At 66.4% G+C, this 57671-nt stretch carries 49 protein-coding genes, 1 tRNA gene, 2 pseudogenes and 1 CRISPR repeat array (1 of these 53 running past the window's edge); of the genes and pseudogenes, 25 read left to right on the forward strand and 27 right to left on the reverse strand.

The window, feature by feature from the left end; translation table 11 throughout:
* Positions 1-660: 660 nt before the first annotated feature.
* A complete protein-coding gene (locus ACWF82_RS01920; protein WP_452497005.1) occupies positions 661-3231 on the forward strand; it encodes an SEL1-like repeat protein in 2571 nt (856 codons plus the stop codon).
* A gap of 182 nt (positions 3232-3413) precedes the next feature.
* Positions 3414-3599 carry a hypothetical protein gene (locus ACWF82_RS01925; protein WP_452497007.1) on the forward strand — a complete coding sequence of 62 codons (186 nt, stop codon included), beginning with the start codon at positions 3414-3416 and terminating at the stop codon, positions 3597-3599.
* A gap of 112 nt (positions 3600-3711) precedes the next feature.
* Here the strand turns inward: ACWF82_RS01925 and ACWF82_RS01930 are convergent, their stop codons facing one another.
* The 6 genes and pseudogenes from ACWF82_RS01930 to ACWF82_RS01955 all read right to left on the reverse strand — a co-directional run.
* Complete coding sequence (locus ACWF82_RS01930; protein WP_452497009.1) at positions 3712-3870, reverse strand: DUF2510 domain-containing protein; 159 nt, start codon at positions 3868-3870, stop codon at positions 3712-3714.
* A gap of 137 nt (positions 3871-4007) precedes the next feature.
* Positions 4008-4133, reverse strand: coding sequence for a hypothetical protein (locus ACWF82_RS01935; RefSeq protein WP_452497011.1), 126 nt, complete (start codon positions 4131-4133; stop codon positions 4008-4010).
* A complete protein-coding gene (locus ACWF82_RS01940; RefSeq protein WP_452497013.1) occupies positions 4130-6091 on the reverse strand; it encodes a caspase, EACC1-associated type in 1962 nt (653 codons plus the stop codon). The genes ACWF82_RS01935 and ACWF82_RS01940 overlap by 4 nt, the downstream gene beginning before the upstream one ends.
* Position 6092: 1 nt before the next feature.
* Positions 6093-6479 (reverse strand): effector-associated constant component EACC1, encoded by a 387-nt coding sequence (locus tag ACWF82_RS01945; RefSeq protein ID WP_452497015.1) that lies wholly within the window; start codon positions 6477-6479, stop codon positions 6093-6095.
* A 469-nt stretch (positions 6480-6948) separates the two neighbouring features.
* Positions 6949-8097 (reverse strand): annotated as a pseudogene (locus ACWF82_RS01950) (IS30 family transposase).
* A 51-nt stretch (positions 8098-8148) separates the two neighbouring features.
* Positions 8149-8427, reverse strand: a pseudogene (locus ACWF82_RS01955) (transposase); the annotation flags it as partial.
* Positions 8428-8819: 392 nt separating this feature from the next.
* On the opposite strand from ACWF82_RS01955, the gene ACWF82_RS01960 reads away from it, so the two are divergent.
* The 3 genes from ACWF82_RS01960 to ACWF82_RS01970 are packed head-to-tail and all read left to right on the forward strand — an operon-like array spanning position 8820 to position 14613.
* Positions 8820-10037 carry a patatin-like phospholipase family protein gene (locus ACWF82_RS01960; protein WP_452497017.1) on the forward strand — a complete coding sequence of 406 codons (1218 nt, stop codon included), beginning with the start codon at positions 8820-8822 and terminating at the stop codon, positions 10035-10037.
* Complete coding sequence (locus tag ACWF82_RS01965) at positions 10037-11131, forward strand: ComEC/Rec2 family competence protein (RefSeq protein ID WP_452497019.1); 1095 nt, start codon at positions 10037-10039, stop codon at positions 11129-11131. Before ACWF82_RS01960 ends, ACWF82_RS01965 begins: the two co-directional genes overlap by 1 nt.
* Entirely contained in the window at positions 11128-14613 is a 3486-nt protein-coding gene (locus tag ACWF82_RS01970) for a CHAT domain-containing protein (RefSeq protein ID WP_452497020.1), read from the forward strand. The genes ACWF82_RS01965 and ACWF82_RS01970 overlap by 4 nt, the downstream gene beginning before the upstream one ends.
* A 621-nt stretch (positions 14614-15234) precedes the next feature.
* On the opposite strand, the gene ACWF82_RS01975 is transcribed toward ACWF82_RS01970, so the two are convergent.
* Genes ACWF82_RS01975 through ACWF82_RS01985 form a run of 3 tightly spaced genes read right to left on the reverse strand, consistent with a single transcriptional unit; the run spans position 15235 to position 17791 of the window.
* A complete protein-coding gene (locus tag ACWF82_RS01975; RefSeq protein ID WP_452497022.1) occupies positions 15235-16203 on the reverse strand; it encodes a hypothetical protein in 969 nt (322 codons plus the stop codon).
* 34 nt (positions 16204-16237) lie between these two features.
* On the reverse strand, positions 16238-16828 hold the full coding sequence (locus tag ACWF82_RS01980) for a hypothetical protein (RefSeq protein ID WP_452497024.1): 591 nt from the start codon (positions 16826-16828) through the stop codon (positions 16238-16240).
* 39 nt (positions 16829-16867) lie between these two features.
* Positions 16868-17791 (reverse strand): hypothetical protein, encoded by a 924-nt coding sequence (locus ACWF82_RS01985; protein ID WP_452497026.1) that lies wholly within the window; start codon positions 17789-17791, stop codon positions 16868-16870.
* A 10-nt stretch (positions 17792-17801) separates the two neighbouring features.
* Between ACWF82_RS01985 and ACWF82_RS01990 the strand changes: the two genes are divergently transcribed.
* The gene (locus tag ACWF82_RS01990; RefSeq protein ID WP_452497028.1) at positions 17802-17945 is read left to right on the forward strand and encodes a hypothetical protein; all 144 of its coding nucleotides are present in this window, start codon (positions 17802-17804) and stop codon (positions 17943-17945) included.
* Between the two features lie 726 nt (positions 17946-18671).
* Here ACWF82_RS01990 and ACWF82_RS01995 read toward each other — a convergent pair.
* Together ACWF82_RS01995 and ACWF82_RS02000 are read right to left on the reverse strand one after the other, a co-directional pair.
* Positions 18672-18812, reverse strand: a complete 141-nt coding sequence (locus ACWF82_RS01995) for an ATP dependent DNA ligase (RefSeq protein WP_452497029.1) — start codon at positions 18810-18812, stop codon at positions 18672-18674.
* On the reverse strand, positions 18788-19627 hold the full coding sequence (locus ACWF82_RS02000) for an ATP-dependent DNA ligase (RefSeq protein WP_452497031.1): 840 nt from the start codon (positions 19625-19627) through the stop codon (positions 18788-18790). The genes ACWF82_RS01995 and ACWF82_RS02000 overlap by 25 nt, the downstream gene beginning before the upstream one ends.
* A 176-nt stretch (positions 19628-19803) precedes the next feature.
* Here ACWF82_RS02000 and ACWF82_RS02005 point away from each other — a divergent pair, with 176 nt between their 5' ends.
* The 4 genes from ACWF82_RS02005 to ACWF82_RS02020 all read left to right on the forward strand — a co-directional run bounded on the left by ACWF82_RS02005 (position 19804) and on the right by ACWF82_RS02020 (position 23207).
* A complete protein-coding gene (locus ACWF82_RS02005; protein ID WP_452497032.1) occupies positions 19804-20061 on the forward strand; it encodes a hypothetical protein in 258 nt (85 codons plus the stop codon).
* 411 nt (positions 20062-20472) lie between these two features.
* Positions 20473-21042: a hypothetical protein gene (locus ACWF82_RS02010; protein ID WP_452497033.1), complete on the forward strand. Its 570-nt coding sequence runs from the start codon at positions 20473-20475 to the stop codon at positions 21040-21042.
* The gene (locus ACWF82_RS02015) at positions 21039-21947 is read left to right on the forward strand and encodes a hypothetical protein (RefSeq protein WP_452497034.1); all 909 of its coding nucleotides are present in this window, start codon (positions 21039-21041) and stop codon (positions 21945-21947) included. Before ACWF82_RS02010 ends, ACWF82_RS02015 begins: the two co-directional genes overlap by 4 nt.
* A gap of 144 nt (positions 21948-22091) precedes the next feature.
* A complete protein-coding gene (locus ACWF82_RS02020; RefSeq protein ID WP_452497035.1) occupies positions 22092-23207 on the forward strand; it encodes a DUF4192 domain-containing protein in 1116 nt (371 codons plus the stop codon).
* 217 nt (positions 23208-23424) lie between these two features.
* Here ACWF82_RS02020 and ACWF82_RS02025 read toward each other — a convergent pair whose 3' ends face one another.
* Complete coding sequence (locus ACWF82_RS02025) at positions 23425-23979, reverse strand: GNAT family N-acetyltransferase (RefSeq protein WP_452497036.1); 555 nt, start codon at positions 23977-23979, stop codon at positions 23425-23427.
* Positions 23980-24174: 195 nt separating this feature from the next.
* Here ACWF82_RS02025 and ACWF82_RS02030 point away from each other — a divergent pair, with 195 nt between their 5' ends.
* Positions 24175-24519, forward strand: coding sequence for an HIT family protein (locus ACWF82_RS02030; protein WP_452497038.1), 345 nt, complete (start codon positions 24175-24177; stop codon positions 24517-24519).
* Position 24520: 1 nt separating this feature from the next.
* Here the strand turns inward: ACWF82_RS02030 and ACWF82_RS02035 are convergent, their stop codons facing one another.
* Positions 24521-24811, reverse strand: a complete 291-nt coding sequence (locus ACWF82_RS02035; protein WP_452497694.1) for a GNAT family N-acetyltransferase — start codon at positions 24809-24811, stop codon at positions 24521-24523.
* A 163-nt stretch (positions 24812-24974) separates the two neighbouring features.
* On the opposite strand from ACWF82_RS02035, the gene ACWF82_RS02040 reads away from it, so the two are divergent.
* Complete coding sequence (locus ACWF82_RS02040) at positions 24975-26195, forward strand: DUF1173 family protein (RefSeq protein WP_452497040.1); 1221 nt, start codon at positions 24975-24977, stop codon at positions 26193-26195.
* 199 nt (positions 26196-26394) lie between these two features.
* Here ACWF82_RS02040 and ACWF82_RS02045 read toward each other — a convergent pair whose 3' ends face one another.
* Positions 26395-26661, reverse strand: coding sequence for a hypothetical protein (locus ACWF82_RS02045; RefSeq protein WP_452497042.1), 267 nt, complete (start codon positions 26659-26661; stop codon positions 26395-26397).
* A 302-nt stretch (positions 26662-26963) separates the two neighbouring features.
* Complete coding sequence (locus tag ACWF82_RS02050; protein ID WP_452497044.1) at positions 26964-27626, reverse strand: cysteine hydrolase family protein; 663 nt, start codon at positions 27624-27626, stop codon at positions 26964-26966.
* Between the two features lie 245 nt (positions 27627-27871).
* On the opposite strand from ACWF82_RS02050, the gene ACWF82_RS02055 reads away from it, so the two are divergent.
* The 8 genes from ACWF82_RS02055 (at position 27872) to ACWF82_RS02090 (ending at position 36038) form a co-directional block, all read left to right on the forward strand.
* Positions 27872-28426: a single-stranded DNA-binding protein gene (locus ACWF82_RS02055; RefSeq protein ID WP_452497045.1), complete on the forward strand. Its 555-nt coding sequence runs from the start codon at positions 27872-27874 to the stop codon at positions 28424-28426.
* 116 nt (positions 28427-28542) lie between these two features.
* Positions 28543-28674 carry a hypothetical protein gene (locus ACWF82_RS02060; protein ID WP_452497047.1) on the forward strand — a complete coding sequence of 44 codons (132 nt, stop codon included), beginning with the start codon at positions 28543-28545 and terminating at the stop codon, positions 28672-28674.
* Positions 28675-28948: 274 nt separating this feature from the next.
* On the forward strand, positions 28949-29131 hold the full coding sequence (locus tag ACWF82_RS02065; RefSeq protein ID WP_452497049.1) for a hypothetical protein: 183 nt from the start codon (positions 28949-28951) through the stop codon (positions 29129-29131).
* Positions 29132-29554: 423 nt separating this feature from the next.
* The gene (locus tag ACWF82_RS02070; protein WP_452497051.1) at positions 29555-31105 is read left to right on the forward strand and encodes a hypothetical protein; all 1551 of its coding nucleotides are present in this window, start codon (positions 29555-29557) and stop codon (positions 31103-31105) included.
* 98 nt (positions 31106-31203) lie between these two features.
* Complete coding sequence (locus ACWF82_RS02075) at positions 31204-32316, forward strand: hypothetical protein (RefSeq protein ID WP_452497052.1); 1113 nt, start codon at positions 31204-31206, stop codon at positions 32314-32316.
* A gap of 64 nt (positions 32317-32380) precedes the next feature.
* A complete protein-coding gene (locus tag ACWF82_RS02080) occupies positions 32381-32794 on the forward strand; it encodes a hypothetical protein (RefSeq protein ID WP_452497053.1) in 414 nt (137 codons plus the stop codon).
* 351 nt (positions 32795-33145) lie between these two features.
* Positions 33146-33964 carry an MmyB family transcriptional regulator gene (locus ACWF82_RS02085; RefSeq protein WP_452497055.1) on the forward strand — a complete coding sequence of 273 codons (819 nt, stop codon included), beginning with the start codon at positions 33146-33148 and terminating at the stop codon, positions 33962-33964.
* 781 nt (positions 33965-34745) lie between these two features.
* Complete coding sequence (locus ACWF82_RS02090) at positions 34746-36038, forward strand: tyrosine-type recombinase/integrase (RefSeq protein ID WP_452497057.1); 1293 nt, start codon at positions 34746-34748, stop codon at positions 36036-36038.
* Between the two features lie 46 nt (positions 36039-36084).
* On the opposite strand, the gene ACWF82_RS02095 is transcribed toward ACWF82_RS02090, so the two are convergent.
* The 10 genes from ACWF82_RS02095 to ACWF82_RS02140 form a co-directional block, all read right to left on the reverse strand.
* Positions 36085-36672, reverse strand: coding sequence for an AAA family ATPase (locus tag ACWF82_RS02095; protein WP_452497059.1), 588 nt, complete (start codon positions 36670-36672; stop codon positions 36085-36087).
* Positions 36673-36777: 105 nt separating this feature from the next.
* Positions 36778-37290: a CRISPR direct-repeat array (repeat unit 25 nt; unit sequence GGCTCACCCCCACGCGTGTGGGGAC).
* 89 nt (positions 37291-37379) lie between these two features.
* Positions 37380-38015 carry a type I-E CRISPR-associated protein Cas6/Cse3/CasE gene (gene cas6e, locus ACWF82_RS02100; RefSeq protein ID WP_452497061.1) on the reverse strand — a complete coding sequence of 212 codons (636 nt, stop codon included), beginning with the start codon at positions 38013-38015 and terminating at the stop codon, positions 37380-37382.
* Positions 38012-38749 carry a type I-E CRISPR-associated protein Cas5/CasD gene (gene cas5e / locus ACWF82_RS02105; protein WP_452497063.1) on the reverse strand — a complete coding sequence of 246 codons (738 nt, stop codon included), beginning with the start codon at positions 38747-38749 and terminating at the stop codon, positions 38012-38014. The genes cas6e and cas5e overlap by 4 nt, the downstream gene beginning before the upstream one ends.
* Positions 38746-39888, reverse strand: coding sequence for a type I-E CRISPR-associated protein Cas7/Cse4/CasC (gene cas7e / locus ACWF82_RS02110; protein WP_452497065.1), 1143 nt, complete (start codon positions 39886-39888; stop codon positions 38746-38748). The genes cas5e and cas7e overlap by 4 nt, the downstream gene beginning before the upstream one ends.
* Complete coding sequence (gene casB / locus ACWF82_RS02115) at positions 39885-40664, reverse strand: type I-E CRISPR-associated protein Cse2/CasB (protein WP_452497067.1); 780 nt, start codon at positions 40662-40664, stop codon at positions 39885-39887. Before casB ends, cas7e begins: the two co-directional genes overlap by 4 nt.
* A gap of 29 nt (positions 40665-40693) precedes the next feature.
* Positions 40694-42262 (reverse strand): type I-E CRISPR-associated protein Cse1/CasA, encoded by a 1569-nt coding sequence (gene casA, locus ACWF82_RS02120; protein WP_452497069.1) that lies wholly within the window; start codon positions 42260-42262, stop codon positions 40694-40696.
* 78 nt (positions 42263-42340) lie between these two features.
* Positions 42341-45049, reverse strand: coding sequence for a CRISPR-associated helicase Cas3' (cas3, locus tag ACWF82_RS02125; protein WP_452497071.1), 2709 nt, complete (start codon positions 45047-45049; stop codon positions 42341-42343).
* 1685 nt (positions 45050-46734) lie between these two features.
* A tRNA-Pro gene (locus ACWF82_RS02130) sits at positions 46735-46808 on the reverse strand.
* A 123-nt stretch (positions 46809-46931) separates the two neighbouring features.
* A complete protein-coding gene (locus ACWF82_RS02135) occupies positions 46932-47438 on the reverse strand; it encodes a hypothetical protein (protein WP_452497073.1) in 507 nt (168 codons plus the stop codon).
* Entirely contained in the window at positions 47435-48040 is a 606-nt protein-coding gene (locus tag ACWF82_RS02140; RefSeq protein WP_452497075.1) for a TetR/AcrR family transcriptional regulator, read from the reverse strand. The genes ACWF82_RS02135 and ACWF82_RS02140 overlap by 4 nt, the downstream gene beginning before the upstream one ends.
* 218 nt (positions 48041-48258) lie before the next feature.
* On the opposite strand from ACWF82_RS02140, the gene ACWF82_RS02145 reads away from it, so the two are divergent.
* The 5 genes from ACWF82_RS02145 (at position 48259) to ACWF82_RS02165 (ending at position 55230) form a co-directional block, all read left to right on the forward strand.
* Complete coding sequence (locus tag ACWF82_RS02145; protein ID WP_452497077.1) at positions 48259-49428, forward strand: amidohydrolase family protein; 1170 nt, start codon at positions 48259-48261, stop codon at positions 49426-49428.
* A gap of 1 nt (position 49429) precedes the next feature.
* The gene (locus tag ACWF82_RS02150) at positions 49430-50668 is read left to right on the forward strand and encodes a M24 family metallopeptidase (RefSeq protein WP_452497079.1); all 1239 of its coding nucleotides are present in this window, start codon (positions 49430-49432) and stop codon (positions 50666-50668) included.
* Positions 50658-51782, forward strand: a complete 1125-nt coding sequence (locus ACWF82_RS02155; RefSeq protein ID WP_452497081.1) for a M24 family metallopeptidase — start codon at positions 50658-50660, stop codon at positions 51780-51782. Before ACWF82_RS02150 ends, ACWF82_RS02155 begins: the two co-directional genes overlap by 11 nt.
* 68 nt (positions 51783-51850) lie before the next feature.
* Positions 51851-52810: an enoyl-CoA hydratase/isomerase family protein gene (locus ACWF82_RS02160; RefSeq protein WP_452497083.1), complete on the forward strand. Its 960-nt coding sequence runs from the start codon at positions 51851-51853 to the stop codon at positions 52808-52810.
* A complete protein-coding gene (locus tag ACWF82_RS02165) occupies positions 52807-55230 on the forward strand; it encodes a CaiB/BaiF CoA transferase family protein (protein WP_452497085.1) in 2424 nt (807 codons plus the stop codon). Before ACWF82_RS02160 ends, ACWF82_RS02165 begins: the two co-directional genes overlap by 4 nt.
* 96 nt (positions 55231-55326) lie before the next feature.
* Here the strand turns inward: ACWF82_RS02165 and ACWF82_RS02170 are convergent, their stop codons facing one another.
* Together ACWF82_RS02170 and ACWF82_RS02175 are read right to left on the reverse strand one after the other, a co-directional pair.
* A complete protein-coding gene (locus ACWF82_RS02170) occupies positions 55327-56529 on the reverse strand; it encodes a cytochrome P450 (protein WP_452497087.1) in 1203 nt (400 codons plus the stop codon).
* 34 nt (positions 56530-56563) lie between these two features.
* Positions 56564-57671, reverse strand: the 3' portion of a protein-coding gene (locus tag ACWF82_RS02175; protein WP_452497696.1) for a cytochrome P450. 74 nt of this gene lie beyond the right edge of the window; only the last 1108 of its 1182 coding nucleotides appear in the window; its start codon lies off the right edge, out of view — the gene reads right to left on this strand; its stop codon occupies positions 56564-56566.

Here is a 57671-nt window from a genome sequence, read left to right on the forward strand (position 1 = left end):
CTCAGCGCTTTCTCGCGAACCTCGGGTGGGTAACGCTTGGACATGATGACCATCTTCCTCAAGGAAGGAAGCGGTCTTCAACCCGTGACGGTTCAGTCATCGACGTCGGGAACTCCGATGTGGTCCTGAAGTTGGGGCCAAGTAGCGAGACGCAAGTATCGCGGCGTGTGGGCGCCGCCTGCTGCCCGGCCGTCAACCGTCAGTCGCGACCAGTACGTATCGCTCACGAGCAGTTGCGGGGTCAAGCCAATCGCGGCGCTACAAGGTGACTTCGTCTTAGAAGGTCCCGGGTACTGCTCGGCGAGAAACCTCCCGCAGACGGGATCTGGGCACTGCTCGAACCATTGAAGTGCAGCGAGGTCACCTCCGCCGCCGCCGAACCAGTTCGATCACAGTCCCGGTTCCAGCGAAGTCGCCGTCCCGACTGCGAGCGATGGTGGCAGTATTGGTGGAATGACTGGCGGGGGCGGGCCGACCACACAGCACACTCGGAGTAGCCAGCAGCGGGCTGGACAGGCCGCGACGGCGCACAGCGCGACATCCCCATCACGGTCGCGGTTCTTCGCCGACCTGGACGCACTCTATGACGCCGCCCGACGGCCTCATCCGGCAATTCTGGCGAGCCGGACCGGCATCAACGCCACGACTTTGAAAGGATGGATGGGCGCGACGAAATCAGGTAAGCGGGTAGTGCCGCGGGACAGTGAACCGTTCAAGCGCTTCGTCACGTACCTTGTGACGGCTGGAACCGGCCACCAGCCGGACTCACGAGGACTGCGGAAGTGGGAAGCTGCCCGACGCGCGGCCTCAGGCTCGCCAGTCACTCCGCCAGAGCAATCGCCGGACGAAGCCGCCTCCGAGCCTGAGAAAATCACTGATGGGGGGCGACGGGGATGGATCGGGGTTATAGAGAAGTTCGACGAATGCGGCGATCCGCCGCGGACAACTGACCTGGCGCCGTCGGAAGTCGGTGCCACCCAATTGCATACCGGTTTCGATAGTGAGCGCCCGCCTGACATCTATGTTGCACGAACCGCAAACCAAGTCGACCAGCGGGTGGACGTAGCGCTGGAGCAGCATTGTGTCGTTGTCGTTGCTGGACCTTCCAAGGCGGGCAAGACGCGGACTCTGTTCGAATCCGCACGACGAACGCTGCCCCAGGCCCGGGTAGTCATTCCGCGACGCGACGCATTGAGCGAAGTCGCCACACTACCGGAATTTGTCTCGTGTCAGGATGAAATCATCGTTTGGCTTGATGATCTGCACGAGTTCCTGGTCGGTGAGTTCGCTCTGACTCCGACGCTACTGGCCCGTCTGACTGCGCGTACGGCGCGAACGATGGTAGCTGCGACCATTCGGCACGAGGCGTTGAACCGGCTACTCGCCGACACCGGAGAACTTACCCGCGACCAACGCCAGATACTGGCCGGTGCCGAGATGATCAATATACGGCCCACCAGTGAGGACGATGCTGAGCAAACAGCTGCGGCCAAGCTCTACCCGTCGCTGGACCTCTCTCGATTCGGGGTGGCCGAAGTACTCGCAGGCGCACCAGAACTGCTGTTGCGCTACGAGATCGCTAGCTCTGCCGACCCCATCGCGCGTGCGGTGGTCCAGACTGTCATCGACTGGGCTCGGGTCGGCCGACCCGAGCCCATACCGGAAGCCGAACTGCTGGATCTTGTTCGATCCATGGTCGAACAACAATGGCCACACATCGACTACACGACCGGCTCCGGAGTCGACGCGGTACGGAAGGTCTCTACGCCTCGCGAGGGCACGGGCCGGATAGCCGCCGTATCGACGCATCGGCTCGCCGACGGTGAACGCGGGTATCGGCCGTTCGACTATCTGGTAGCCGCCGACGACGGCCAGGGCCGTCCAATACGGCAAATCCCGCATGACCTCTGGGACGCGATGACAAGGACAGCGGCGCCCGAGATCGTTGCCAGTGTCGGCCTTCAGGCCCATCTGCGCGGACAGCCGAACATCGCAGAGAGACTTTGGCACCGTGGCGTAGCGCAGGGAAGCATCCTTGCGCTCTACAACCTCGCGGTTACCCGGCACGCGGAAGACGACACACTCGAAGCCGAGAAGTTGTTCCGCAGATCGGCCGAGCGTGGCTTCACTCCCGCGATGGCTAATATCGGCGTGATCTGCGCTGATCGCGGGGATTGGGCGGAGGCCGAGATCTGGTATCGGCTCGGCGCCCAGGGCGGCGACCACGCAGCGATTCACAACCTGGCGCTCATTCTCCGCCAGACCATCCGCAAGGAGGAAGCCCTTCTGTGGTTTGCACGCGCGGCTGAGTCCGGCGAGCCAGGATCGATGTTCAACTATGGTTGTGCTTTACTAGATTCGGACGGAAGCCACACTGCCGCGATCCCGTGGCTGGTGCGGGCTGCCAACGCAGGCCATGACGGCGCCGCGTTCAATCTCGCTCGTACTGCGCACGAGCTCAATGACCTCACGGTCGCAGCGAAGTGGTACAGGTATGCGTTCGCGCGGACAGCAGAAAGTGATGCGGACATCGCGCGGCGTGCCGCACGAGGACTCGGAGCGATCTGTGCCGACCGCGGAGAGCTCGATGACGCAGAACGGTGGTATCGGCACGCCGCAGAACGCGGGGACACAGAGGGAATGTCTGGACTGGGGAAGGTCCTCACTGACCGCGGGGCGGTGGCCGAGGGTGTGGAGTGGCTAGAACGTGGTGCCAAAGGAGGTGGGTTCGCAGCGATCAGATATGGCGACTATCTCGAAGCGAGCGGTGACAACGCTGCGGCCGACGCGCTTCTTGCCCCATCGGCGGATGCTGGGCATCCGGATTTCATGCGTGCCTACGGTGGGCTTCTCGTGGACCGCGGTGATCTCGACGGTGGACTTGTCTACCTTCGCCGGGGAGCCGATCTCATGCATCAGCCATCCATATCGGCGCTGGTGAAGGCATTGACAATTGCGGGTGACCTCGACGGCGCAGAGCATTGGCTACAGCAGGCAGACACCACCGAGGATCCCGAAAGCTTGTTCCGACTGGCCAACCTGGCTGTTCGCACCGACCAGCTCGACAAGGCGGAGAAGTGGTACCGAGGTGCTGCCAATCTCGATCACCAAGGTGCGATTCACAACCTCGCAGTGTTGTTGCACAACGCCGGCAGGCATTCGGATTCGCAGCAATGGCAACAACGGCTCCGCCGCCCCTGGCCCGGCTCCACCAGCACTGGGCAGTTGTAACTGCCTGCTCCGACGAACACCGAACCGGCACGACTCGGCACGAGTCGTGAGATGAAATCGCTCGTTCAAACAGGCAATGACCTGGCAGTATCCGCATAGAACGCGATTTCTGCCGTTGGCGCAGATGTGGCGAATCTGGTCATGTAGCAATCAATCTCAGCTACTCACCAGATCGGACACCCATGACAATCAAGCTGTTGGTCATCGCTGTTGCTGTCCTGTTGGGCATTGTGGTCGGCATAGTCGCGGCGCTGCTGGCCAAGGTTCAAGGAGCGCATATCGCCCGCGCGATCCGGGACGGCGGGGTCGGCTTCGTCGGGACCGTCACCTTGACGATGATCCTGCTGGATCATCTCCGCATGTCGTAGCACTGAAGATTGGGCTCTATGTCACGCCGGTCCAACCAGACAGTCTCCAGCAACGGGTGCTACCGATGCCCGCTGGAGGCTGCCCGACCACTCGACGTCGATAGGCTGGACCTCATTCTTGTGGGGGAGGTGGCGTGTGCTCAGGAGCAGGTGCTGATGGTGTACCCGGATGGACCGGCTCGGTCCACTTTCGGCCGTCGAACCACCGCATTGCAGCTTGCGGATCGAGATACCAGCCTGGCGGAGCCTGCGCGACACATGTGTTCACCACGAACCGAGGTGGTCATTTGTCGCCGAGACGCACCAGTACTCGGATCACCAACACGATGAGCGCGCCGATTCCGAGGACGATCACCAGGCCGCACGCCTCGACGCGGGTGTAGTTGTTCGCCACCATATAGGTGACCCCTATGCGCCTGCTACGACCACCGCGATCCACTGCGGGATCAACGGTCCGGGGCGCGACGGCACCGATTCCCGCTGCACCATTGCCGTGGTGATGTCGGGCCGAGGTTGTTGGGCTTGTCGGGTCATGGCCTAGAGACTGCCTTCCAGATCGGCACCCTGCCCGCACTACCTGCAGCTGCAAGGTGGGTGCCGTCCGGGCTGAAACTGACCGACCACACCGGCATCTCGGCACCACGAAGCTCGGCCACCAATCGGCGTGTGCTGACGTTCCACAGGCGAACGATTCGGTCGTAGCTGCCGGTCGCGAGCAGCAAGCCGTCAGGGCGGAAGGCCACCGACGACACGTTGTCCGGATGTATGAGTGGTGCACCGACAACCGCACGGGTCGTGAGGTCCCAGAACTGCACGTGGGTGTCGCCTTCCACGGCAGCGAGAAGTGAACTATCAGGGCTGAATGCCATGTGTCTCCACCAGTTGATGTGCGCGCTGAGGACACCGCCCGGCGCGCCGGTGTGGGCGTTCAACAGATGCACCTGCCGCTCGCCACCCACCGCCATCAGCTTGCCGTCCGGGCTGAACGCCATCCCGAACTGTGGTCCGTCGTTCAAGATGGTGGTCTGCTCGGCTCGGCGCGTGGCGACGTTCCAGAGTCTCACGTCGGTGTTGTCGCAGGTTGCCAGGAAGGAGCCGTCACGACTGAAGGCCACGGAATTCACCGACCCGTTGTGTCCGGTCAGTGGTTCACCGACAGGTTCTCGGGTACTCACGCTTCTCAGCTGGACGCTGCCGCTGCTGTCGTTGCCGATCGCGAATAGTGCGCCGTCAGGGGTGAACGCGATCGACAGCGCCTCCTGGTAGTCGAGAGGCACCGGATCACCGATCCTTTCATGCGTCCGGGCGTCCCAGAAACTCGCCTGGTCGTAAACTTCCCGCGCAGCCACGGTCAGCAGAACGTGCCCGTCAGGGCTGTAGGCAAGGTTGTTGGCGAACGTCTCGAGGGTCATGTCCAGCTCGTAGCCGAACGGCACCGCATCCAGTGGTGAATCGGCAGGCGCATCGGCGGTGTCCGGCCAGCCCGCTACGGCGCCACCGACCGCGACGACTGCGACAGCCACGGCTCCACCGAGCGCCTGCCGACGCGTCAGCGGCACCGACGGATGTAACGGATGTATCGGCCGGGGCTTCGATGGCGGCTGTCCAGCCTCAGCAGCCTCATCCCTGGCGCGCTTACGCGCCCTCTGGGCACGGGTGAGCCGTTTGGGGGGGTTGGACTTGGAAGTACGCGATCGCGTCGGCACCGGTTCCGAAGTACCGACCCGCGCAGGTGCGCCAGCCGGCGAAGGCGCCGAGAGCACGCGACGTGGGGCGAGGGCAAGGTCGCCGACTGAGTTGGTGTTCCGGTTCTGAGGCATCGGAAGCTTCTTTTCCAGAAGGGCTTTCACCAACTCCTGATGCATCTTTGAGATGGTCAACAGGTCGGATCCATCGACAGGTCCGCGGCGCAAAAGTTCCAGCAGCTCGCCGGTGTAGGCGGTGTACCGGGCACCCTCCGGGGCTTTGGAAGTCTCGTTGGCCGGCGATGAGGTCAGGGTGCACGTGCCGGCGACATCGATCTGTCCGGCGACTGCTGCGGATACCGAGCTCATCAAGCCGATCGCCTGCCCTGAGAAGCAGCAGTCCAGGATCAGGATCCTGTTTTTCGCAGGGGCCATCGCGAGCACTTCTCGAAGCTCTGCGAAGGGCAGTCCAGTCATCGACACCAGGTCGTTGCGGGTGTTCGGCAGCGACAGATATAAGGCCCCATCCAAACCGATCAGACCATGACCGGAGTAGTAGACCAGCAGCATGTCGTCGGCTTGCGCTGCTGCGACCGCCAACGCGTCGCCGATGACTCCGCGATCGACCTCATCCGGCAGCACCCGGACATGCTCGCGCGCCAGTCGAGTCACGTCCGGGCTGGTCAGCTGCTCGGCAAGATCGGTGAGGTTGTTGCGGACCGCCGGGAGGTCGGTGAGTTCCGGGTCACGAAAGGTACTGGACCCCAGCAGAACTACTCGTGATGCCGCTGGATCGGGAAGCCGCACTTCAGCTGTCCAGCGCCTTGCGGAGCAGCTCGGTCACCTCTTTCGCCGGTAGATCGCCGGTGATCTTGATCGACTTTCCTTTCCCCCGATTGATCTCGATACCGATACGTGGTCTGCGATGAGTGATCCACAATCCGATCGATCTGGCCAGCACTGTGCCAGCTCCGCCGGTTCCGACAGCGACGATCAGGACGTCGGACCACGTACCCATCTCGCCCGGCCGTATCGGCTGCTGCTCGACAGATACCCGCCCGCGGAACTCGTCCTCGCGTCCCAACCACGACATCAAGTTGCGCAGTTCACTTCCGGACTGATCTCCGACCAACCGAATCCGAGCAGTCATTACCTGTTCCCGTTCATTCCTGCTGAATCCCCCTGCGTAGGACACCAACCTACCGGCAGTATCATCACACGTCCTCGCCAACCGCATTTGAAAACGACCACAGTATGTTATCGACGCGTTCGAGCGACGGCTCGCTGACCGACGTCCGGCCCCACACTCTCCCGGCAGAGTGTACGGACGAGCCCGACAGCGCAACCGCATCCGCCGACGACACCGACAACGTATTGCGTGGTGGTCGTGCAGCACGTCCTACAGCTCGGTCACTGGTGCCTGGCGCCGCAAAGCCATCACGCCGATCGAGCACATCCTGTCCTTCGGCCCAGCCAACGTAGGCGTCTGGTCACCCGCGCCAGATGCTGAGGGCAATGGAGGTGACCGAAGCAATCGGCCCTCGGAGCGTAAGAATCTGAGCGCACCGATCGCAGGGTTCCCGCTTGAGCTCCCCGGTGCTGCAACAGCATCAACACACACCACACATGTCGGAGGCGAGGGATACCGTTGAGGCGGCTTAGATTCAACCTGTCAACGCAACACACTCCGCCGGCGTGTGGTAGCCGAGGCATTTTCGGGGCCGGTTGTTGAGCCGGTCGGCGATCTCGTCCAGATCCGCCTGGGAGAACGTGGCCAGGTTCGTGCCCTTGGGCAGGTACTGGCGTAGCAGTTTGTTCGTGTTCTCGTTCGTACCGCGCTGCCACGGACTCCGCGGCGCGGCAAAGAACACATCTACTCCTGTTGCGGTAGTGAATGTTCGATGGGCAGCCAGTTCCATTCCTCGGTCCCAGGTCAGGGTGCGTCGCAGAGACTTGGGCATGACGGCGTAGCGGTCGATGAGACCTGCGACGACGGTCTCGGTGCGCCGGTCGGCCAGTTGCACCAGGGTGAGGTAGCGGCTCCGTCGGTCGACGAGTGTGGCCACCTGGCTGGTCGTGCCACCCACGACCAGGTCGCCCTCCATATGCCCATGAACGCTGCGGTCCTCGGCGTCGGCTGGGCGGTCGGTGATAGGACGCGCATCGATGATCTGCGACCGCTATTGCCCTTTCACACTGTGCCGCTTGTTCTTTCGGATCGGCCATCCCGTCCGGAGCTTCTTGTTCATCTCCTTCGGGATGAGCTTCCAGCGGGTGGTATAGATGGTCCGGTAGATCGTCTCGTGACTGACAGACTTGTGCGGATCGTCTCCATACTCGAGACCAAGACGCTCGGCGATCTGCTGGGGTGACCGCTCCTGCTCCAGCCAGTCCACCACCCGGTCACGAAGTGCCGGGTTGCGTCCCAGCAGAGGCTGTTTCGGGCGGTGGCGCTGCTCGTCGGCGTATTCCTGAGCCCCGAAGGCCCGATAACCGTCCCGGCCGCCGTTGCGCTGGACTTCCCTGCTGACTGCCGATGGCGAGCGCCTCAGACCAGCGGCGAGGGCCCGGAAAGACAGGCCGGCGCTGACTCCACGTGAGATCGTCTCGCGTTCTTCGACCTTCAGGTGATCTGCTCGGGCTCTCGGAGCCACGGGCGCGATCCCGCCGTGATGCTTGAGCACTGTGAATACCGATCCCGCCTGCTTAGCCAGGGCCCGCGAGATCACACTGATCGACTCACCGCCCCGCCAACGGCGCCACAAGTTGGCCTTCACCGCATCCGACATCCCCGGCCGTCCAACCCTTGCCACGAACCCTCACTCCACCAGCACCGTTGCGTTGACCCCTTGAATCTAAGGACCAGCTTTCAGGATCGCGTTGGCGCGCTTGAGTTCTGCGTTCTCGCGCCGCAACCCCTTCAACTCCGCCGACTCGTCGCTGGTCGTCCCGGGGCGCGCCGGCATCGACCTGGTTCTGGCGGACCCACTTGCGGACGGTTTCGGCGGTTCCGACACCGAGCAGGTCGGCGACCGCGCCGATCGCGGCCCATCCGACTCGTGCTGGTCGCGGACCTCGGCAACCATGCGGACGGCCCGCTCACGCAGTTCCGGCGGGTACTTCTTCGAACTCACGAACTTCATCCTTCCTCAGAAGATGAAGTCTCCCGACCCGCCGGGGCGATTCAGCCGCCGCAAGAACACGCTTTGTAGCGAGATCACCCCACTGTGCGTGTACTAGGCATGAACGAACCTTGACTGCATCCAGATCAAGCTTGGTCGTGACAAGCTCAGTCCACGGTCGATTCCACGCTAGCCACCGGTAGTGCCGGTCTGACGAATCGACTTTCAGTCCCACCTCGCTGTTCATGCCACGCATAGCAGCCGATGGCGGTCCGGACTTGGAGCCTGAAGGTTGCGGGTTGGCTGCGACCTCGACAAGCGCCGGACGACGATCTCGCGGGTGTGCGACAATTCGAACAGCTCGGGAACACTATCGGTTGACTCACCGGAACGCGACAGCCGGATGGGGTTGTATGGGCGACGACTTGTGGTATGTGGACTCCCCCGGGATCGGCACGGGACGCAGGCAAGAGCCGTGCCGAGACTCGTTGCGACCCGAGGAGCCAACCGCATCATCCGATGCCGTTGCATTGACGCTGTCGGGTGGCGGTTTCCGCGCCACCCTGCCTGCTGTGGGGGTCGTTCGGCTGCTCGCCGACACCGGGATGCTCGCGAACGTGCGGTACGCCTCTTCGGTATCGGGCGGCTCGGTTGCCAACGCCCTGGTGGCCTCGGCTTGGCCCGCACTACGTGATCGTGGGTTCACCGCCCAGGCCGTGGACGAGCTGGTGATCGCGCCCTTGGTCGGACGTGTCTCACGCCGGTCACTGAAGTTCTCCCTCGTCCGGGGCGCGTGGCGCACTGTTGGACCGCTCACCCGGACCGAGTTGCTCGCCCGCCGACTGGACGAGTGGTTCTTCAGCGGCCGACTGCTCAGCGAACTCGACCCGGAAGTCCGGTGGATCGTCAATGCGGCCAACCAGGTGTCGGGCGTCCGATTCACGTTCGAACGCGACGTGGTCGGCGACTACACGATCGGGCTGATTCCGACCGGGCCGACCGGCATGCCGTTGAGTCTGGCCGTCGCCGCCTCCGCGGCCGTGCCGGGCGCGTTCGCGCCGGTCGTTCTAGACAGACTGACATTTCCCTGTGCGAACCACGCGCCTGCGCTCTTGGACGGCGGCACCTACGACAACACCGGCATCGAGGCGCTGAGCGGTGAGCACTACCGCCACGCGTTCCTCGTGTGCCTCAACGCTGGCGGGCTGCTGACCGCGGGCAGCTACGGGAAGATTCCACTTGTGCGGGACCTGGCCCGCGCGAACTCGCTGTTGTACCGGCAGAGCATCACATTGCGGACCCGGTGGATCGTCGAGCGGTTCGAGCGCGGACGCGCCACCGCATCCGGACCGGTGCCCGAAGGCGCGCGCCACGGCGTGCTGTTCGCGCTGGCCACCAACTTTCCCGAGCCGCCAACCGAAACCCTCACCCGATGGCGTGACGCATTTCCCGAGCACCGGACCTACCGCGGCAGGGACCTGTCGGAGTTTCCCACCGTGTTCGACAAGCTCGACGCTGCACTGTGCCGGGCGCTGGTCTATCGCGGGTGGTGGCTGGCTGGCGCGGCATTGGCGACCCATTACCCCGAGCGGCTGCCGGACCTGGCGGCGCTCAACCCGCCGGAGCTGTGATGGCCACGGCGATCGCGATCGAGGTCCTGCCCGCGAGGTTAGGCGACTGCCTGCTCGTCGAGTGCTACCCCAAGACTGGGGCCAGAGGGCGGGTCTGGCGCATGCTCGTCGACGGCGGGCCGCCCGACACATGGCCGACGCTGCGTGCTCGGCTCGCCGCGCTGTCACCCGAGGACCGGTACCTCGACCTGCTCGTAATCACACATATCGACGCCGACCACATCGGTGGCGTGATAGGACTACTCGCCGATGGGGGCGAAGATCTGACGGTCGGCGAGGTGTGGTTCAACGGTCCGCCTCATCTTCCCGACCCGGTGACTCACCGCACCCGTAGCGTCGCTCAAGGCGAGCAGGTCGCCGACATTCTCGCGCCGTCATCGGCCACCATCCCGTGGAATGCGGCGTTCGACGGGGCAGCGGTGGCGACGTCCGGCGCCGAGGACATCGTCGAGCGCCGCATGCCGGGCGGGCCGCGGATCACTGTCCTATCACCGACGACGCACCGACTGGCCCACCTGGCACATGTCTGGACCAAGTCGCTGGACAAGGCTCGGCGCGGTGAGCCGGAATTGCCCGACGACGTTTCAGAACCGCTCGCTGCCATCGGCAACCTTCACGATCTTGCAGCCAGCAAGACCACGCCCGATCGGAGCGCGCCCAACGGCAGCAGCATCGCGCTACTGATCGAGCACGGCGGAGCCAGCTGCCTGCTCACTGCCGACGCGTTCGCGAACGTCCTGGGTGCGGGCCTGTACGGGCTTGCCCACGCGCGCAACGTGGCGCACATCGCGGTCGACCTGGTCAAGCTGCCGCACCACACCAGCCGCGCAAACATCACACGCGAGCTGGTCGCCATCGCGCCAGCGGCGCACTACGTCACCTCGACCAACGGCGACCGGTTCGGCCACCCGGACGACATCGCGCTGGCACGCGCCGCAGTCGGCGCGCCAGCAGGGGCGACGTTCTGGTTCAACTACGACAACGAACGCACCAAGCGGTGGGCAGAGCCGCTGCGCAGGCACGGCCACACGACGCGATATCCCCGTTCGCCTGCCGGTGGCCTGCGGATAGACCTACCTGAGAAGACGACATGACCGGACCCGACCTGCAATACCTCACGACACTCTGCTCCGACTTGCTGCTCGGCAATCCTCGTCTCGCCCGCCAGGCCGCGGACAACCCACTCGACGCGTGCCTGGCCGACCTCATCGCGGGCGAGCCCAAGCGCGCGCTCAGGTATGTCGACACCCTGCCGCCATCACGGCTCACCCGTGCGTTGCAGACCTGGGCATGGCAGCTCGATCGCAACAACTACCCTGGCGGGCTAGCAGGCGAGAACGCTGGCGAACCACCCGGCTTCAGCCTGCTGGACGAGTCGGCCAGCGACGAGACGCTTCTCGTGGAGCTAGTCGCTAACGACGGCCCGCCTAGCCTCAACGCGCAACGGACGATCGTGGCCAGCTGTGTGCGTTCCGGTAACACCTCACTGGCCCAACGTATCTGTGACAGCGTCGCCGACCAGCTCGCCCGCACCACGGGGCAGGCAGCTCGCCTAGGCGACCCAGTCCTGGCGTACTGGGCGTGGTTGGTACGTGCCGACCTCGCGTGCCGCCTGGGACGCCCTTCCGACTGCGACGCCCTCCTGCGGGCTATGCGTGCGGACGAGCCCGGTACAGCTGTGATGGCCGCTACATACCTCGTAGTGGGTGATCGGGCGCTGACACCCTCGGAAAGTCCGGAGAGCCTCGGACTCTCCCTTGTCGGTGACAGCGCGGCCACCGTGGGCGACGCCGCCCGAGCAGCGTCCTGTTACGCCGAAGCCAGCCGATTGGCAGCCTCGCTCGACGCGCCACGACTCGCCGGCGCGCTGTCGCTCCGGAACGCAACGGTAGCGTGGTTCGCCGGAGATGGCGCCGGTCGGCGGGATCTCCTCGACCAAGCGATGGCGAGCTACCGCGACGCCGGGGACATGAACGGTGTGATGCTGGTCAAGGTCCACCTGCTGATCGCCGACCTGCACGACGGGCTCCTGGCCGAGCACGGTCTCGCCCTCGGCTCAGGTCGCCTGCCACCGCAGTACGGACCAGTCGCCGAAGTTCATACGTGGGCAGAGCGGGACGGAAGCACCAGCTGGGCGACAGGGCTTGGACGGCTGCTCGAGCGGATCGGCGAGACGTGGTTGCCGACTCACCCAACCCGCGCGCGGGTGGCGCTGCTTGCGGCAGTGCCGCTGCTCCGCCTCAACCCCGATCTACCGAGCGCGACAGTCGACACGGCGATTGCGAATCTGGACAACCGATGCGGGCTCGCGGCGCGGTCGTTGACGCGTCTGCTCCGGGCGATGACCGAGCTGCCCGCCCCGACTGGGGTGGATCCGATCGGAATGGCACAGCGCGTCGAGATGATCTACGCATTCATCGGCGCACACGGCGCACGGCGGCGGTCAGCTGCGGCTGAGCATTCCGCCCGCGCACTGGAGCGGCTGCGCAGGGACCTGGCCAACCTCGTCACCGGGTCGGCTGTTGCCGGGGACGCGGGCATCCCGGGCCTCGGTCTACAGGCCGGTATCGAGGCTCTGCGCGTGGCGGTCGCGCCGACTAATGCCGACCCGCTCGATGACGATTTCGCAGCTCAGATGCAAGCGATGTTCGAGATCCTGGTCGGCGAGATCCACGACCAGATCGATCTCTTGGACGTGTACGCCCCGCTCGCGCGCGGGGAGCATGCGCAACGCCGCGGCGAGACGGCGATCGCGGCTGCTTGGTACGACTCCGCCCTCGAAGCAGCGCGCCGGCCGCGGGCACTCCCACACCTGGCGCCGATGGTGCTCGCGTCCGCGGGCCGCTACGAGCAGGCAACGGCAGAACTGGCCGGACTCGACGGGCGGATCAAGGACGCCGTGCTCGCACCGCTTGCCCTACGCTGCCACGACATTTCCCGCGCCGCCGCCGCGGTGTCACGGCTGGATCCCGAGCAAATGGATTGGCACCACCTAAACACTGCCGCCCAAACTGCGCTCGCCCGGGGCGACCCGCAATCGGCCTACGAACACGCCACCAAAGGTCTGCGCATGTTCGCGCAGTCACTCACCGACCTCTTCCGCGACCCCGACCGGATCGCTGCGTGCGACGACCCGGATGTGCCCAGCCTGCACTTGACCGCAGCACTTGCGGCGCGGCATCTCGGCCGGGTCGTCGAGTCGTTCGCCCTAGCCGAGCGCGCACGTGCGTTCGCCCTCGGTCTCGTCGTGGCGGCCGAAGACACGACGCAGTGGTGGGCGTGGCAGCAGGCTGCGGCGCAGTGGGTCGACGCGTCCGACCTGGCGCTGATCGCGGCCGACGCCAGCAATCCCGGGCTGGGCAGCTACTTCGCTGCCGAGGATGCCGCCGAGGCAGCGCTGCTGCAGGCCGAGCACGATCTCGAGCAGGTCCAGCCGGGCGCGTTGTCACGGCAGCTCACGCCGATGCCGCCAACGGTCGGAGATCTCCAGCGACAACTCGCCAAGGGCGCCGTCGTGCTCGAATACCTGACCAGCGGGGACGACCTGCTGGTCTGGGCGGTCGGTCCTACGACGGTGCGCGCCGAACATCGCCCGACCACGGCGCGGGGCCTAGCCGCGACGGTGCGGGCCTACCACCGGCAATGCGCCGACGCCGTAGGCGACGGCGAGTCATTGGCACGGCTGCTGCTTGAACCGGTGGCGGCCGACCTCCGTGCAGCGAGTCGAGTCGTAGTCGTGCCATTCGGGCCGCTCAACCAGGTGCCGTTCCACGCGCTGCCGTTCGATGGACGCCCTTTCGGGCTCGACCGAGTGGTGTCCTACGCGCCTAGCGCTGCACACCTGCTGTCCCGGGGTATGGACCGGCCGGTTGAGATACGTGAAACGCTCGTCGTCGGCGATCCCGCGCACCACAGGCCCGGATTGGCCCGGCTCGACGGCGCGCGTGTCGAGGCTTGCACGGTCGCGAGCCTGCTCAGCGACCCCGATCCACTCGTCGCGGAGACCGCCACCGAGGCGAAGGTGCGGGAACGGCTGCGTGGACGCGATGTGGTGCACCTCGCGACGCACGCGCTGCTCAACGAGCTGGCACCTTACTCCTCGGCGCTCGTCCTGGCCGGTGGCGACGAGGTGACGGTTGCCGAGCTGGTCGGACAGCACATCGGCAGTGCGCTCGTCGTACTCTCCGGGTGTGACACCGGACGGGGTGCTGCGACGCTGGGCGGCGACGTCGTCGGGCTCACCCGCTCGCTGCTGCGCGCCGGCGTCGAACAGGCGGTCGTCTCGCTGTGGCCCGTCGACGACGAGGTCGCACCGGTCACGATGCACGCTTTCTATACCGCGCTTACCCACGGAAGCCCAGCCGCCCACGCGCTCGCCGCCGCGCAGCGCTACGTTTACGGGTTATCGGCCGCCGAACTTCACGAGGCCTACGTCAGGTTGAGCGGAACCGACCCTGTACCGGGCAAGCGCGGCGGACTCGATATACCCCCCGAGTTCGTCGACGACGAGCGCCTACCCGAGCCGCTCGCGGGCAGCGCAGACCGGTACTGGGCGCCATTCGTCCTTGTCGGTTAATCACGTCATGGCTGATCGAATCCGAACAACGTGGGATGACCGACGGTCACTGACCCACGTCGTCGGAGCAGCCTGCGCGGTGGTGATCATCGCGGTCACGACGGGATGGTCGGCCTCCGGCGCCCGGGTGGCCGCGGCGTGGGTGGCGCGCACCCCGGCCATGACCTTACGCACGTCCAGGTGCATAGTCGGTTGACCCGTGGTTTCGCAGTGGATAGCGGTACGGTCACCCTACGAGACCTGAACGGCTGCACCGAATTCCTTCCGGCGCTCCCTGTCGACTGCCTCCGAGCCATGCTTCGAGCGGTGCACGTTCGGCGCTGCAGAAATCTCGGCTCTGTCGGCGATCACACTCGTGCGCTCGAAAGCTTCGAGGTACTCAGTCCAGGTCCCGACATCGGACGTGAGCGATCGCAGCAACAAGCGCCGTGGACCACGGTACATGTCGAGCATGTCGGACCTGGGCGTTGCGCCGACACGATCGCGCCCGAAAACCATTGGTACCGAACCGATCAGACACATCCTCAGACCTGGTCGCGTCTGGTGAGCGCGCCCTTCTGCCGCCTATCGGGGAATTCGCCTGACGAGGTGGCGGTGGCGCCGGGATCGCGTGCGCGCGCCTCAGCTGGGCTGGGCGACGGGTCGGCCCATCGTTCCCGTGGCGAACATTTCCTTGAAGAGATCGACGAGCTGGGTAGTCCATTGTTCGGAGGCGCGGATCGGAAGGGCGCCGAGTCGTGGAACCGAATGGCGGAAAAACTCAAACCCTTCCCGAAAGTCGGTATCGGCAGGCAAAGGGACCGGTCTCTCGAGTTCTTTTCCTGTATCACGGCATCGGTACCTGATGTGCGCTGTCGTCCCCGACAGGCGAAGCGCCACGAGCTCGAATTGGTGGTGCACCGCACCTTTTATCCGTAGTGCTGCCAACAGTGCCCGCGCGGCAGGCATCACAGTGTCGGGTCCGGTGCCGGTAAGTTCCACCGGCCACAGCAGGCTGGGAGATCGTTCAGTGGGAGCGACCATCTCAGTCGGAGCGGGACCGTCGTTACTCGCGGCGAGTGGACGGACTGTGACTGCGCCAGATCCGAACGAGACGCCGGCGAAATAGAAGTCCTCTGGCGCGGGAACCGGATCGCCATCCTGGTCCACCAGCACGAGGTACCGGTGAAGACGCTCCCACCGACCTGCCGAGTTCCGTAGAAAGTACCCGCGTTCCAACCAGGCCGAACCCAGAATTGCTGCCGCCCACGCCCCGGTCTCGTTCTGCGGCAGTACTACATCGATGTCCCGGCTTACCGCGTACTCGACCGGATGGCCTGAAATCAACACCTGCACACCGAGCACCGGGGCACCACCGGGAAACGAACCGAGATCGGTCATTTCCCAGTAGTTCATCGTCGCGACGATATGAACGCCGGGCACCGAGATGGCCGGGCCTTCGATCGGCTGATCGAACGGCAGTAGGTCCGCCTCGTCGTTGGCGCCGTCGGCTCTGCGCGCGAGCGACCTGCTCGCGGAGCGCACCTGAGAGATCTGCGCGGCGTAGCGTCGTGCGATCTCGGTCTCAGCGTCACCCTCGGACCCGGCCATACTGCTACCTCCTCGATGCTGGAAATTCCTCGACTTACCCGAGGCCGTTTTTCAGTGCTTTGTTGACCCAGTCTTCACATTTGAGTCGCACAGGGTCGCCGTAGTCGCAGTATACGGTGAGCAAGCCGACCGGGTTTCCGGCAGGCATGTCGTAGTATTCTGCGGCGTTCTTCTCCGATGACGCTCCGACAACCTTTTGCTCTTTGGTCACGCGACACTGACGGCCACCTTGCTGGCACACCTTCTCCCGGCCGTAGGCGATGAAATTCCATCCCTCGGAGGTCTTGAACGTACTCGAACTTCGGAGCACGAACTGTTGGGCGTTCAACGACGGGATATTATGCCTGTTGCGAGCCTTGTCATAGCCGAACCCGAAACCTCGATCTGATTCCGCCGCGGGATTGCCCTCTGCATCGTTGGGGACGCAGTAGAATCCGCGTCGAATCGGCACTGTTCCGGCCCGGTCGGTCGCGACGTTCCTCATAATTTCGGAACTGTCCTGGTTGGGAAATGGTGGATTTCGTTTCGAACAGTCGGTGGTCTGCGCCTGTGCTACCGCCGAGTCGACGGCAAGGAAGCTGACGGCAATCATTGCTGCAGACAGAACAATACGAATAGGCTTCATCGGAATTCCTTGCGTTATGGCGAGAAAGCGGACGGCCTCTCATCTGGCGGGTTCATAGGCGCCGACGTAGGCGATGTTGTCGGCGGTGTATCCGATTGCCCCGTGTTGGAACAGTTGAGCGATGACCAGGCCATCGGACAGACCGGTTGTTCTGGGGTTCTCCACCGGATAGCCGAGGACTCCGCCCTCGAACCCTTCACCCTCCCAGAGACTGATCATGTTGGGCGGAACGCGCCACGCGCCGACAATCGGCAAGGAGTAGATGGCGGAGCCGTTTTCGAAATATACATAGTGGCCGACACCGTCAGGAGCCACGAGTTCGTCCGATGTCGGATAACCCAGCTCACCGTCCTCACGGCCGACCTCTGCCCACCGATCTCGAATCGCACCGAACAACACCCGCGACCCGGTGGTGCCGGACCAGGCGATCGTCCCGTTTTCGAAATTGTTGTGTCGACCGCTGTACTTGTTGACCCCCAGCTCGTCGCTGGTCGGATACCCCAGCGGGCCTTGCTCGGCGCTCGCGGCGTTCCACCTGTCCCGAATCGCTCCGCCTATTGCATAGGCCTCGTTCAGCCGCCAATAGATCGCGGCGCGATCGAACTCCTGACGTCGTCCGCCCCCGTCGGGATTGACGATCTCATCGGTGGTCGGATACCCGAGTACGCCGCCTTCCCATCCCTGACGCTGCCACGCTGCGAAGAAGTGGTTCACCACCGGGTGCGCACCCGCCCACGGTGCACAGTAGATCGGCCCGTTCTGGAACGTCGTCCGCTTACCGAGTCCATCGGGATTGGACAGTTCATTGCTGGTGGGCCACAGCAGGAAACTGTTCGGACCGCCGAGCTGGTTGTACTTGTCACGGATGGCACCACACACCTCATAGGGCGCCGGCCAATACACCTGGCACCCCGCGGCTGCCAGGCTGCGCGCACGCGGACCGCTAGCCAGTGCCGCTTCCATCGTCTCGGCCTTGTCCGCATCTTCCTTGGTGAACCCGCTACCCCGTGAAGGCCGGTGTCCTGCCCCGGAAGCGGTGGAGCGGTTCCCCGAGTTCTTCCAGGACCGCGAGGACCCGAGGTTCCTGGCCTTCCTGTTCCTGGTGCTGGAGGCCTGACTTCTACGCTGCTGCGGGTCAGTTCTGGGCAATCGTCGCGCCGCGCACGGCTTCTGCGATCGTCGCTTCGCCGTGCAGCCCGGCTCCATCTGACGGTGTGGCTCGAAACTTGCGTAGGGAATCAGGCCGGTCTGGCCCCAAGCTATCGACTCCTGAAGCGCTGGCCCAGCCCGCCGAACTCCGCACAGTCGGACAAGCTCGCTCATCGGCATGAGCGTGCGTTCGGTCGACACCGAGTTGAGCATCGCCAGCTAGTTCAGAGAAACCTTTATCCGCTGTTGCATGCCCCACGTCGACCGCGAATGCCAGGCTCCACGACAAGCCTGACCTCGTGCAACGCCGCTAACGGGCACACGAGGAAGGGCGGCTCGGTGAGATCGCAGGCCGCGCTCGGCACCGTTACCGCTGCGCTGAGCTCACACACCCAAGTCGCGTTCGCCGCCATGACTACAGGGATATCCAACATAGTCGCGATCGTGGAGGTCACCACCACCGACGAACTCACGACTACCTCGCCGACCGCCTCGGCGCACCCCCTGGTGTGCACTGCGTCCATACGGAGATCGCTCCCGATGGATCAAGCGAGCCGGTCCGCGCCTGTTTCCGCATTTCTGAGACCGCGGTCAGGTGCGAAGCACACTCCGCGCCTTGGTGTTCCCGCAGATCCACTCGATCGTGGTGGATCTGATGGTCGTGCGTGGATGCAGCGCATCGCGGCGATCGAGCTCACCGTCCAGCAGGGGGTTCGACCTGGTCGAGGCCCTTGTCCAGACGCAATCCTCTCCAGCTGGGATGCCGTAGCCGTCCATCACCGGTCCACTCCGCGAACGCGACTTCCCCGACTAGCCACGGCTGCACCCAGAACACCCCCGCCGTGCAGGCCCGATACCGGGGATCGGCGGATCCGGTCGCTGTAACGGGGCCAGGCGCTCGCGCAGATCGGCGAGCATCGCCGCGGTGAACCCTGTGCCGACACTGCCCGCGTACTCAAGGGTGCCACGATCGTCGGGGACCGCCACCAGCAGTGATCCAATCTGTCCGGCGCGGCGCCCGGATCCAGTTTTCCAGCCGATCAGCACGACTTCCTGGTGGGCGACATTCTTGACTTTCGTCCACGCTGGGCTGCGGTGCCCGGGCACATACCAGCTCTCGCGCCGTTTACAGATGATCCCTTCGAGCCCGAGGTCTTTCGAGGTGACTAGTGCGTCGGCGGCGGGGCCGGGTAGCAGGTGCGGGATCTGCCAGTTCGGTCCGGCCAGCCCGATATGTTCGAGCAGGTGGCGGCGCTGATTGTAGGGCAGATCGATCAGGGAACGGTCCCCGATGTGGAGCAGGTCGAAGATCATGTATGTCGCCGGATCCGCGTCGGCGAGGGCGCGGATCGTGGCCGGGTTGCGTTGGTGCATCCGTGGCGCCAGCGACTGGAACGAGGATCGTCCGTCTTGCTGGATGACGATCTCGCCGTCGACGACGAATCCAGGCTCAGCTGGGGCGAGTCCGGCAAGTTCGGGCCAGGCGACGGTGATGTCGTTGCCGTTGCGCGACTCGAGCCGCAGAGTCTCGTCGACGTAGGCGATCGCGCGCAGGCCGTCGTACTTCACTTCGAAGGCCCACCGGTCGTCATCGACCGGTAGTTCACCTACGGCCGCCAGCATCGGCGCATACCGCGGCAACCCGCTCACCCGCACCTCGCCATCACCACGCTCCCTTTCCGTGAACCCCAGCGGCAAACATTCAGCGTACCGCTGTTCGGGAGGGTTCGCCTCAGTCTCAGCTGGCGGTGCGCGTTCATGACCAGCAGCGTTCGCGCACTCCGAGCCACATCGATGATCAGCAACCGACAGGAGAATCCATAACCATGACCGCCGCCACCACCGAGGCCGATGCACCCACAACGCCGGAGCCGGTCGAGTCGATCACGACCAGTGACCTCACCAATCGCGTCCACCTCGGCACCGCCGGACCCGTCGCCGCGCTCGGTGAGGACCCGGTGATCGAGCGCTGGCGCGAGCAGTTCCCGAGCTGGCGCGGCAAGCACTGGACCTACCGCGCCGACGACGCCGACACGCTGCGGTTGCACCCGCTCAATATCACCCGCACCCGCCGCACCCACTGATCTTTGCCCTGCCCGCATTGGCGTCGGCGCACTCACTCGGGCTCGATGCAGTGAGCGCGTCGTCGCCGTTCCGTTGAAGAGGAGTTACTTTGCCCACCACCACGATCGAGCCCGTCGACACCTCTGTGGACCAGCCCGCCATCGACGCACCCGACCATTTCCCTACCACCGAGGCCGAGCCCGTGGACCAGAGCGATCTCGCGGTCGCAGTTTCGCCCCCGCCGAAGGCCGAGGCCAGGATCATGGACCCGGCCGAGTTGGTGATCGCGCACAACGTACGCCCCGAGGACCAGATCAACCTCGACACCCACCCCAAGGAAGTCGCCTCGATCCGCACGCTCGGGGTCCGCGACCCCATCCTGGCCGAACGCGGCCCCGACGGGCAGATCGTCGTCCTCGACGGCCAGGTCCGTGCCCCTGATCGCCCGAACCCTGGGCATACGGCAGGTTCCGGTCTACATCCAGGAGACAGACCGTGCGATCACCGATCCGGAACGGTTGATCGACCGGGCGCTGACCCAGATCAATCTCAACGATCGCCGCATCGAGCTCACCGAGTCCGCCCGCGCGGCCGGAGTCACCTACATGCTCGACCTGGGCGCCACGACTACCCGCATCGCCGAAGGGTTGCAAACCAACGCCGCCAACATCCGCAAGGCCGGCAAGATCGGCCGCTCATCGGTAGCCCGGAAGTTGTTGGACGAGAACCAGTACGGGCTCGACCAGCTCCAGGTCATCGCCGAATACGAGGCCCTCGACGACCACGACGCGATCGAACAACTCACCAGCGGCGGCCACTGGAACTTCGACTACCGCGCCGGACTCGTCGCAGGCGACCGCGCCGAACAACGCCAGCGCCTCACCGCCTCCCTGCCCTACGCTGCCGCCGGGTTCGCGATCGCAACCACCGACCCCGTCTACCTCGACCACGACAACTACGTCGCCGCCGAAGACCTCGTCACCGCCGACCAGTCGCGGTGACTGAATCCGGCATCTGGGCCGACCCCACCCGATGGGTGGTCGCGCTCGAACGGATCGAGAACGCCGAGCTCGTCGACGAGGACACCGGGCAGGTGATCGACCCCGACACCGTCGACTTCGACGCCGACGGCGATACCCCGCCCGCCGTGGGCTTGCGCTCCGCGCACGGCCTGATCCACCGGGATGTGTGGCTGGCGACCTATTTCCTGGCCGTCGACCAGCTCGAACCCGCCGAGCTGCAGCGACGCACCACCGACCCGGACCTCACCGGCGACGGTACCGACCAGGCGGAGACGCTCGCGCGGACCGAGGAGGACCAAGCAGCGATATCTGCCCGGCGCGGGGAGCGGCGCAAGGTAATCGAGCTCAACAAACTCGGCGCCGCGGCCAAGGCCCACCGAATCGAGTTCCTGGCCCGGTTGCTGTCGGGACGGACCTTGCCCGCCGGTGCCGCGCAGTTCGTCGCCGAGTCCCTGGCACGCGAGGCCGGGCTGCTGTCCGGGACGCGGGCGCGCGCGTTCGCGATGCAACGGCTCGGGCTGACTACCAGCGCCGAGCTGATCGAGCGCGCCACGGGCGGGACCACGACCGAGGGGTGGCGGTTCGTGCTCGGGTTGGTACTGGCTGCTCACGAATCCGCCCTCGGCAAGGACTCCTGGCGCCAGCACCGGTGGCTGCGCTCCAGCGCACCCCACTACCTGCACCACCTCGCCCAGGTCGGCGAATCGAAGGGGTTCGAGTTGGTCGATGTCGAACTCGCCACCGCCGGAGACCTCGACCCCGACACCATCGACCTCGAGTCGAACGCTCACACAGACGACCTGGCGAGCGATCCCACCGACGATGCCGACGCTGGGGCGAGCGACACCGACACCGCATCACCGGGACTCGGCGCAGCAGCCTGAGCGTGCAACGCACGAGGGGCGGCCCGGTCAGAGGTGGATCGGCCGGGCCGCTCCGTGCACGACCAGACGGGCCCGCCACCGACGCGGCCGGTTCGACGAGCAGGAAAGCACCTGTCTGCCAATCTGATTCCGAAGGAGTGCTCTGTGGTGGAAGCCGATCACGAACAGTCCGAATCTGCCTCGTTCGCTCAACTGTTCGGTGCCGACGCCTTCGCGGCGGTGAGGGTCAACGACGCCGGGCAGCTGATCGCCGCGGTCCCGGCGATGCTCCGGTTCGTTCCCACCCAGTCGCTGGTCCTGGCGCTGCTCACCCCAACCGCCGGCACCACCGCGCCGCGGCGCGCAATTCAGATGGTGGTCCGGCTCGACCTCGACGCAGTCACCGATCTGGCCAATGCAGGCGAAGTGGTGAACCTCCTGGAAACAATGTGCCAGCGCGAGAACGCCACCGCGACAATCGCGATAGTCGTCGACGACCGACCCCACGCCGCGGCGACCGCGAGGCTGGCCGTGGAACTGCTGCGGTCCTCGACGGTGGGGCTGGTCCATGCCTGGCTGGTCCCGATCATCACCGCCGGCGCGACCTATCGCGGTCTGCTCGACGGTGACACTGCCGGGACTGTGAAAGATCCTGCTGCCTCGCCGGTCGCGTTCGCCCAGATCCTCGACGGCGTCCAGATCCGCAGCAGCCGCATCGAATTGCTCGACCTGATCGCTGTCGATACGGATGCGGCCTCAGCGCTTGCCCCGCTCATCGACCCGGCAGTCGAGCACTACCGGACCGAGCTGGCCGCCGCGGTCGCGCAGGATCGCCGTACCACTTTTCAGCACGATGCCGCGAGAGCGGTGCTGGATCAGATCGCGGTCATCGGTGAATCCGGCTGCACCCCTGAGTGTGTGGCTACTGTCGTGGCGGCGCTGCGCGACGTGGTGATCCGCGACGTCATGCTCGGGTTGACCGGCACCAGCTGGGCCCCGGCCGCGCAGGCCCTGTGGCATTTGGTGGTGCGGGCGAGCACCGGTCGGGATAGGGCAGAAGCCGCGATGCTGTGTGGCTACGACGCCTATCACCGAGGCGACGCCGTCTACGCGAAGATCTGTCTGGAAGCGGCCTTGCGCGCCGACTCCGAACATTTGATGGCGGTCCTGCTCAATACCGCCCTCGACGAAGGCGAACGACCCGCCGGAATCGCGATGATCGCTCACACGGGACGCGCCGTCGCGACCGGCCTGGGCGTCGACCTCACCGGGACGGCCTGACTGGTTTAAACCATGATGCCGGGCCCCTCCACGCGCAGCACCCTTCTACTACAGCGGAATTAGCGTGGTTGATCGCGAACCTGGACACCAGTGATGCACGAATCTCGACACCACCCCACGACCAAGATCTTCGTGTTCGCGAATTCGGACACCATGCGGCGGCGGCCCGCTGCCTCACAGGGAACCGGTCCGCAATCCGACTCCGTAGTCGGTCAGTTCAGCCGATATCCGGGAAGCGCGCGTACATATACATGTCGCGTGGCACGCCGTCGATCTTCTGCCATCGGCGCAGCAAGCCCTCACGTCGATAGCCGGCCGACTCCGCAACGCGCCACGATCCCCGGTTCCACGGTTCGACGTACAACTCCAGGCGCGACACCTCATCGAGTGTCGAGCCCCAGGAACTGATCAGGCGTAATGCCCGGCCTGCGTAGCCATGGCGACGATGGCTGCTCTCGATCCAGTATCCGATCGACACCCGGCCGTGGCCGATCTCTCGCCGCCACAGTCCGATCTGTCCTACGGCTGTGTCGGTGTCAGGATCTGCGATCGCGAACGACCACCCCTCCCCGGTGGAGGCACGGTGGTGCTGCCGTCGAATGAACTCCCGGCCCGCAGCTTCGTCCCCGTGGGCAGAGACCGAGGTTATCGAGGGGATCAGCGGATCCTTGCCCGCGTCGACGATCAAGTTCGCATCGGAGGTCACGAACGGCCGCAATCTGACCGTATCGGTGTCGAGCACCGGCACCACCAACCTTGTCATGATTTCCATTCCATACCCGACAGCTCTCGCGGGCAATCGAATTCGCGTGGTGTCGGATGTCCTGTGCCAGTGAAGTTGACCTGTTGGCGAAGCGCTGATCAGCAAAAAGCCGTTCTGAACGGCACAACGAGTTCGGTCTTTTGCCACTGAAGTTGACCCAAGTCTCCTGCGGAGTGCCGATGCGGCGGTCCGTAGGGTTGCAGTATGCATGAGCCGGATTGGTATTGCGCTGAGGTGATTCCGCGTGCGATCGACGTCGAGGTCGTGGCCGAAACAGACCATGTGCTGGCCTTCCGTCCGCCGATTCCTGGATTCGGAACCGATCATGTGATCGTGGTGCCGAAGCGACATGTCCGTTCCCTCCTGGAACTGGAACCGGCGTTGGGGGCTCATCTGTTGGCGGTCGTCCAAGACGTTGCGCAGCGGGTCGTCGACCAGCATGGCGGCTGCCAGGTGCTGACCACGCTCGGCGATGAACAGCACAACCGGCACCTTCATCTGCATGTCGCCACAGGGGATGGTGTAGCAAGATTTGTTTCCCGTGGCTGATTCAGTGCAGTCGTATCAGGCCCGCGTCGGTGGCGTTGAAACCGCATGCTGTGCGGTAGAAGTTGCCCAGGTGCGGTTCGTAATCGACGTGGAGCCAGTCGATTCCGAGTTCCCGGAGATCGTTGGTGAGGGCAGCGACGATTCTGGTTCCGATGCCATGGTGCTGGTGGTCGGTGGCGACCATGGTATCGAGGAGGAAGGCGTGGGGGCCGCCGTCCCAGACCGCGTGGACGAAGCCGATGAGCCGGTCGTCGGTGAATGCACCGACCCATGATCTGCTGTGCCGTTCCAGCCGCGCTTGCCAAGCCGATCCTCAGCGCGCGGCATCGCGTCACCACACGCACTGGCCAGTGTCACTTCCGCACGGGTGAGGCCCGTGCGAGCACACGAAGTTGTCGGCCCTCACAGCTACCGTTGATTAGGCCAGCTGCATCACCGGTCTCGGGGAGGATCGCATGTACACAGATTGGGTGCGCCTGTCCGGGCGAAAGTTCCCCCTCGAGGATGTGCGCGCGGACCCCGACAACTACGCCCGCGCGCTGGCGGCCGCGCGCACCGAGAAGTCCGCCGAATGCCTGTGCCGGCCCGAACCCCTGCCGCTGGTCACCCGCGCGACCCAATCCGGCCGTCATCACCTCGCGTGCTGGCCGGGCACCGGGTCGAAGCATTTGCCGCAGTGTGCTTTTCACCGTCTCGACGCCGATACCTCCGGCGCCAGCGCCTACACCGAATCCGCGATCCGGGAAACCACCGACGGCACCAGCATCCGATTCGCCGCACCTCTGGTGAGCAACCCGTCCGAGAACACGACCACGCGCGCGGTCCTCGACCAGAACACCTACCCCGGCATCGGCCGCCGGTCGATGGGACTACTCGGACTGGTCCATCACCTCTGGGAGGCCTCGCGGCTGACCGCCTGGTCCGCGGACTCGCGGCCACGTACCTGGGACGATGTCGCCCGTGCTGTCGATGAGTACGCACCGACGCTCACCATCAGCAGACAACCAGCTACGCGCGTCCTGTTCACCGTCCCGGCCTACCGGCGCGAACTCGCCGCGAAGAACCTCGCCGCCTTCGACGACTTCGTCGCCACCCTGCGCGCCGACCAGAAACAGATCCGGCGCGGATTCGTCCTCGGCGAGATCAAGTCCATCGACAAGGGCCAGTACGGGCTGCGCTACCAGCTGGCCCACCAGAACCCCCAGCGGCAGATATTCCTCAGCGCCGACCTCGACGCGCGGCTGCGCTCGTCCTACCGGCACGCGTTCGCGCAGGCGGGGCAAGACGCGGGCGGGCGCAAGGTCGGGTTGTTCTACGTCGAGCGGTCCCGCGGCGGGTACGCGATCGCCGTCGATGCCGCGGTGATGCTCACGAATTCGGCCTACATCCCGAGTGATTCGAGCTTCGAGGTCTGCATGGCCGACGCGCTGCATGCGGCGGGTCGCTCGTTCATCAAGCCGGTGACCTACGACGCGGCCAGCGACGCCGTCTTCCCCGACTACGTACTCACCGATACGACCACCCCGACCTACGTCGAGGTGTGGGGCCTGCCCGGCCGCGAGGACTACGAGCGGCGCAAGGCCGAGAAGATCGCGCACTACCAGCGGACAGCGGCGACCCTGATCGAATGGAATGTCGGAAACCCACTGCCGAGTTTGCGACGCAACGCGGCCTGATCAAGCCTCCGATCCGGGAGGCGCGATTCACGCCTGCGAACGACGTTTCGAACTCATCGTCCAACGCTGCCCAACACCGGCTCTCTCGCGCCGCAGTGTTGGTCTCCGCTCGAAGGGATCGACGTTCGACTCCAGCCGAATTCGCGATCGCGGCCGCCGGTGCCGACCGAAGCGTCGTTGCACCGGGGTGAGGCGAGCCCTACTTGGTCTTGCTGACTGTGACAGTCTTCGTCTTCGTCGACTTCGGAGATTTGGTCGGCGTAGACGATTTTCCATCCGGTGCGGCGGTCTTGGTGACGGTGATGGTCTTCGTCCTCGGTTGTGCCTGCCCAACCTCGACGGGCACTGATCCACACCCTGCGCCTGTTGCGACGCCGCCACAGCCCACGCCGGTGGACACCACCCCTGCCGCCAGAACGGCGGCACCGATCGCGACGACGATCCCGGCCAACAGCTTGCTTGCCATAGATCCAGCCTCCTCCGTCGGACTTCGGACTTCGGACTTCGGACTCTACGTAGGAGCCGACCTGTCGTAGCCGACAACGAGTCCGCGTGTCGGCACTCGCCCAGCAGCACCCTCGCGCCGCGCTTCACCGGTGCAGCCAGCGACCGACCGCGACACAGACAGCCGCCTTCGGTGGTCCCCGGCTCGAAGGAGATGAGCCGGGGCAGCTAGACGCTACGCCGCGGCAATCGCTGCGTCAGGCCCGCAGTTGCTGGGGCACCGCAGCCCTCGACGGCGCGAACGGTAGCCCGTTGTGGCGCGGTTCAGGAAGCGGGTTCGGACCAGTAGCCGGTGTCGCGACCGTAGTTCGGTGTGGTGAATGCCTTGTCCCACGCCGCATCCGGGGCGAGTAGTTCACGCCAGGAGTCGACCTCGACATACATCACCCGCATCGAGTTCAGTGACGCGTAATGCAGTGCGGGCCCGTCAGTGCTGACCGCATCCGCCGCCACGGCAACCTCGAAGTTCTGCTCGAGCGCGGCCCGCACGGTGGCTTCCACACACACGTTGGTTTGCAGACCGGCCACAAGCACCCGCTCGATACCGAGACCTTTCAGCACCAACGCCAGCTCGGTGTAGGCGAAGAAGTTCGGACGGGTCTTTTTCAACACCACCTCGCCCGGCTGCGGTGCGACAGCGTCGATGATCTCGCTGCGCCACTGCTGCTCGCCGACCGACAGCACCGGCACAGCCGGGCGCGAGCGTCGGTGCCGCGCCGCGCGCGGGTTGATCGCCTGGCTCAGCATCTGCCGCGAATAGATCACCGGCCAACCCGCGTCGCGGGCCGCGGCCAGCAATTCCGTACAGGCCGTGATCGTTTCGTTCAGCCGCCAGATCGGTGGCCACCCGAGGGCGGATCGGACGTCCTCGCGTAGGTAGGCGTTCTGCATATCGATTATCAACACCGCGGCCGGTTGCGCCACCATGCCCCTCCTCAACCATGTTCCCGCCCTGCCCGATCCCTCGATTATGGCCGCCCAATCAGGCGCCGACACCCGGCGAGCCACCTGAAGAGCACGCGATCGGGCTACCGATCACCACACTGGGGCACGCGACGGTTGCGCGAGGGTATCCGCCACCGTCGGTTCTCGAACTCGCGGTTCAACGTCAAGCCTGTTGCCGTCTCGACTCGTCGAGCGGTCCTTCTGTCACTCTCAATCTGGAGGTTCCTATGGCCGGAGACACGGTCATCACTGTCATCGGAAATCTGACAACCGCACCCGAGTTGAGGTTCACGCCCGCTGGCGCGGCAGTGGCCAATTTCACCGTCGCCTCCACTCCACGCGTGTTCGATCGGAACACCAACGAGTGGAAAGACGGAGAGGCGCTTTTCCTGCGCTGCAACCTCTGGCGTGAAGCAGCGGAAAATGCAGCAGAGAGCCTGGACAGGGGCTCACGTGTGATTGTCACCGGGAGACTGAAGCAGCGTACGTATGAGACGCGGGAGGGCGAGAAGCGCCAGGTGGTCGAGCTCGAGGTCGACGAGCTCGGCGCCTCCCTGCGCTACGCGACAGCGAAGGTCACCCGCACCGGCCGGACCGGCAGCAGCAGCGGCGGGTTCACCCAGCCCGACACCCCGACCCGCACCAGCCACGCGAACAACACACACGCCGCGGAGACCCAGAGCGTCACTCCGAGGGGCAGCGAACCCGCCGGCGGGCGGGCCCCGTGGGCAACGCCGGTGCTCGCCGGGACAGCTGCCGGTTTCGGCGAGCCGCCGTTCTGAACGCACCGGTCTGCCGACCACCCAGATCCGTTGGGCGGCTTCCGGTCCGAATCGACCGATGGGCCGACGCTGGTCTGGGCGCCACCACCGAGCAGGATCAGGAGCGTGTGACGAAGATGAGTACCAGAGGGTTTCTCGGATTCGTGGCCGCCGGTCGCGAGACGATCATCTTCAACCGCTGGGACAGCTACCCGCACTGCCTGGGCCGCAACGTCCTCGAGTTCGCTCGGGCCGTACAGGACTGGTAACAGGTGCGCGCCACTGCGGCGGCACTGGTGCGTGCCGGTGACGAGGTGGAACCGACAGACTCGCAGATCGCGGAATCGGCGCCACCCACCGACAGCGGCGTCGCCGGGTGCCGCGGCTGGGGCTGGGGCTGGCCGGACTCCTACCAACCGCAGTGCAAGACCCAAAACCGACCCCGCTGAGATCCTGAAAGCCGGATACACCGGACACAATCCCGACTGGCCGGGTGACTCGATCTGGTGCGAGTGGGGCTACCTGCTCGATCTGGATCGGGAAGTGCTGGAAATCTACAAGGGTGGCTTTCAGGACTCCCCTCACCAGCAGGGCCGGTTCTGCGACCGCCCTGCGCCGCGCGACTGCTATCCCGTGCGACTCGTCGCGACCTACCCTCTGAGCGAGCTGCCCGACGGCGACACCTTCGTCCGCACGCTCACCGGCACGATCACCGGCAAGCACTGACGCCGACAGCATCGGACCTGGCAGTCCGCGATACCGGCGCAGGCGGATCCTCACGCAGCTTTGGTCAGCGATCCCCGCCGGGAGCGGGTCCATCGGTGGTGGGTCCGGGTGACGGTCTGGGGTGGACCCAGCCCTTCGAGGGCTACCAGGCCATCGTGCGCCACGGCTACGGGCCCGCGCCCGGCGGAAACGAATTCCCCACGCCGCCACCAGCCGCACCCACCGGTCTGGCCCTAATGGGCGCGGGGAATTCGCCCCCGCACGCAATGGCGCGTTCCCTCCGCCGTGTCGCCCGCTGTCCTGGTTTGTCGCCCTCGGCTGGGTCCACCCCAGCCCGGCACCCTCCTTTGTCGTGAAAAGCGTTGCGTTCCAGCGCGCCCGGGTGCCGCCGGTATCTCTCGTCCGAAAGTCAGGAGATCTGCTGTGTCCACTACCGCTCACCCCTACCCCCAGTTCCTCGAAGCACCGACCGCCGAACCCACCGTCGCCGAGCCTGCCGTCATCGATCCGGGGCAGGTGGCGGGAACTCGTGCGTTCCTCGACGCGATCTTCCAGATCGAGCTCCAGTTCGACCTCGACCGGCGGGCGGCGTTCAAGGCGTTCCCCGCCGCACTCGTGTTGGCGACCGACGCCGATTGGTGGCTGCTGGACTTCATGGTCGAACAGTTCACCCTGCACCCGCGCGAAGCCGCACTGCGGCGCCTGGACGCACTGTGGAAGCACGCCGACGAGCTTGGGCGTGAACGGATGCTGGCGTTGGTGCCCGACACCGATCCCGGCCTGCACTCCCACAGCGACCACGACCTCAACCACATCCTGGCCACTCGCGCGCGCCGCAACGGCACCACCGTCGACGACGAACGGGCCAAGCTCGAAGTCCAGCTCGCAGCCGCCGAACTGCCCCGCCAGTCCATCCGCACCTGGTACAACCCGCTACCTCGGCTGTCTCTGGCGCCGACCAAACGCATCGACGCGTCCCGGTTCAGCCCCGAGCAGATCCGAGCCCGCGTCGCCGCCCGCGGCCGACGCCGACCCGCCGAGCTCGAGCCGTCGGTTGTCACGACCTATGTGCGGGAGAGCTTGTTCGTCGACACCGAAGTCGCCGACCAAGCCCGACTGCGGCAGCGTTGGGCCGAACTGGCTGCCCGCGGAATCACTCCCACCGCGTCCGCGCCGCGTGGGTGGACCCCGCGGCGTCCCAGTGAACGTCCGCCGTTGCCCGCGGAGCTGTCCGAGGCGATCTGGGATCACCAGTACTGCGCACACGTCGCCGATCAGCGTGACCACGAACGCGCGCTGGCGGGTGAATCGGTGAAGTCACCGGAGCATTCCCACGCGTGGGCGGCCGAACGCACCGGACTGCGCTCGCGCGGCGACCGGCGCGAGGCGTATCTGTTCCAGGGCAACGGTCTCGACGACTTCCGCACCGCGATGACCCCGGTCGCGGGGTGGCGGTGCGTGTCGTGCTTCATCGAACGCCCCACCGCCGACCAGCGTCCCGTCCACGCCCGCGGTCATGTGCTGCACAGCGACGACGGGCTCTGCGATTACTGCCGTAGCGACGGCCGCACCGGTCTGCCCGAGCTCGCGCCCGGGTTCACCGGTGCCGATCTCGCCGCCGCCTACTGCGCGTATTTCACCCAGCACTACCGGGATTCGGCGTGCGCGTTGCTCGGCGAGGTCCGCCGCCGCGCCCCGGAGTGGCTGACCGCGGTGATCGACCGGTTTCTCGCCGAGCACTCCGACCTGCCCGGCGCACCGGCACCGGTCGAGGTCGACGCCGAGCCCGCACCGACAGCGGTCCCGACGAAGCGTCGCCGCGAGCGGGTCCTGCCGCCCGGGCAGCGGCCCGGCAGGTGCGAAGGGTGCACGAAGTATGTGCCCGTGCATGACGACGGGTTCTGCACAATCTGCCGGGTCTATCTCGGCCTGTATGTGCCCGGGCCGCGCGAGCGGCGCCTCGTAGCCGCCTGACCAATTCCCATCCTGTCATCGGCTGGGGCACCGCCAGTGCTGGTGCCCCAGCCGCTACGCCTCACCTCACCCACGACCACCGAATCCGGGAGTCCACGATGAGGACACCCACCTACGACGTCTACCTCGACAACGCCGTCATCACCGGTTCCCTCGACGAAGCACTCGACACGCTCGACGCGGCGTTGGCCGAGTTGTCGGCGACGATCGGGATCGTCCGCGAAATCACCCCGCACGCCACCGGTGCGCTGATCCGGTTCACCGGCTCCACCACCACCCACTACCTCATCGCACCCCACGACACCGACGACCACCCCGCCTGGGGCGCGCTGATCCAGGCACGCCTCCAACGACGCTGGCGCAGCGCCGCCTTCGCCGTGCGGCCTGTCGACACCTGGGCCCGCACCGACCACCTGTGGCTGTCGTGGACCGACGGACCCACCTCCGCCGACGTCACCGTCTTCCTGGGCTACTCGTTCCATCCCTTCACCGGGAGTGAGCGCCACGTCAACCGCGTCTGCTCACTCACCGCTTGGAAGACCCTGGCTGCTCTCGCCGAAACCACCGATACGATCGAGGTCCCTCGCACCGCCGGCGGCGATATCGATTGGGCTACCGCGGCAACGCTCACCCCCGACCCTTCGCCGGTCAACATCGCGGGCTTCGTCTTCGACACCGCCACTGCGCCACCGCTGACCGTCGCCGAGATCCTGCGCGAGCTCGCACGCCACGTCGACCTCACCCGCATCACCACCGATACCGCCGCACAGATCACCGCGCCTATCCTCACAGTCGCCGACCCGGGTTCTGGTCCGATCCGAGTCACCCTCACCGACGGCACCGCGGCCGTCATCGTCGGCTACCTCGCCGTCGAAGACCGCGCACCGCTGGCGCCCGGGGCTCCCGTCGTCCCTGTCGGGCCGCAGCCCGCCGCCGACAGCACCGAACAGGCGATGGCACTGGTCGAGGTCGGCGACTGGGAAGTCCTCGCCATCGCCGCCGACGGCACGTTGACCCGCCACTTTCTCGGCGACGGCGATTTCACCATCACACCGACGCGCTGGATCCTCTACCCCGTCGACCGCGGCCCCGGCGGCTACGCCCTCACCCGGCGACCGGTCACCTCGACCGCCCCCACCCGCGACCCCGCTTCGCAACTGCGGGGTGTGTTCGTCGACGGGCCGACCACGATCAGCGAGATCTTCGGCTAGACCCTCCCGCGTCCGGCCACTGACCTCGCGCCCACCTACCCCGACAACCAGTGGAGGTTCGCCGGTGTTTCATCGTGCTCGCCACGCCCGACCCCGCCGCCGCTTCGTCGCCGCGCAGACACGACGCGCCCACATCTTGTGGGTCAGCGTGTATCTCGGCGACGACTCCTTCTTCGGCGGCTACACCGCCGATACCTCGGTGACTATCGCCGACCGGTCCGCTCTCGACATCTCGATGCGCACCGCCGACTTTCAGATCTTGCAACGGATCTTCGATGCCGCCTTCGACCACCAGGTCGTGCTCGACCGTGTCTTCGCCGCGCTCAACGGCCACCCCGACGACGGCGACGAGGCACTCACCGATCGCTGGTACGGCAAATGTCACCGGTCGCTGTCGGTCGGTGACGTCGTCGCGCTCGGCACCCGCCACTACGCGTGTAGCCCGGTGGGCTGGCAGCAGGTACCCCCACCCCGCTGAACCACCACCCAATACAGATTCTCTCGACCGCTCGCGAACCTCGGCCCGTCCGTGGCCGTCGCTGCTGGTGTCGTCTCCGGCGCGGCGGCCACACTCACCGCACCCGACGTCCAACCCCTCCTGCTCAAGCTCAGCTCCACCCAGCCCACCACAGCTCGCCCTCCACCCGTACACCCACCCTCCGCCATGCCTCGCACCGCAACTACCGCACCCTCTTCCGCCCTTCACACACCTCCCACTCCCTCCTCAACGCCCCTACAGCAAGCACACATCTCTCGTCACGAAGTCGAAATATTCCGTTCAAACCACTCATTCTGTGACTTCACTCACAACTCCTGGGGGGGGAGAACTATGAACGACCGAATTGCACGGCCCCACAAGGGACGCCAACGTCGACGTGCCTCCAACCGACCACAAGTCTCGATCCCGGACCTCGGTACCACCATGGGGTGGATTCGAGACGATCTCGGACTCACCCAGTCCCAAGCAGCCGCAGAGCTCAACTTCAGTGCCGTTCACTTGGGGCGTTTCGAACGCGGGGAGGCCAAACCGCCCCTCGACACGCTCGAGAGGATCATCAGCGGCTACCGCCTCGATCGAGATCTGGCCTCACATCTTCGCGAGCTCGCAGGACCCCCGGTCATGCTGGCCCCACCCGAGGCATTGCGCACGTACGTCCAGGCCGAGAAGTCCCTGATGCTCAACCTCGAACGGTTTCAGGCCCGCGCCATCCCAGCTGCCTTCATCGATCCGTTCTGGAATGTGCTGGCGTACAACGACTTATACGCCGACACCATTCCCGGCATCGACGACCACCGCTCCGTGGCGGTCTGGGTGCTGAGCGAGCAGGCCAAGCGCGTGATCGTCGACTACGAAGCCGAAGCTTCGTGGACGGTCGCGATGCTGAAATCAGCCTTGGGACGCCACCGCAGCTCAGCACAAGCCAACGAACTCGTGTCCGCCCTGGCGCCGATCAGCGACGCAAGGCGGCTATGGGCAGCAAGTGTGAACGTCTCCTACGGACGCGACTCACGATGCCTGCTGCACGCCTATGACGCCGACCGCAAACGAGTCTCCTACCTGCTCTCACTGAGCGTCGGGATAGCGGCTCATCACGTCCAGCTCGTCACGGCCACACCGGAGGCGTGCTCCAGACCCGCCCGCAACTAGCCGTCGACGACATCCGACCGGCGCAGTGGCGACAAACTCACTGCGGCCGGTCGGGGCCTTGTGACAGGACACAGAAAAGACGCTATGCGGCTGTGCGCGGTTCGTCACCAATTTCTCCTCGCCGGGCAGGAAATTGGTGGCGAACTTCCGCGTTTTCAGGTTTCCTGGATGCGGGAAGAGTCATTGATCGGGCCTAGAGGTGCCCGATGCAATTTCATGCAACTACAGTCCCAAGCCATCTGCGCAAGGGTCCTTCAGCGCTGTTGTCACAAGCCATCGCAGTGTGTCGCCGGAGGCGATTCCGGTCATCAAATGCAACTGATCGTGACTCCGACTCGTACGCTGCCCGGCCAGGATTGCGCAATTTTCGGCACCTGGTTCCCCGCCGCACCCAGAAGACGAACGCGAGTTTTCTCGGCGATTGCCACTCGCCTCTGAGGTGTGGCGCCCAGCACCGCGCACCCGTGATCCACGTCGAGTACGGCCGGAGACACGCCGGTGCGTGATGAAACCTCGACCCCGAAGCCGGCGCCGCTGCGCCGGTGGGTCAACACCAGAACCGCCGCCGACCACCTCGGCATCCACCCCGAAGTGCTGCGGCGCTGGGCCCGCCAGCCAGGCAAACACACCTGGCTACCCAAACCTATCCGAGTAGGAAGGGAATTCCGTTGGGACATAAACGAACTCGAATCAGCCCTCGCGAACACGGGCGATCTGCCACCCGAGCACGACGGTGAGACGGGGTAGACCACCGCGCCCCCTCGGAGTGCCCGGCAAGCCGATGCTCACCGAGATCGCCCCCGGACACTGGAAGGCACGCATCTACATCCGAGACACCTCCGGCCGGCGACGTGACGTCACCCGCTTCTCCCCGATCAAGCTCAATGCTCAAGGGCGCGAGCTGCCCGATCGCACCGGCCAGCGCGCGCTCGATGCCGTGCTTGCTGCCGCCGTCGACATCCGCGTCGACCTCGATGACGAGCTGTCGGACTCGATGACCGTCTTACAGCTGTGGGGCCACTACCGCGACCACCTCGTTTCCCTCGGCCGCGCCGCGGGCACCATCAGCCGCTACGACGAGGCCGCCAAGACCTTCGACGTCGCTTTCGGCGGCCGACGCCTCTTCGAAGTCACGACAGCGACCGTGGAAGCCTTCCTCAAGGAGGTCGGGCACGCCCGAGGCCCGTCGAACATGCGCACCGCCCGCAACGTGCTCTCGGGGATGTTCCGGTTCGCGTGCAGCCGGACCCCGCTCGAGGTCAACCCGGTGCGCGAGGCGAAGATGGCCGAAAACGTCGGAGCCAAGGGCCGCACCGGCGGAGCCGGTGACCTGACCGTCGACGAACTGCGCTTCATCCCGTCCTCGGTCCGAACCTCGCAGACGCCGTGTCCCCGCAAGCTGTCCAAAGCCGAACGTTCCAGAGGCACACCGGTCAAGGCCTACACTCCACCCACGGTCGCGGCCTACTGCGACGGCGCCGACCTCGCCGACGTCATCACCCTCTACGCCGCTACCGGGCTACGCCGCTCCCAGATGCTCGGACTCGTGTGGTCCGACATCGACCTCGACGAAGCGACACTGCACCCGGTCGGCAAGGTCGTCCGAGTCGGCGGCAAAGGACTGGTCCGGGTCACCGACGACGATGACCCCAAGAACCACACCGGCATCATGGCGCTACCCGATTTCGCCGTCGCCATGCTCAAACGCCGCAAAGACGCAATGACGGCCCGGCGCCTGACCTCGCCGCCACAACCCGGAATCGAAGACCTGGATCTGGTGTTCCCATCCGCGGTCTGGACATTGCGGGACCCACAGAACGTCGGCCACGCGTGGCAGCGGGTTCGCGAGGCACTGGGCTTCGCCGAGGACATCACCCCGCACAGCTTCCGCCACGCCGTCGCCACGATCCTCGATGACGCGGGCCTGTCGGCGCGTGTCACCGCTGACGTCCTCGGCCACGTCGACGTCTCGATGACCCAGCGGTACTACATGGCGCGCGGACGCCCGCACCGGACCGCGGCGAACGCCCTCGACCGCGCCGTTGGCGACGCACCAGTGGATCTTGACGCGTGACCGGTCCAACGTCGGTCACAGTCACGCGCCACGGTGTTGCCGTCGGCTACGGCGAGGTCTCATCGGTCGTGCCATCACATCGCGCCGGTCGTCGATCGAGATCGATTGCGACCCGGACGTCGCGAACGATCTGATCGACGACCGACTCGAGCTTCCAGCTCGCATCGATGCGGACTTCCTCGACGAACGGCAACGGTTGCCATCCGTGGTACCACTGCGTCATCTGGGCCGGCGAGAACTCCTGCGCTTGGGGCCTGCTCGCATGCCGCCGGACCGTTTCTTCGAACGACAGATCGAAACTGTAGAACAGCACCGACCCCGCTGACACCGAGAGTCGTTCGAGCATCTTGCCGTACCGGCCGACATCGAGGATGCCCTCCACGATCACGATCAGCCCGCGAGCTAGCCCGAAAGTAGCGACATGCTCGATGAGATCGATGTTGACTGCGGCGGGAGCATCGAGCTCGCGAAGCATCCTCCGGCGGACCACATCCTGTGAAACCACCAGGCATCTGGCACGCGGAAACCGCAGCTGCACCGCGTGAGCCACAGTCGACTTGCCTGAGCCAGAGTTACCTCGCAACACGACCAACACGCTCGCAATAGCACTGGTATCGGCTATGCGGAAGATCATCTGTGCCAGCTCCTCTCACCTATTCGACCCAGCGGATCGATGGTCGTCTTGGTCGCGTGCCAGGCCGACGACAGCCGGTCAAAGCCTGTGTCGAGTGCCTGCTGGAACACACCCCCACGCGTGTGGGGACGACCTGTACTGCCTGTCCTCATCGGCCCGATCAGCGGCTCACCCCCACGCGTGTGGGGACAACCCTCGATGCCAACCCGTACACGATCAACCTCTGGGGCTCACCCCCACGCGTGTGGGGACGACAGTGTCACCGGGTACATGGCGATGCCGTCGTCGGGCTCACCACCACGCGTGTGGGGACAACAGCACCGCCGCGATCAAGGCACGGTTGATCCGGGGCTCACCCCCACGCATGTGGGGACGACGAACCGTTCTTGCCCACGGATGAGCAGATGCGGGGCTCACCCCCACGCGTGTGGGGACGACGGCAGGTTCGCGATCATCGTCTCGACCGCGGCCGGATCACCCCCACGGGTGTGGGGACTACGGGGCGTAGCAGTGGCGTCTGGACCGGAAAGAGGGCTCACCCCCACGCGTGTGGGGACGACGACCTGGTGCTCATCGACAACCCGCCCACCCTGGGCTCACCCCCACGCGTGTGGGGACGACACTTCCTGACCAGCAGCTTGTAGCCGATGTCTGCAGAATTTCATTCACTTTCATCCAACTCTGGAACGCCGAGGCCCTTGCAAGGACTAACGCGTCGGGACGAGGCTCAATAGCCCACAACCATAGGATTTCCCGCGCCCGACCCCGCTGGTGATTGCGTCCCGAAGCTGGGAAACGTCGGCGATGGTCGCGGTGCCGTCGAAGCGAGTCGCGGCATGGCGGACCGGGTTGGTCTCGCGTCCCTTTCGCCCGCGAATGTCGGCTAGCGCGATCGCCGACATCGTGTTGACCACGAGACCAGAGTTGCTGGCGCGTTGGATCCACCATTGATCGGCATCAGCTCCGCGCAATGCCACGATCTTGCCAGGACGTTCGTGGCCACGTGGTGTGCGTTTGCTCGGGTTACCGACCAAGCGGTACCGCATTTGCGCCCCGACAGTGAGGTGGTCGAGAAGTTGATCCAGCGACCGGGTCGCGGCTTCGCCGTATCCGGAGGGAAGCGCGGTCAGGTTCGGTGCGTGGCGGCTTTGGATGAGTAGTTCTGTCGCGATGGGTGTTTCGTCGAGCCGATACAGCAGTCCGGTCAGTTGGCGGGCGTTGTCTCCGAGGCCATCGGGCATCATCGACATCATCGTGCGGTGCAGATCGACGGCGTTGGTGAGGTCGCGACGCACGGCGCGGTCGCGCAGGTTGAGCCGAATCCGGGTTAGCCACAATGTCATGACACTCCCATATAGGTGAACAGTGCTTGCTGATAGTCGAGCGGCCACGCATGCCACAGCCCTTCGGGGAGGTTGCTGCGCGCGGTGACCGTGACGGTTCGACTGCGGTAGCGGCGCCGGACTGGATCGAAACTCACCGGGACGTCCGCCATTTCAGTGGTCGTGCCGGTTTCGGTGGGATGCTCGGTGACGACGTCGATGCTGGATCGGCGCCGCGCATGGATCGGGACCACCGTATGCAGATCCTGGACAGGGGTCTCGCTGTAGCGCAGGAGCATGGGTTGTTCGGGCGGGCATGACCGGCGACCCAGGTAGAGCTGCCATCGTGGGTTGGCCAGCGAGACAGCCAGTTCGGCGACCACGTCGTCAGGTCCTTCGACAGCGACGGTGAATGCGGCATCGGAGAGGTAGTAGCGGTTGGTCACGATGGTGCCTTTACCGGCGCTGCGGCGTTTGCCGTCGGCGGTGGGCACGGTGTGGTGAGGTGATCGGCCGCCGCCGACGGTGTGGTAGTCGCGGATCTGGATTCCGGGTCGGTCGATGCGGATGGTGAACCGCAGCGGGTCCAGCACGGACAACCCGTCGACGTCGGTTCGTTCGATTCCGTGGGCGGCGGCGAACAGTCCGATCAGTCCGGAGCGGGTGGGGAATGGTTGGGTGTCGCGGCGAGCGAACGCGCTGTGTTCCCCCCAGCTCTGCAAAGGCGCCGCCAGCCGCAGCAGCAGCCCGCTCATGCGCCCGCGTCCGGGTACGCGGTCGCAGTCGCGGTGGCAAGCAGGTCGGTGACGCTGTCAATGCGGGCGCCGATGCCGGTGTAGGACTCGTCGTCGATGCTGGTGAATCCGTCCCAGGCCACGCTCGCCGCGGTCCACATCCTTTGCAGGCGGGTCGCGTACTCGGCGAGCCGTGTGCGCGACGGCGCCGCCCACCCGCTGGTGCCGGCGGTGACGGGTGCTTCGAACGCGGCGGCCAACGACACGGGCCGGTCGGTGCGGACGGCGACGTGGATGAGTTCGGGCAGAGTTTGTGCGGCGGTGGAGTTCTGTTTGCCGGTGGGGACTGTGGTGGCGAACGCGTGCAGGAACGCGGCCACGAGCTCGCGGGCCATCGCGGTGTCGCCGCCGAGGTTGGTGCGCAGGCCTTGCAGGTCGACGTTGGCGTAGCGGTAGAACACCCCGGAGGAGAATTCGGCACTGTTCATGTGTCCACTGCCGCGGATGGTGGAGGGGATGTCGTCGACGGCGGTGAAGAAGTCGATCTCGGGTTCGGTGCCGTGGGTGGTGAAGGCGTGCGCGACCTGGACCGCGCCGTCGACGTCGCCGCCGGGCAGCTCGGCCAGCATCCGCCCGAGCAGGTGGATGCTGCCGTTGCGGCTGGTCAGGATCGCAGCGACTTCGCTGGTGGGCAGCACTCCCACGAGTTTCTTCGCCGTGGCTTGTGCTTCGATCGCCGCTCGGTGGGTCTCGGCGAGGTCGGCGAGCGCGTCGAGTGCGTCGGTCGGCAGGTACAGCAGGACCGAGCTGCTGCCGTTCGCTTCGACGGCCAGGCCTTCCTTCTTGGCGTCCTTGACCGCGGACTTGAGGACCTGCACGCCGGCGGCGTCTGCCAGCTCTTGTGGCCAGCCGCGATCTTGGAGGCGGCGGCTGACTTCGGGGGCGACGCGGCGGGTGCGCACGGCGTGCGTTGCCGTCGTGTTCTCGACCGCGTGGCGGGTGACGCGTTTCCAGGCTTGGCTCGATACGCGGGTGCGTTCGGTGCCGCCGTAGATCAGCTGTTTCGGGGAGCCTAGGTCGTCGCGGTTGAGGTTGCTGTAGGGCAGGGTCTGCAACAGGTGGATGTCGAGGAAACGCGGAACAGCAGCAGCGGTGGTCACGGACGGTGGGTCCCTTCGGTATCAGATCCGGTGGCGGCAATGGTGTTGGTGGAGCGATCGAGCTGGTGGAGGGTGCGGTAGTAGTCCTGGAGCCAGCGTTTGGTCACGCGATCTCGGGTGGTGTCCCACTCGGCCAGGTCGACCAGCAGCCGCTCCCAGGCGACGTCGACCTTCTTCTCGCGGATCTGCAGGACCAGCCCAGGCAGCTGGCGGTGCACACCGTGCAGTCCTTGGCGGCACAGCAGTTGGAGCCGCGCGGCGGTGGTGTCGGCGTTGAGCAGGTTCGCCGACACTGCGCGAGCCAGCGACACTCCCAGGCTCTGTCCCAGTGCCTGGCGGACATCGATCCAGCCCGGCCTCGGTCCGGGCGGGGTCGCATCGGGTTGGGCGTCCGTGCCGGTCGGCGGCCCAGCCACTTCTGTCTCCTCGTCGCCGGTCAGATCCTGCTCCGTTGAGTCGGCTGTGGAGGGATCGGCGTTGTCGGCGTGGGCGTTGTCGGTCTCGTTCTCTTGGTCGCGGGCGGCGCGGGGTTGGGCGGCGATCATGGCTGCGATCGCGTAGAAGGCCCGCTCGATTGCTGGGTTCGGGTCCGGGGGCAGGTAGCGGGCGACGATGCGGTGGGATCGGCGAGTTCGCGGATCGTCAGGGGTCAGGCGCAGGCTGCGTCGTAGGTCGGCGCGGTCGCCGCTGCTGGCGCTGCTGGCGCGGTTGATGCGGTTGACCCGTTCGACCAGCGCGCGGGCGTGGCCATCGAGCCGGTGCCGGTAGGCAGCCATCACAGTTCCTGTCCTCGGAGGCGGGGTGGTCATTTCTTCTCGGGGGTTTCGAACAGCAGCGTGCGGGCACGTTCGATCGCTCGCCGGGTGCGTGGTCGGTGCCCGGCACCACCGTCGGTGGTCTCGTCGAAGGCCTGCAACCCCAGCGTCCGGAAACGGCGTAGCGGGCGATCGAAGTCGTTGTCGCGGATCTGGCGCCAGAACTCGCGTTCCGCGGTGGGCCAGTACCGGGCGGCCGCGGTGGCCACCCAGGGGCCGGGGTCGATGTCGGACTCGCGGCGGACCGGCCCGGACTTGCGACTGTCTGCCGGGAGGCTGTCGGGCCCGCCGTTGCCCGGGTCGTTGATCGCGATCCACGCGGTGCGCACCGCCCGGTCCATCCGCCGCGCGATCATCTCGGCCGCGATTCGGGCGCGGCTGAGGGCGGCCGCAGTTTCCGGGTCGGCCAGCCGCCGCAGCACAGGTGGGGTGGTGGCGGTGTACCACTGGCGGTCGCTGGTTTGGGCGCGGTCTTGGTCGAACCCGAAGGCACGCACCCGCAACCGTTCGAGCACCTCGGGATCGTCGAGCTGCATCGCGTGAGCGAAGACCTTCGGGCGGTGGCTGTGTTGGATGCCGGCATCGTCGAGCAGGAGCCCGTCCAGATCACGCCACAACGCGCGATCGGCGTTGGCGAAACGCGCATACCGTTGACCGGCCTTGCTGGTCTGATAGATCAGGAACGGATCCTCCACCGCCGGAACCGGATGCCGGAACGCCCACGTCCGATACCCGTCGACGACCTGTTCGCGATCGGGCGAGGCGACCAGCAGCAGCGCATGGCAGAACCTGCCCGCCAGGACACCACCCACACCGCGGGTCGGTTGCGGTGGTGCCAGCGGGTCGGGCAGTCGCGGCAGTTCCCACCACGCGTAGTCCTCGCCGTCTGCGGTGGGGTCATCCTCGAGGAACGGGATCGAGACCAGCAGCGACTCGAAGACGTTGCGCCCGACGGGGTGATAGGACACCAAGCCCCGCAAGGGTGCGGATTTGGCGTTGGCTTCGCTGCGTCCATCCACGGTGCGAGCGGTGCAGCGACCCGGTGCGCCGTGATACAGCTGGGCGATCAACTGCAAGGCGGCCTCACCGGCGTCGATCGGGACGGGGTCGGCGTCGCGGTGATGCGACATCCAGGACTGGTTGTTGCCTGCCGGGCGTCCGAACACCACGGTGTTCAACCCGGTCGCCCGAGCGCACTGATCTGCCAGCCGCGGGTCTTGTAGCCACGGCCACTGCGGGTCGAACAAGTCGAACCGCCCAGCGTGCTCGTCGAAGTAGCTGCTCACCGCGCCGGGGTCGAAGGCGCCCTGATCGAGGATCGTGTCGCGTAGCGCGAACCACTCGTGCGGGAGAAGGTCTCGGTTGTCCAGCCCGGTCACGCGGGCGGCGATGACGGTCAGGATCCGCCACAGGCCAGCAGCGGCCGGGGCGAGGTCCACGCTCAGGTCCTCGACCAGATGCGCGTTCAGCAACAACGACTCCAGGCTTTCGGGCTGGAGAAGGCCCTTCTTTCGCACAGGAATCCACGGCGAACGACGAAGGTTCAATGGACTGTCCACTTTCGTGAGAAGCAGTGACAGCGACCAGCAGGTTCGCGGTCGCGCGGATGAGGCCGCCCGGATGTAGGCCGGACATGGTCAGGATCGGATCAGGTGCCGCGTCTCGACCAGGCCGAGGTCGTGGTCGAGAACGCATTCGCGCTCACCCAACGACATCGCGGCACCGAACGTGGTGGCGGTCAGCAGCGCGACGCGGCATAGCAGCGGGTGCTTCGCCCACCCGGCCGGTGGTTGGTTGTGCACGGCCAGGTTGCGAGTCCAGGTGCAGGGTACCGGGATCGACTTGGACAGCAACGCTTTGACCTGCGTTGGGGAGAGGCGATCACGACCGTTGGTCGGCAGCGGCAACGCGACGGTGTGCTCGGCATCGAGCCAACGTTGTCCGGCCGCGTCGGTGTAGCAGCACACGACGCGCCCCGAGTCGGCGCCGAGGCGAGTGGAGTAGAGCTCCGGGTCCAGATCGGCGAAGGTCAGCGGCGCCAACTCCACCAGCGCACCGGGGGCCGGGATCCCGACCTGCTCGGCCACCGCCCGCGCGAGTCGTTCATCCGATATGCGGTCGAGGTCGGATGCGCTGGGCTGGCCGTCGGCGAACGATTCGTCGTAGACCTGCTCCATCAATCCTTGTACGTCGGAGGGGATCTCGACCTCTCGGTCGGCCGCCAGTAGCGAGGCTGTTCGTTCCAGCAGCGAGGTCGGATAAACCATCGGCCACCCGCCGGGGATCACCAAACCTTCTGCGCCGGTAGGGATCAGCACCTCCAATCGCTTCTCGTGCGCCCACTCCGGACGTTGCTCGCGCTGGTGGCGTTGTCCGCGCCCGGCGCGTTGCAGCAGCAACGCCAGCGGAGCGAGGTCACTGATGATCAGGTCGAAGTCGAGGTCCATCGACTGCTCGATGACCTGGGTCGCGACGACCACGCCCCAGGGCCGCAGCCCGGTCTTGCCGTAGGCATCGACGATTTCGTCGGTGAGCTCGTCTCGCCGATCGACCGGAAACCGCGCGTGAAGCGTCCACAACCCCGGTCCCTCCGAGCCGAACTCGGTGTCGAACCATTCACGCAGCACCTGATAGGTGATCTGAGTATCGGCGACGGTATTGCAGATCACCGCGACACAGCCCGACCGGGACTCGACCAGTCCAGCCAGCAGCCTTCGCAGCGCCTCTTCCCTGACCGGACGGTTCTGCCGGATCGGCACCCGATGCTGGCGCAGAACCAGTGTCGATGTCGGTGTTGAGACCGAAACCCTCGACACCGTCCCGGTTTCGGCGTCGGCATACAGCCAGCCCGGGTACGGGCAGCCTTCCAGATCCGCGGTGCTTCGGTGGCCGGCACCGGCCAGGTAGGCGCGTGCCAACCGCTGCCCGACCGCGGTCGGCAGCGTCGCCGACAGCAACACCACCGGTGCCCCGATACGGCCCAGCCAGGTCAACAGCCCGCACAACAGTCGCTGCATATAGGCGTCGTAGGCGTGGACCTCGTCGACGACGAGGACCTTGCCCGCCAAACCCAGCAGCCGGAACATGTTGTACCGGACCCGCACTCCCGCCATCAGGGCTTGATCGATGGTCCCGGTCGCCCACGGCGCCAACAACCCCCGATACGCGCGGATCAACCACTCGGTCACCGCCAGCGGATCCCCCACCACTCCCTCACCGGTCACCACGCCATCGCCGACCGCCCCGGGGCCGTAGGCGTCGTGCATCCACGCCATCGAGTGCAGCAACGCCAACGACGCCCGGCCGGTCACCCGCCGCTGCCCGTACTCGATCAACCGCTCATAGATCTGGTTCGCCGTCGACATCGTCGGCAGCCCGAACACGAAACCCGACGCTCCCGACGCTTCGGCCATCGCCCGGGCCGCGGACAGCGCCAGTTCCGTCTTCCCGATCCCGGTCGGTGCTGCGACGATCAACAGCCCACCGCAGCGCCCCATCTGCACAGGCAACTGCTCCTGGACCGAAGCCTGCAACGCGTTCGGCGCGAACCCGTGCTCGGCCTCGAAATCACCTGCCGCGAGCGACAACCGGCCCAGACCGGCCTCGTCGAGCAGACCCGGAATGCGGGCTTGGACCCGCGTGAAGTAGGCGTGCAGCTGCTCTCGGCTCCCGTCCGCAGGCAGATCGCCCAACCGTTTCTGCAGGAACGACTCCTGCGACACCAGCCAATCGGCCAGCACAACGAAGCCCGAAATCACCGCCGCCGCAGCCGGATCGATCGACGCCGTCGGCGAAGGCGAACCAGCGCACCGGTGGATCGCGTCCACCATCAGCAGCCGCTGCTGTTCCCACCGTCCACTCCCCAGCTCGGGGACAAACGCCAACGGCTTGGCCCACACCCTGACGTCGACGTCGAAGAAGCAACCGTGATGGCCGCCGAGCAGCTGTGCCACCATCCTCGCCGGACGACGCGCGAACCCGTACCCGGTCAACGCCGATACCAACCACGCGTGCGAGCCGTACTCATGGCTACGGCGCTCGCCAACACCAGGCGGATAGTCGACCACAGGGCCGGAAAACGCTACCGGATCAAGAGATTGGAAGCAGTGCATCGCCTTGCCGATGTCGTGCAGCCCTGCCCACCACACCACCAGCGCACGAGCCCCCGCCTCGTCCACTCCCAACCCGCGAGCGATGAACCGCCGCAGACCGGGTGAGAGCCACTGATCCCACAAAACCCCTGCTGCGGCACCAGCATCCAGCAAATGGCACATCAACGGATACGCGGAGGGCAATCCTTTCGATTTGCCCCACAACCGAAGATCGACCAGCCCATGATCAGCCATCCACGCCCCTCGTCCGACCCGACGAACGGCAACCGTAGACCACCCCACCGACAACAACCGACGGGGCAGCCCGCTGGACAACACGACCGCAAAACAGCAGCCGACACGCCCCCACGCGTGCGAGGAGAGGGCATCGCCAAGGCGAAGTTTGAGCTGCTGCGAGACATCGGCTCACCCCCACGCGTGTGGGGACGATCGCGGCACGACCCGCGAGTGCCCGAAGTGCCGGGGCTCACCCGCACGCGTGTGGGACGGTGGGCCTGTATAGGTCCTATACAGGCCCAGCGCCGGGCTCACCCCACGCGTGTGGGGAGGACTTGGTCATGAGCTGGCCGAGCAAGGTCGGCGGGGGCTCACCCCCACGCGTGTGGGGAAGGACGCCACCCGAGTCACCTGGATGCGCTGAGACGTGGGCTCACCCCCACGCGGGTGGGGAGGACGGCAACTCGCAGACGCAGAACGTCGACATCCAGGGCTCACCCCCACGCGTGTGGGGACGACGCCTCCGAGCACGCCGCCCACTACGGACTGCGGGACTCACCCCCACGCGTATGGGGACGACACCTGCTTCGCCGTCACGCCGCCGACGAGCGGGGACTCACCCCCACGCGTATGGGGACGACCGATCCCGCCCTGCCGACCAGGCCGCCGCGCTGGACTCACCCCCACGCGTGTGGGACGACGGCCGGATCGAAAACCGCACGCCCCCACACCTGGACTCACCCCCACGCGTGTGGGGACGACACTTGTTGACCAGCATTGTTGTCGCGCGACACCTCGTTTTTCATTCACTTTTGATTTGGCACATCCACTTCGGGGTTCGCATGTGTCGGTCCCTTGCCTCGCCTATTTCCTGCGCGTGGCGCCGCATGGTTGTCGAGGTGTGGGTTCGCAGAGTCCTCGGCCGAATTAGTGGTGACTTAGTGGGGAAAAGTTCAGGCCGGGTTTCGAAGGGATCTTCGTAACCCGGCCTGACCTGCGCATACTGTGGAGCTAAGGGGAATCGAACCCCTGACCTTCTCGATCCGGGATTCACCTCGCGGGTTGCTTCCGCGATCGGGCGCACTGTATCGCGCTCGACACCGCAGATCTACAACCGTGTAGGTCGTCGGCCAGGGCCAACCCTGTGCGGGTGGATCAGCAGACCTCGACCGACGTGGCATGGCCAGCGACTTCCTCATACCCCCAGCTTCGAGAGACTTCAGACAGGGTGTCTCGCCTCAGCCAATTGCTCACCGAGGCGAGACCCTTCCCCTACGTTCCTACACCGCCGCCACGGCGCAGGCGCGATCCAGCTTATGCATCGCAAGATCGTGGATGTGGAAGCCTCGCCCAGCCATGCTCGAATGCGCGAGCCCATGTCGTCTGAACAAGTGCCACAGCCGATTGCAGTCACCGCCAGTTGCGAGATAGCCGGCTTCGACTAGGGCACGAACACCGGCATGCATACCCGCGCCGTTCACACCAGCCGGTACCGCCGTCGACGCACGCACCTGCAGTCGTTTGCACACCAACTCGACGACGGCCGACCGCCCTGAGGTCAGCTCCCAGGAGCGCCGCGTCGACATACTGGACGCCTGATCAGAATCGAAACTGTTGAGTTTCTGTGTAGTTTGGCCAAACCACGTCAAATCTCGCGGTACAAGAAAACCCCCTCCGACCCAGGTCAGAGAGGGTTTTCACTGTCGGGCTGACAGGATTTGAACCTGCGACCACCTGACCCCCAGTCAGGTGCGCTACCAAGCTGCGCCACAGCCCGCTCTTGCCCCCGTCTCCGGGTGCTCGAAAAGATTACCGCACCATTCCGCGAAGGTACTAATCGGCTGGTAGATGGCGGTTTCTGGAGGCCTGTTGGGCGCCGAAGACGGGAATCAGCGGCGGTTCAGCCGACCGGGCTCAGATCCGCCCCGACGGGTGGGAACATCGATACCCCACTGCGGAAGACCTCGGTCGTGGCGACCGATTCGGCGGGCAGGCGGGCCGCGGTCAGCGCCTGCGCCTTGAACGCGCGCGCGGCCACGCTGAGGCGGTGCACCACCGGGTCGACGCGATGTTCCGGTGGTGAGGACCAATCGTCGCCCCAGACAACGACTTCCACTCCACCGTCGCGCAGGGCCGAGACAACGCCGCGGTGGGCGCGGGAGTCGCGACAGCAGACGTCGCCCGCGATCGCGAGTGCGTGTGGCTTGCGGCCCTGTCCGTGCGCGGAGAGCACCTGATGCAGGTCGACCAGTTCGGCGCCGAGGATGCGCAGCGGTCGCGCGTCGGAGATCTCGGCGACGAGCACCGAGACATCCCAGCCCGCGACGGCGCGATCGAACAGCCAGCCCCCGGCATGCTCGACGACATCGACCACACTGGTCGCCACGACGTCGAGGCGATACCTCATCGCGGAGGGTCCGGGGCGAAGTCGCGTTTCAGCGACCTCGTGTACTCGGCGAACACCTCGGTCAGGGGAATCGAATGATCGAGCAGCCATGAGATCTCCATTCCATTGATGAAAGCGACGATCTCCACCGCCCGGATCCCGGGATCGAAATCGGCACGGTAGCGGCCGATTTCCTGGTTGTGGCGGATGAGCGCCGTAACGATGCCGACGGCCAGGTTCCATCTGTCCAGCATCCGGTCGTGCAGCGGAGCCTCGGGCTGGAGGTTCTCCACGAGCAGGACCGCGAAGGTGCCGACCAGTTCGGGTGAGCGCTGGATACGCTCGGCGACCTTCTCGATCTCGGCGATCAGGTCCCCGTGCAGGTCCGCCTGCTGCAGGTCGTCGGCATCGCGGGCATCGAGCACCGCATGCAGCAGCTGGTTCTTCGAGGTGAAGTGGTGCAGCAGCCCCGCCGGGCTCACTCCGGCCTCACGCGCGATCATCGCCAGACTCGTGTTGCGCCAGCCGTTGCGGGCGAGCAGCCGCTGCGCGACGGTGACGATGCGCTGGCGGCGATCCTCTCCCTTGGCTAGCAGCGAGGCGTATGGACGGGGAGAAGTCATGCGCGGCACCCTGTTCGACAAAACCTAGTGAACACACAGTAGGTTGGTTTGCTCGGTGTGACAACGGTCTCACCACTCCCGAGCCGGCCCACTGATGAGAATAGCGTTCTTGCGTGGCCGTGTGGACGAAATCGCGCTCATGGCAAAACTGCTGACCGGTGGACTCTCCACCTGTGATAACGTTATTTCCGCACTAGGAGAACTACGTTGGAGGCAGGATGCCGGTTCCCAGTAGTAGCGCCCCGCTGTACCCACCCGGCGGATTCGGCCCGCCGAAGGACCGGCGCGGCAAGGCGGCAGGCACGCTCGGACTGCCCGCGGGCACGGAGGTCTTCTCCGCCGACAACCACATCTCGCTGGCGCACGACATCTTCTACGAGCGGTTCCCGGAGAACCTCAAGGACCGCGCGCCGCGGGTCTGGTACGAGGACGGCGCCTATCAGCTCGGTCGCAAGGGAAAGTCGTTCCTGCCCGGTGATTTCAGCCATGTGCTGATGCAGTACGACCCCCTGGAGGGCTCCGGCAGCGCCAATCCGGCTGCCCGCGGCGCCGATCTGCGCGCCGACGGCATCGCCAGGGAACTGGCGTTCCCCAACGCGCTGCTCGCGCTGCTGTTCTACCCGGACAAGGAGATCCGCGAGCTCTGTTTCCGCGTCTACAACGCCTACATCGCCGAGCTCCAGGAGCAGTCCGCCGGCACCTTCTACGGTGTCGGCCTGATCAACTGGTGGGACGCCGATGGCGCGCGCCGCACCCTCGACGAGCTGAAGTCGCTGGGGCTCACGACCTTCTTGCTACCGCTGTCGGCGGGCAAGGACGACGACGGGGCCGTCATCGACTACGGCAGCACCGCGATGATCCCGGTGTGGGATGCCATCGAGGAGTCCGGCGTCCCGGTGTCCCATCACATCGGTGAGTCGCCGCTGTCGGCACCGTGCGAGGTCAACAGTGTCGCGGTCGGCATGATGCACAATGTCGCGCCGTTCCGGGAACTGTTCTCCAAGTACATCTTCAGCGGCATCATCGACCGGCATCCCGGGCTGAGCATCGGCTGGTTCGAGGGCGGCGTGAACTGGGTGCCCGCCGCGATCCAGGACGCCGAGCACATGCTCGCCTCCTTCCAGCACATGCTGGACCGGCCGGTGGAACACGACATCCGGCACTACTGGGACAACCACATGCGCGCCTCGTTCATGGTCGACCCGCTCGGGCTCTCCCTCATCGATCACATCGGGATCGACCGGGTGATGTGGTCCTCGGACTACCCGCACAACGAGAGCACCTTCGGCTACTCCGAGCAGTCCCTGGCCGCGGTCGTCGCCGCGGTCGGGCCCGAGGCGGCGGCCCGGATCGTCAGCGGCAACATCCGCGATTTCCTCGGCGTCTGAGATGACGGTGTCCGGCACAGCCGCGCGGTCCGCGGCCTTCGAGATCCCCGATGTCCCCGACCGCGCGCGGATGCGGCGCGAGACCGGCGCCCGGTTGCGGGTGGCGATGGCCGCCCGCGGCGTCGACGCGCTGGTCCTGCTCAACAACACCAATGTCGCCTACGCCACGGGCGCGAACTGGCCGCTCGGCGATGCCGGGCTCTCCCATGTCGAGCGTCCCGTCGCCGTGGTGGTGGCCGGTGATCCGTGGCCGCACCTGTTCCTGCCGTTCCGGGAGGGCGCCTCCGACGAGGCCGAACTGCCCGCCGATCACCTGCACGGACCGGTCTACCTCGAATTCGACGAGGGCGTTGACAGTTTCGGCCGTGTACTCGCCGATCTCGTGCCCGCAGGGGCCACCGTCGCGGTCGACGAATGCACCGGTGCGATGCGCCGGGCACAGGACGCGCTGTTCCCCGGCGGAGCTCCCTCCGATGCCGCGCTGGTCGTCGGGGCAGCCAAACTGATCAAGACACCCGACGAGATCGCGTGCCTGCGCATCGCCAACCGGATCACCGAGCAGGCGATCGCCGAGGTGCAGGCCGACCTCGCACCGGGGCGCCGCCAGATCGACCTGTCGGCCCGATTCGTCCGGCGCGCTTTCGAACTCGGCGCCACCGCGAACATGCTCGACGCCATCTGGCAGGTGATGCCGCGGTCCAAGGCCGAGGGCGTGTGGACCACGCACGGCGATCTGGCGCTGCCGCTGCTCACCACCGAGCGTGCCCTCACGGCCGGTGACGTGCTGTGGACCGATGTCAGCATCACCTACGGCGGTTACTGCTCGGACTTCGGCCGCACCTGGATCGTCGGCGGCTCCCCGAACGCGCGCCAGCAGCGCCAGTTCGAACGCTGGCACGAGATCGTCACCGCGGTACTCGCGGTCACCAGGGCGGGCGCGACGGCCGCCGACCTCACCCGGGCCGCGATCGCGGCCAACGGCGGCGTCAAACCCTGGCTGCCGCATTTCTATCTGGGTCACGGCATCGGCGTCAGCGCCGCCGAGATGCCGATGATCGGCACCGATCTCGGCGCGGAGTACGACGAGAACTTCGTGTTCGAACCCGGGATGGTGCTGGTGCTCGAACCGGTCGTCTGGGAAGACGGCACCGGCGGATATCGAAGCGAGGAGATCGTGGTGATCACCGACCAGGGGTTCGCGCCCCTCACCGACTACCCGTATGACCCGTATGGGTACTGAGATCCTGCCCGACGAGCGCGCCCTGCGGCATGGACGGCGCGCTCGCGCACTGGCACAGATGCATGCCGGCGACCTCGACGTGCTCGTCCTGGGCAGGCAGGCCAATGCCCGCTATGTGGCAGGCGCCCCGCAACTGTGGGTGGCGGGAACCCGGCCCTTCGGCCCCGTCGCCACCCTGGTGCGCGACACCGGCGCGGTGCACCTGCTCAGTACCTGGGATGAGGGCATCCCCGAGGACATCCCGCACGACAATCTCTACGGCCTGGCGTGGAATCCGCTGACCACCATCGAGGTGCTGCGCCGCATCGAGGGGGCGAGCACGGCCCGCCGGGTCGGCACCGACGCCCTGTCCCCGACCTTCGCCCAGTTGCTGCCGCAGGCGTTCCCGCGGGCCGAACTCGTCGACGGGGAACCGGCGATGAGCGCGGCACGGCGGATCAAGACACCCGAGGAGATCCTCGCGCTGCGGCGTGCGCTCACCGTCGCGCAGGCCGGGCTGGCGGCGTCGGTGGCCGCGCTCGCGCCGGGCGTGAGCGAGCAGTCGCTGATCGGGATCCTGCTCGAGGCCATGGCCGCGGGCGGGATCAGTACGCCCGCCTCGCAGGACTCCGCGTGGGTGACCTCGCGGGCGCATCCGTGGCAGCGCGCCGGTGCGGATCGACGTGCGCGAGCCGGTGACCTGGTGGCGTTCTCGGCGGGCATTCTCGGCGAGGGCTACATCGGCGAGGTCGGCCGCACCTGGCCCGCCGACGGTGAGGGCGGCGCCGGCGTGCGCGCGCTCTACCGGCGCTGGGACGTGCTGTGGGACAGGCTCGTCGAGGCCTGTCGTCCGGGGGCGCCGACCGCCGGTCTGCTCACCGCCTACGAGCTCGCCGGTGAAGCGCTGCCGCCGATGCCGGTGGCCCGCGGACTCGGTATGGGCTTCGACGCCCCGGTCGTCTCGCCGCTGCTGCGGCGGACCGCCGAGGCCGAACGCCTCGAGCCCGGCATGGTGCTGTCGGTCACCAGCTATGTCTGGGAGCCCGGCGTCGGTGCCGTCTTCGGCCGGGACGCCGTCCTGGTCACCACCGACGGCGCCGAGGTGCTCACCGACGCGCCGCACTGGCCGCACTGACCCGCAACATATTTCGAGGCGGGCCGCCTGCCGGGCGGGCCGCGTCGTCCAGGCGAAGGAGCCCTATCGTGCCCGGACCGGAGCAGCCGTCGGCGGAGGAGATCATCCGCTACGACAAGGATCCCGAAACCCGTATCGCCACCATCACTTTCGACCGTCCTGACCATCTCAACGCCCCGACCGGCGCGGCCCGGCTGCGCTACGGCGATCTGATCCATCGCGCGAGCGTCGACGACGAGGTCAAGGTGCTCGTCGTCCGCGGCGCGGGCGACGATTTCGGCAGTGGTGCCGATCTGCCCGAATTCCTCGCTACGCAGCGGGATCCGGACCAGGGGCCACGGCTGGCCGAGTACAAGATCGGCGCGGAGGACGGGGTGCGCTACCCGCCCGCCGGGTCGTTCCGGCACGGCGCGACGGTCAGCCAGTGGTACGCCAACGCGCAGGCAGGCTGCCGGAGTCTGCAGGAGTTCAAGAAGATCAGCATCGTCGAGGTGAAGGGCTACTGCTACGGCTGGCACTTCTATCAGGCCGCCGACGCCGATCTGGTGATCTCGAGCGACGACGCGCTCTTCGGTCATCCGTCGTTCCGCTACTACGGCTGGGGTCCGCGGATGTGGACCTGGGCGCAGACCATGGGGCTGCGCAAGTTCCAGGAGATGGTATTCACCGGCCGGGCCTTCACGGCCGGGGAGATGGCCGACTGCAATTTCCTCACCAAGGTGGTCACGCGCGACGAACTGGAGGCCGAGACCGCCAAGTACGCGCTGGCCTGCGCCCGGAATCGCCCCACCGACACGATCTTCATGCAGAAGGTCTTCTTCGAGATCATGAAGCAGCAGCAGGGCGAGTACATGGGCAGCCTGCTGAGCGGGTTCTTCGAGTCGATGGGCGGGCACATCCACGCCGACGACGAACTCATGCTCGGGGATGCCTACGACAGTGGGCTCAGTGCCTCGGTGAAGGACAACGACGCCCGCTTCCCGCCGGAGTTCCGGCTGAGCAAATCCGCGCGCGAGGAAGACCGGTGAGTACTCCGGCCGCACCGCTGTCCGGGTGGACGGTCCTCGACCTGTCCACCGGGATCGCGGGGGCCTACTGCGCCAAACTGCTGGCCGACGGCGGCGCCGAGGTCGTCGTCGTCGAACCGCCGCGTGGCGCCGCGCTGCGGCGGTGGTCGGCCTCGCACACCCCGCCCGCGCCCGGCGCCGACGGGCCGCTGTTCACCTTCCTCAGCGGCGGCAAGCGCAGTGTGGTCGTCGATGTGCGGGTGCCAGGAGACCGAGCCGTGCTCGACGGGCTGCTCGCCACCGCCGATGTCGTGGTGTGGGAACCCGGTTCGCCGGTCACCGACGATCCGGCCCGGTCCCCCGCCGCGCTGCGGCGCGCGCACCGGCACCTGGTGGTCACCGCGATCACGCCGTTCGGGCTCGACGGGCCGTGGGCGGGCCGGGCGGCCACGGAGTTCACGCTGCAGGCCTGGTCCGGTGGCATCATCGGGCTCGGGCGCGGGGCACCGGAGCGGGCTCCGGTGGCCGTCGGCGGGCGGATCGGCGAATGGTTCGCCGGCGCGCACGCGTCCGTCGCCACCTTGACCTCGCGGCTGCGCGGCGGTTCGGGTGAGCTGATCGACCTGTCGATGCTGGAAGCCCAGATCCTCGGGCTGACCTACTTTCCCGTCACCTTCCACGACGCGCTCGGCCGGCCGTTCCTCACCCGGCGACAGCGCAGCGTGCCCGGCATCGCGACCGCGGCCGACGGCCTGGTCTCGGTGGGGTGCGGCACCGTGCAGCAGTGGTTCGACCTGTGCGCGATGGTCGGGCACCCCGAGTGGATCGACGATGACACCGACGCCTCGATCACCGAGCGCGCCGCCGCCAGGGCACCGCAGATCTATGCCTGGCTGGCCGAGCACCCGGTCGAGGTGGTGCAGGACTTGGCCTCGGCCTTCCGGATTCCCAACGGGCCGGTCGCCGACGGGGCGAACGCCCCGAAGATGGATCATCATCTGGCACGGGGGTCGTTCGTCACCGATCCAAGGGATGGGTTCGTCCGTCCCGGTCCGCCCTACCGTTTCGATCCCCCGCTGCTGCCGGAGCCGGGCCCCGCGCCCCGGCTCGGCGAGCACACCGAGCAGTACCGCGCACCGGCGACCGGTGGCCGGACCCGCGGTGGCAGCAACGAACAGCTGCCGTTCCGGGAAATGCGGGTGCTCGATCTCACTACCTTCTGGGCGGGTCCGTCGTGCACGCACTACCTGGCGATGCTCGGCGCCGAGGTGATCCACGTGGAGTCGGCCGCACGGCTCGACGGCACCCGGCTCATCGCGGGGGTGCCCGTCAGCGAGGACCGGTGGTGGGAGAAATCGCCGATCTTCTCCGGGCTCAACGCGGGCAAGAAGAGCATCACGCTGGACCTGGCCGACGAACGTGGGCGCGCGGTGCTGGCGCGGCTCGCCGCGAGCTGCGATGTCGTCGTCGAGAACTACACCCCGCGCGTGCTCGCCCAGATCGGGCTGGACTATCCCGCCTACCGTGCGCTGCGGCCCGACGGAATCATGGTGCGCATGCCGGGTTTCGGGACGACCGGACCCTGGCGCGACAATCCCGCGTTCGCCTATGTCATCGAGGACACCTCGGGCATCAGCTGGCTCACCGGCCACCCGGACGAGAACCCGGTGCAGCCCTATTCGATCGGCGACCCCAATGCCGGTGCGCACGCCCTCAACGCCCTGTTGCTGGCGCTCACCCACCGGCGCCGCACCGGCGCGGGCACCCTGATCGAAGCCGCCATGGTGGAAGCCGCGCTCAATGTCGCCGCCGAGCAGGTGGTGGAGTACTCCGCGAACGGGGTGCTGTTGCACCGGGACGGCAACCGGGGCCCGGCCGCGGCGCCACAGAATCTGTACCGGGCCGCAGGCGCCGACGAATTCGGTGGCCGGGACTGCTGGGTGGCGATCGCGGTCGCCACCGACGGACACTGGCGCAGGCTCAGGGAAGCCCTCGGCACACCGTTCTGGATGCTGGATCCCGCGCTGTCGAGCGCGGCGGGCCGACGGGCCCGGCACACCGAGATCGATACCCGGCTCACGGCGTGGTGCGCCGACCGCGACAGCGACGAGATCGTCCGGATCCTCTGGGACGCGGGGGTTCCCGTGGCGAAAGTGATGCAGCCGCATCGCCAGACCGATATTCCGCAACTCGCGTTCCGCGGCTTCTTCGAGGAGCTCACCCATCCGGTCAGCGGGACCGCACGGCACAGTACGGTGCCGTCCCGTTTCTCGGCGGGACCGTACCGCTTTCACCGTGCGCCCGCACCGCTGCTCGGCCAGGACAACCTCGCCGTGCTCACCGGCCTCGGACTGGACGCCGCACAGATCAGCGAACTGATCACCGCGGGAGTGGTCGGTGGTCAACCGGCGGTCGCCCCGATCCGCACCGGCGTGCGCTAGCCGTTCGGTCCGCGCAGCAACGAAAGACGCCGGCCTGCACCGGATCTCGGGGCAGGCCGGCGAACGATGCCGGGCGCTCGGGGTTGGTGAGCGCCGTCAGCGGGTGATGGCGGGCACGGTCTCCCAGCCGCGCACCGTGGAGGTGGGCGAGAGGCGGGCGGCGGACATGTCTACCTCCCATTCCGGGAAGCGGCGCAGGATCTCCTCGAGCGCGATCCTGCCCTCGAGGCGGGCCAGCGCCGAACCGAGGCAGTAGTGGGTGCCCGCGCTGAACGACAGGTGGGGGCGGGAGATCCGGTGGATGTCGAAGACATCACCGTCCGGAGCGAAGTGCCGCTCGTCGCGGTTGGCCGCACCGATCAGCATCATCATCACGCTGCCCGCCGGAATCGTCCGGTCGTGCAATTCGATGTCGCGGGTCACGTAGCGCGCCACGTGCGGGGCAGGCGGCTGGAACCGCAGCAGTTCCTCGATCGCCTTGGGAATCAGGCCCGGATCCTCCACCAGTTGCCTGCGCTGGCCGGGATGCTCGGCCAGTACTGTGCCCGCCCAGCCGATCAGCCGGGTGGTGGTCTCGTTGCCCGCGCCGGAGACGACGTTGACATAGGTCAGCAGTTCCTCGCGGCTCAGGCGCCGCTCCACACCGTGCTCGTCCTCGAACTCGACGGTGAGCAGTTCGGTCATGATGTCGTCGGCGGGGTGCTCGACGCGCCAGTCGATGTAGGCGGCGAAGAGTTCACCGCCGGACATGCCCTCCGAGGCGGCCTTCATCGGCTGACCTTCCTCGGTGCGCATCTGGTCGTTGGCGAAGTCGCGGATGGCTTCCTGATCCTGTTCCGGGATGCCGAGCAGCAGCCCGATCGTACGCATCGGCATCTGCGCGCCGATGTCGGCGACGAAATCGATCCGGCCGGTACCGATCAGCGGATCGAGGCTGTCCGCGCAGAACTGACGGATCTGCGCCTCGAGCGCGGCGATCTTGCGTGGCGTGAACATCCGCGACAGCAGCCTGCGGTGGATGTCGTGGATCGGCGGGTCCTCGAAGATCAGCACGCCGGGCGGAATCGGGATGTCCGCCTTGATCAGTTCCAGGATGGCGCCGCGGGCCGAGCTGAAGGTGTCCTTGTCGAGCAGCGCGGCGTTGACGTCGGTGAAGCGCGACACCGCATAGAAGTCATGGGTCTCGTTGTAGTACAGGGGAAGTTCGTCGCGCAGGCGCTTGAACATCGGGAACGGGTCGGCGTTGAGCTCGACGTCGTACGGGTCGTAGAACACCTCGTCGGTGGTGCTGGCAGTCATCGGATCGCCCCTCACGGCACTAGAAATGGATACGTCACCAGGTGACGGGTAGCGAGTACAGGCCGTAGGCCAGGCGGTCGTGCTTGAACTCGACCTCGTCGAGCGGAACCGCGAGGCGCAGTGCCGGAACCCGGCGCACCAGCGTCCGGAAGACGATCTGCAGTTCGGCGCGGGCGAGCTGCTGGCCGACGCACTGGTGCGGGCCGAACCCGAAGCCGAGATGGTGGGCGGCGGGCCGGGCCAGATCGAGCCGGTCGGGTGATTCCCATTCCCGCTCGTCCCAGTTGGCCGGTGCCAGGTCGAAGATCAGTCCGTCGCCGGCGTTGATCGTCCGGGCACCGATCTCGATGTCGGCAACGGCGATCCGCCGCTGCCCGTTCTGGATGATGCTCAGGAACCGCAGCAGCTCCTCGACCGCGTTGATCACGATCGCCGGGTCCTCGGTGTCGCGCAGCAGCGCGAACTGCGCCGGGTTCTCCAGCAGCGCGAGCGCGCCGAGAGAGATCATGTTGGCGCTGGTCTCGTGGCCTGCGATCAGCAGTCCGGTGCCGAGCTGGGCGGCCTCGCGCATATCGATCTCACCGGAACGCACCCGCTCGGCGATATCGGAGACCACGTCCTCGGCCGGATCGTCCAGCTTCTGCTTGATCAGCTCGACCAGATAGCGGGCCAGTCCGGCGCGGCCAGCGGCGGCCTGCTCCTTGGTGGCGAACCGGTCGACATTGACGCCGGCGTGCTGCTGGAAGAACTCGTGATCCTCGTAGGGCACACCCAGCATCTCGCTGATCATCAAGGTCGGCACCGGCAGGGCGAGCGCCTGCACCAGGTCAGCCGGTTTCGGCCCGGCCAGCAACCGGTCCAGGTGCTCGTCGGTGAACTGCTGGATCGCCGGGCGCAGCCCTTCGACCCGTTTGACGGTGAACGGTTTGGTGAGCATGCGCCGGTAGCGCTGATGTTCGGCGCCGTCGGTGGTGAACACCGATTTCGGCCTGCTGTCGACGATCGCCAGCATGCCCTCGTTCCAGTGCGGGAACCCGGGACGATGGTCGTCGACGCTGACCCGAGGATCCGACATGAGCTGCTTGTACTCGGCGTACCCGGTGACCAGCCAGGGGGTGCTGCCGTCCCAGATCCGGACGCGG

This window comes from Nocardia sp. NPDC055053 (assembly GCF_053608285.1).

Coding starts and splice junctions, on each gene's coding strand:
- ACWF82_RS02085 (WP_452497055.1), top strand. CDS start 33,146: ATGAACGACCGAATTGCACGGCCCCACAAGGGACGCCAACGTCGACGT.
- ACWF82_RS01980 (WP_452497024.1), bottom strand. CDS start 16,828: ATGAAGCCTATTCGTATTGTTCTGTCTGCAGCAATGATTGCCGTCAGC.
- ACWF82_RS02060 (WP_452497047.1), top strand. CDS start 28,543: ATGAGTACCAGAGGGTTTCTCGGATTCGTGGCCGCCGGTCGCGAGACG.
- cas5e (WP_452497063.1), bottom strand. CDS start 38,749: ATGAGCGGGCTGCTGCTGCGGCTGGCGGCGCCTTTGCAGAGCTGGGGG.
- ACWF82_RS02150 (WP_452497079.1), top strand. CDS start 49,430: ATGACGGTGTCCGGCACAGCCGCGCGGTCCGCGGCCTTCGAGATCCCC.
- ACWF82_RS02055 (WP_452497045.1), top strand. CDS start 27,872: ATGGCCGGAGACACGGTCATCACTGTCATCGGAAATCTGACAACCGCA.
- ACWF82_RS01925 (WP_452497007.1), top strand. CDS start 3,414: ATGACAATCAAGCTGTTGGTCATCGCTGTTGCTGTCCTGTTGGGCATT.
- ACWF82_RS02140 (WP_452497075.1), bottom strand. CDS start 48,040: ATGACTTCTCCCCGTCCATACGCCTCGCTGCTAGCCAAGGGAGAGGAT.
- ACWF82_RS02095 (WP_452497059.1), bottom strand. CDS start 36,672: ATGATCTTCCGCATAGCCGATACCAGTGCTATTGCGAGCGTGTTGGTC.
- ACWF82_RS02050 (WP_452497044.1), bottom strand. CDS start 27,626: ATGGTGGCGCAACCGGCCGCGGTGTTGATAATCGATATGCAGAACGCC.
- ACWF82_RS02145 (WP_452497077.1), top strand. CDS start 48,259: ATGCCGGTTCCCAGTAGTAGCGCCCCGCTGTACCCACCCGGCGGATTC.
- ACWF82_RS01920 (WP_452497005.1), top strand. CDS start 661: ATGGGCGCGACGAAATCAGGTAAGCGGGTAGTGCCGCGGGACAGTGAA.
- casB (WP_452497067.1), bottom strand. CDS start 40,664: ATGGCTGCCTACCGGCACCGGCTCGATGGCCACGCCCGCGCGCTGGTC.
- ACWF82_RS01985 (WP_452497026.1), bottom strand. CDS start 17,791: ATGGAAGCGGCACTGGCTAGCGGTCCGCGTGCGCGCAGCCTGGCAGCC.
- cas6e (WP_452497061.1), bottom strand. CDS start 38,015: ATGACATTGTGGCTAACCCGGATTCGGCTCAACCTGCGCGACCGCGCC.
- ACWF82_RS02090 (WP_452497057.1), top strand. CDS start 34,746: ATGCTCACCGAGATCGCCCCCGGACACTGGAAGGCACGCATCTACATC.
- cas3 (WP_452497071.1), bottom strand. CDS start 45,049: ATGGCTGATCATGGGCTGGTCGATCTTCGGTTGTGGGGCAAATCGAAA.
- ACWF82_RS01960 (WP_452497017.1), top strand. CDS start 8,820: ATGGGCGACGACTTGTGGTATGTGGACTCCCCCGGGATCGGCACGGGA.
- ACWF82_RS02030 (WP_452497038.1), top strand. CDS start 24,175: ATGCATGAGCCGGATTGGTATTGCGCTGAGGTGATTCCGCGTGCGATC.
- ACWF82_RS02045 (WP_452497042.1), bottom strand. CDS start 26,661: ATGGCAAGCAAGCTGTTGGCCGGGATCGTCGTCGCGATCGGTGCCGCC.
- ACWF82_RS01935 (WP_452497011.1), bottom strand. CDS start 4,133: ATGACCCGACAAGCCCAACAACCTCGGCCCGACATCACCACGGCAATG.
- ACWF82_RS02155 (WP_452497081.1), top strand. CDS start 50,658: ATGGGTACTGAGATCCTGCCCGACGAGCGCGCCCTGCGGCATGGACGG.
- ACWF82_RS02135 (WP_452497073.1), bottom strand. CDS start 47,438: ATGAGGTATCGCCTCGACGTCGTGGCGACCAGTGTGGTCGATGTCGTC.
- ACWF82_RS02040 (WP_452497040.1), top strand. CDS start 24,975: ATGTACACAGATTGGGTGCGCCTGTCCGGGCGAAAGTTCCCCCTCGAG.
- ACWF82_RS02025 (WP_452497036.1), bottom strand. CDS start 23,979: ATGGAAATCATGACAAGGTTGGTGGTGCCGGTGCTCGACACCGATACG.
- ACWF82_RS02170 (WP_452497087.1), bottom strand. CDS start 56,529: ATGACTGCCAGCACCACCGACGAGGTGTTCTACGACCCGTACGACGTC.
- ACWF82_RS01975 (WP_452497022.1), bottom strand. CDS start 16,203: ATGGCCGGGTCCGAGGGTGACGCTGAGACCGAGATCGCACGACGCTAC.
- ACWF82_RS02005 (WP_452497032.1), top strand. CDS start 19,804: ATGACCGCCGCCACCACCGAGGCCGATGCACCCACAACGCCGGAGCCG.
- ACWF82_RS01965 (WP_452497019.1), top strand. CDS start 10,037: ATGGCCACGGCGATCGCGATCGAGGTCCTGCCCGCGAGGTTAGGCGAC.
- ACWF82_RS01970 (WP_452497020.1), top strand. CDS start 11,128: ATGACCGGACCCGACCTGCAATACCTCACGACACTCTGCTCCGACTTG.
- ACWF82_RS02075 (WP_452497052.1), top strand. CDS start 31,204: ATGAGGACACCCACCTACGACGTCTACCTCGACAACGCCGTCATCACC.